Genomic DNA, 57,671 nt, shown 5'->3' on the forward strand with positions numbered 1-57,671 from the left:
ACATGGCAACTAACAGAACATTTACAATGTTAAAGCCTGATGCTGTTGAAAAAGGACACATTGGCGCAATATTAGAGAAAATTTCAGCTTCAGGATTTAGAATCGTAGCAATGAAATTAACACAAATGACTACAGCAGATGCTGAAGAATTTTACGCAATACACAACGAACGTCCATTTTTTGGAGAGTTAGTAGAATATATGACTCGAGGACCAATCGTTGCTGCTGTTTTAGAAAAAGATAATGCAGTTGAAGATTTTAGAACTTTAATTGGTGCTACTAATCCTGCTGATGCAGCTGAAGGAACTATCCGTAAATTATATGCAGCTTCTATTGGAGAAAATGCTGTTCACGGAAGTGATAGTGATGAGAATGCAGCTATTGAAAGTGCTTTTCATTTTGCAGGAAGAGATATGTTTTAAATTAAAACATGATTATAATATTGAAAAAGACCGTCTTTTAAAGATGGTCTTTTTTTGTTTAATTTAACCTGTATAGAATAGTCGCGTTTATAGAGTATTATTGATGGTGGTAGGTGTGTTGTTATTTGTCATCCAATGTTTTTATTAGTCCAAAGCATAATTGGTCAATATTTCCCATCTCTTTGTTATATGCTGAAACATTAGATAAAATGATTATTCCATTTCTATTTTCTATATCTAAAGCCATTGAAGAGCTATACCCACCAGTTCCGCCATTATGCCAAATGAGTTCACGACCATTTTTCCTTTTTAGAATATGCCAGCCTAGTCCAATGCTCATATTTTTATTGACTTTAAATGTTGGCTTTTGTGTAAGAGTTAATTCGTTATTGTTATCATTAAATTGAGCTAAAGCAAATTTAGATAAATCTTCTACGGTTGAAAAAATGGCTCCACCACCAGCTAAAGCATCAAAATCCCAATTTGCGGTTGTTTTTCCGTTAGGCTTTAAGCCTTTAACCAAGTTAGATGTTATGTTTTCCTTTTTACTTGTAGAGTTTGTCATTTTATATTTTTCAAATAGTTTCTCTTGCAGTAAGTTTTCATAAGAAGTATTAGAAATTATTGCTAACTCAAACCCTAAAATTCCTGCGCCAAGATTAGAATATTCGTACTTAATTCCTGGATCTTGATTTAATTTAATTTTGCTGGTTAAATAATCCGTTAGTTTCTCTTTATCGTAATCTTTATAAGGATTGTCTTGGTCTACTAACAAAAGGTGTAGGTTGGAAGGTAATCTTGGAAGTCCAGACGTATGATTAGCAAGTGCCTTAAAGGTTATTGTTTTATCGGTATTAATTTTAAAGTCTAAGTAATCTTGAATATTATCTTCTAACTTTAATTTTTGGTCTGTAACAAAATTTGAAAGTAGAGTTGCCGTAAACACTTTAGTTATAGAGCCTATTTCAAAAACATCCTTGTAGTTTTCAATTAATTGAATTGTGTCATTTCTATTTTCGACTCCAATAAAATCAATTTTGCCATTTTTTATCAGCGCAATAGAAAGTTGTGTGTTCTTTGGAAATGATTTAGTGTTTTTATAAATGAGTTCAGATTGCTCTTTAGTAATTTCGTCAGTAGACATTTCCATTCCATTTTTAGCTATTGTTGATTGTCCATTTGAGCAACTCGATAATACCAGTCCGATTAATGCGGTTAAATATGATTTCATTTTACTGTTTTTTGTACCTATTGTAAAGATAGAATTTATATGGTTTGTTTTACCTGTTTGCTAGGTTTGGTTGTAGCGTGTTTAGGAAACTTAATTATAAGGTGTTGTAGCTGTTTTTTTATTTTCAACTTGATCTTTTAATTCTCGATTAAATGTAGGGAAGAATTTGACCGTTAAATTTGCGACTTTTTTGGCAGACATGTCTTTGTTTCCTAATCCATTAAAATCATCAGATTGTATAAAACGTGTTTGGTCATTAGATATTTTCTCTACTCTGAATCTATGATTGTCAGTCAATCCTTTAAAACTACCTTCCATCGAGTCAGACCAACCAAATTCCACCATTTCTTCATAAATAAAAACATGTGGAGTGTCAAATGTTTTTCCATCTACTAAATAGGAAATAATGACTTTTCCTTTGTGATGAATGTTCCCATTAATACCTACAAGGGTGCTGCTCCATTTTGAAATATTATTCCAATCGGTTAAAACTTTCCATACGGTTTCAACTGGCGCATTAATTACAATATCTGTATATGTTTGCCAGTGATTATGAGTCAGTTTTCTAACTTCTATATTCTCTACTATTTTTTTAATAATTTTTTAATTATTGTTTTAAACTTCAAACCTTCTGATAGTTGATGAACCACTAAATCTGCTAGACATAAATTGTCCATCATCAGAAATGGCTAGAATTGTAGGCTCATTTCCAATGAAAACTGTATTTACTAAGGTGTAATTATTGGGGTTATATACCTATGCTATTTTAATATTTGCTAAGGTATTTAAGCTCCTAATTTAGTAAATACAAACCAAATAGACACGAGCGTAGCGAACTGTGCGTAGCAAAAACCTGCAAGGATTTTTGTAAGTAGGCGATTACTAGTAATGAATTATACACGGTGTTCTACGCAGTTTTTTTTCAATTCGTAATAATAATTATTTCTATTTGCATTGTCTGGAAGTCCAGCAACTTGTCCATCTCCCAATTCCATTATTATCCAACCTCCATTTTTCTTTTTTGCAACGTCCATTGTAAAGAAATTACTTTCTATTCTCGAAGCAATTTTTTGGAAAAAATCAATATTTGGTTTTTCAGAATCATAATTGCCCTCGTCCCAATAATTGAAAATTTGAACCACTTTTTTATTTAAGAAAACAATTCTAAACTCTTTAGTTAATGGCATTTTGCTTTTTGAGTGTTCAGTTAGAAATTCTAATTCTATATACTCTCTGAATACAATTCCCTCGTTCAAATATTCTCCTCGTAATTCAATAAATCGGTTGACTATTTCTTGAACTATGTTTTTTTTAGATGCGTTTGGTATAAAACAAGCGTCATTCCAATTATGTTTTTCCGATTTTACATAATCTTTTACAATTATTGGCTTATTTCTAAATTCATTTGATAATTCTAAAATACTGTTTTCGGAAATGTCTTTAGTCCAATTCGATTTTGGCGTTTCGTCAATTATTTTGTCATAAGATTCTGGTAAGTAATGACAATGTTTGTATTCCTTTGGATTGTTAATCAACTGAATATTCTTTTTTAAAAGTCCATTGTAAAACTGTTCGTAAATTTTTGGTGTCATCATCCAACCACGATAAATACCTAATTCTATTTTTTCACAAGTTTTAATGTATTTCAGAGCATTTTTTATATTTCCATCTTCTATTTCTTCAAAGCTGAATACTTCAGTTTCAAATCCGTTTTCTTTCGCAGAATTAAATTCAGATTCATAGTCAGGTTCGACTATTTTATTATCAATTACGCTGTCGTTAAATATGATTTTCATTGGCTTGGCAAATTGCGTAGAACGGTTTTGTGCTTTCGTTATTTCATAGTTTCACTTATTGAGAGATCAGTAATTTCAGTTAATAAAATCTTTGCTTCTCTATATTTTTTTTCTAATGAACGCGCATTGAAGATATTGTTTTCTATTTCATTTTCAAACTGAACTTCTTGTAATAAATCTAAATTATTAATATCAAATTTAGAATTTCGAGTAGTGTCTTTATAAAAGTCAACGTTCACTATTGAGCCTTTTGTCTTAATAATATTTAATGGACCTTCATTTGATATTTCTAGTGCATGTTGCCATTCTAGTATGTCTTCATAAAGCCTTTCCCACTTATATAACAACCCCTTTAGTTTTACGTCTTTAATGTCAGATAATTTTCCTGAATTTTTAATTTCATTTAAAGTAAATGTACTTGGGTTCCAGGTTGGTATCTCAATAGCTTCAAATAAAAGACTATCAATATTAAATTCGGGAAAATCAATTTTTTCCTTTCCAAAATAAGTTAGTAATTCGTTACCTGCTGAAATTTTTCTTTTGATGCGAATTAAATCTGTTTCTAACTCTTTTAAATTGGTTGTAAACTCATTGTGTAGATTTTCTGTAAGAATTTTTAAAGATTTCTTTTCGTTTCTATTTTCATTCCAATTATTTATTTGAAGCGCAATTAAAATCCCAATTACTACAAGTATTATTTCTCCGATTGCATATTTAAAATACTTTCCAGTTTTGTTTTCCCTGAGTAAGTTTTGGCGAATTTTTCTGAAGAATTTTATCATTGGTTATTGGTTAGTCGTAATGAAGCTCAACGTGTTGTGTATGGTTTTCTTCATCTGTTCGCTGCGCTTGAGTGTGGCGTGGTTAAGCAACTAATTTAGCAAATAAAAACCGAATAGAATATTTTGCGAGGGTTTTTGTAAGTAGGCTAGAACTGTCAATAAATTATATATGGTGTTAGCAGTTGTTTTTTATTCAAACCTTTAAATTTATATCAAGGTTCTTTTTCATTTCTTTAAATTCACTTTTGCTTAATGGTCCATTAATTTTCAATTCTTTTTTCTCGATGATATAATAATTTTCCTTATTCGCTTTCATTTTTTGAATTGATGAAGTATTTTCTATAAGTTCGCTTGTGAATTTTTTAGAATAAATACTATTATTTTCCGATTCGTCTAATTTCGCTAAATAGTTCTCATTTAGGTCAAGATATTTTTTGTCATACGTGAAGTATGTTTTAGGCAAAAACATCATATTTTCAATTAAGCGAGAAGTCTGTTTGATGTCGAAGTTCTGTTTTACAACAATGAAATCAGAATTATATTCATAGTTATCAATATCAGATAGGATAACAGGAATTTTTTCATTATTCTCAAGTCGATAAATTCCATTTCCGCTAAAAGTTGTTACATCGAAAACTATTTCTTGAAATGGAATGTAATAGAAATTGTTTCCAAGATTAATTTCTTCTTCATTGTTACAAGAGAATAAAAAAAGAGAAACTAATAAACACAAAAAAAATACTTTTAGTTTTCATTCGTTTTTCACGTTTTTTGTAGATAGCTTTTCAAATTTCATATTTTCAGGAATTGAGTAAGTAATTGCTGCTAACGGTCTCGTGTATGAGTAGTAGCGAATTTATACTCAATAACTTTTCAGTTTTGCACGAATCTTTATTTTATGTTTATACTTTCGTTTTATCACTTAAACCGCTATTACTTAATACATATTGTTGTAGTGCGTTTTTTATTTCAGATTATAATTTTTCAATTCATTTTTCAATTCCTCAAGAGAATTTGGTTCAACAATTTGAGTGTCAATTATAAATTCCGTGTTTTGTGTAATCAGTTTTAAATCTCCAGCAAATTCCTTTATAGATTTTATTTCGGCTAGTTTTATTTTTTTTGGAAATAGACTGTTTTTTATTAATTCTCCGTTTTTTAGAGTCAGATATTGTTTTTTGTTTTCAAAGTAATAAATTATAAACATAAAAATTCCAGCTCCTATTTGTCCAATTCCGATAGATGCGAGTGAAATTTCTTTCCATTCTGAAGTAATAAAAGATATCAAAACGAGAATAATTCCGATTGCTACAAAGAATATTCCCATTCTTGAATTACTTCTTAATCTCTCTTTTGTATATCTGATTTTCGTCATTTCTTATATGTTTGCCAGCCGTTATTGCGCTTACACGTTGTTGTAGTACGTTTTTTTATTCAACTATTATTTTCAATTCTTTGGTTTCAAAGGATTTGCCTTCAATTCCATAGACTGTTCTGCAATTTCCTTTGACTAAAATATTCGGATTTTCAATCAGATAGCTTTTGTCTATTTTATCCTTTATTTTCAAGTCAGATATTTCGAAAATTATTTCGTTTTCCGATTCGTAAATTGTTCCCAAAAGCTTTTTTTCAAATGGCCTTTCCTTTGTTATAGTAAATTCATCAATATATTCACTATCGTCTCCAGTTAAACTTGGTCCTTCAATGAAAGTTTTTTTTAATTCCTGATGAAATCCAAGTTGTTCGCCTTTTGATAAAAATGAAATCTCAATGTTATTCAGATTTTTATAAATTCTGATAGTTTTTTCCGCTTCGATTGGTACAATACGAATAGTCAATTCAAAGTTGTCATTTAGCAGATAGGTTTCTTTGTCAAATTCCAAGTACAGATTGGTCTTTTCAAAATCGTTTTTTGAACAACTGAATCCTAAAATTGAAATCAGAAATATTGTTAAGGTATTCTTCATTTTCAAAATGTACTACAACGGTTTTTTGTATGATTTCGTTGCGTGTTTAAGCACTAAAATTAGCAAATAAATCACAGATAGAAAGTCTGCGAGGACTTTCGCAAGTAGGCAAGAAGCCAGCAATAAATTATATACGGTGTTAGCCACTGGCTTTTTCCGTTTCTATTTTATGTCCGATTTCAATTAAGAATTCACGCATTAATTCATAAGTTTTGAAATCAGCATTGATGTGATTAAACAATTCAGTTTCCATATATTCACAGCTTAAACAAATATTCAATTGTTGAACAAGATTTTCATTTTTGTCATAAAATAAAATTGCATCTCGATAAATTGGTGCACACATCCAATTCGGAATATCTTTTATTTCTGTTTTCAGAATCTCAATCAAACGTTTTGATTTAGAATCTGTTTTTTCAATTCGGTTTATCTTTTCTGCTGAAAAATGAAATTGTCCTTTTTCATTGATAATTACTTGAGTGAAATTCAATAATTCATTTAATTCAGACAAGCGATTTTTCTGCGTTTTATTTCCGCCATTTTTGGATTTTATATTAGCAAATTCAGATTCTAAAGATTTTATTTTTCCCTCAAACTTTTCTCCTCGCTGAAGAGAATAAGTTTCAAAGTATTCAAAATCAATATTTTCAATAAATTCCGATGATTTTTTATATGTGTAGTTCGGTTTCATTGCTTGTGGCTAACGGTTTTGTGTATGATTAGTGGCGTGTTTAAGCACCTAATTTAGTAAATAAAAACTGAATAGAAAATCCGAGAGGATTTTCGTAAGTAGGCTAGAACCTAGCAATTAATTATACACGGCTTAAGTTTGTAATTCATTAAATTTAATTAATAATCAGAAAGAACAAAAGAGAGCATTAAGGTTACTATACACGGTGAAGCATTAGACTTCGGCAACATTGATAATCCTCTCTCTTTTACTACTTAAACTTCGTTCAGTTCTGTGAGACCTAGATCTCGTTTTCAAGTTGTTGAAATATGAGTAATGTTGTTCTTTCCAAATTTCAAGTTGTTATGACTAAAGATAGAAAAATTTATGGTATTCTTGTGTTTTTAGCAGCCTTTTCAGCCTATAAATATAACCGAGGCTGCAAAGCCTTATATGATAGAATTGTAGCTAAAGGAAAGCGTGCAAAATTAGCATTAATAGCGGTAGCGAATAAGTTGCTAAAACAGGCCCGGATTGCCTTATGATGAAAACTATGTTTCAAAATTAGCTTAAAGTTACTTGTTTTTTTACTCAGTTCTTTGTTAGCAAAAGTATTTTAACTAAAATTTCATATCAGTATTTTATTATTTTTTTTCTTATAATTTGACCTATCTCATTTTGTAATGAAACGAAATATATTCCATCAGTCAAATCTTGTATATTAATACTAATTTTGTCTTCATTGTTTTCATACAGGTATAAAACTTGCTTGCCAAGAGAATTGAAAATTTGGATTGAGATATATTCAAAAGGTTTTTTAGAATCTATTTCAACCGAACTATTCTGTGCATTGTAAAATAAAGAAATATCCTTTTTTTCATTATTTCCAATCGACAAAACCTCAGAACCATAAATAGCTTGATTACCATTAAATGACGTTATAATTAAGGTCATACTTTCATCACCATTTGCAGTAATGGAATAGTCGAATGTGTTTCCATTATTATAATTCTCATAAAAGAAGTCAAAATAAATGCCTTCATAGATAGAATTTTCTGACTGCAAACAACCTCCTCCAAGTGATTCGTATGGACCATCCGAGAACGAAAAATTGTTACTAGTATTATTGAATTCTATTAATCCACCAATAGATTCACAAGTTGTTCCAAATAAATTAAAATATTCGATTGATTCATAGACATAGGAATCAAAATCTAAAGTCACGTATGTAATTTCTTCATTATTTGGTGGTAGATGACTATCGCTATCTATGACCAAATCCTGTAATATCCATATATTATCAAATAATATTTGGTCTTGAGCAAAGCTATTTAATGATATTCCAATTAATAATGTTAATATTCTAATTTTCATTCTGGGTTATATTTTTGCTAACGTGTTTGTATAAGATTAGTTGCGTGTTTTAAGCACTAAAGTTAGCAAATAAATCACGGATAGAAAGTCCGCGAAGACTTTCGTAAGTAGGCTAAAACTAGCAATTAATTTTATACGTTGTTGGCTGCAGTTATTCTTATTGTATATATTTATTTACTTCGAAATTAAATAGTTCAGCTTGTGTTTTCATAAAAACCTTAAAAGTTTCATTACATCTCAAATTACCATTTTTGTCAAGATAAAGATTTTTTAATTGGTCATTTTCCTTCAAGACTTTACTTATACTTGGATTCAAACCAATTCTGGTCAAGTTTATTAAATCCTTATCACTGCTACCGTAAACAGCTAATAAATACGTCTCTTCATTTATAAAGTTAAAGTCGAATAAAAAGGTAATTAATTTCTTTAGTTTAAAACTGACAAAATCTTCCTCTAATTTAATTTTAACTAAAGAGATATTTGCAAGTTTTTGTCTCGATTTCCCCTTTAGATTAATATAGACCTTGTTCTGATATTCGAAATTTTTATATTTATCGGATTGTAATGCAATGTCACCAAAAGAACTCCCGATGAATAAATAGGAGTCTGTTACATCATTTGCCTTTTCTTGAAAATAAGCCAATGTATTGGTTATTTTTTCTTTTAAACTTAAAAGTTGAAATATGTCAATGTAATTTTTGTAGTAAGCTCTGGCTTTTACATTCTTTAAACGCTCAAGTTCAAAATCTTTTATCTCATTTTCTAAATTATTAATGAATACTTCATAAATAGTATTAATTACATCACTATTGTTACTAATCGTTGAAGTGTTCTCGATGATCGTAGGAATTATATCTTCATAATTTTTATAAAAGTCATCAATATTATTCTCAATGAAATGTTGCTTTATTCTATCGGATAAATTATCAGGATTAATATTTATCAGAAACTCTGTTGAATCAATTAATTTTCTGTCCTTTTCGTTTCTTTTTTCTTTATCTCTCTTAGGTATTTTTAGTTCTTCAATATTATATTCTTCAAGAAGTGGATTCTTATTTTCGTCTTTAAATGTATGCTCACGTAATAGACTTATTTTATTTATCATATTGCTCCTAGAGTCAGTATACTCATCACTGTCAACAAAGTGAATCTCTGATACTAGTTTATCTAATTTATCATTGAAAACATAGTTAAGTCGATTTACTCTACCAATTAGGTTGTTTAACCCCTTGACATTTAAACCATAAGTTGCCGTAATATAAAGATTATCAATTGGAAAGTTTATTCCTTCAAGAATTACAGAATTGGCAACTACATATTTAAAATCTTGAATTTCTTTATAATTATATTCTAAGTATTCTTTTAATATATTTGGAAGTTTTCCATGTAAATATACAATCCCATTTAATACATATTGAACAATATTAATATCTTTAGAAACTTCTTCGGAAATTACATTTGATATTTTTTTCAAATTATGATTATCAGCTACATTATCTAACTTACTGTTAATTCTTTCTGCGATTTGCTCTACAATTTTTGGTCTGTAAGTATATAAGAAGTTTTTACTTTTAGAATTAGTTATAATATAATCGGCAAAATTTAATTCGCTAGCTAGATGGTATTGTTCATCAGTATATCTATTGTAACTAAATAATTTACCCTTTTTGTCAAGGTAGAAAGTATCAAAGGTCTTTAAGTTATGTTTTATTGTACTCTCAAATATTTGACCTTCTGTTGTGTTTTTTATTTTAAGGTTTGAAATATCTGAAACAAGAGGAGATAAATATAATAATCTATGTTTATTGTTCTTTTTATAATTGAGCATTACCAACCTAGAAAGTAAGAAGTTTCTGCTGTTATTGTTTAATAAATTATGTGCTTCATCAATGAACATTATATCAAATGCTAAGTCAAACTTATTAATAAGCCTTGTTGCTCTCTCTTGCGTTAGTATTCCAATGAACCTATCTTCATTATTGTACATTTCATCATGAAGAATTAGTTTGTATGGTAATTCTAAATTTCTTACATCATTATACGTTTGAACAATAAGAGATTTTGTAGGAACGACAATAACAATTTTCTTATATTCATTTCGTGCAATAACGTCTCTAATTATTGAACTTTTACCGAAAGAAGTAGGTGCAATGTATGCTGTGTCTGTTGTTTTAATATTTTCAAATATCTCACGAGACCTATTGTATTGTTCAACAGTTTCTACATAGTGTTCCTTCGAATAAATCTTTTTGACTTCATTGTTTATAATTGCTTCATGTAAGTGATTTTCTTCTAACAATTCATGTTTTATTATAAAATTTGAAATTGGATAAAACCCTATTTGCAATGAAATATCATATAAAGGTTTATAATCATTATGCAATAGACTGTATTTCAAAACTATGTAGTATGCAATATTAAAGTACCCTTTTAGTCGTTTATCATTATTATAGTACCTAAAGAAGATAACTGCAGAACTTAAAATATATTGAGCTTCTTCAAAATCTAATTCAGTGTTCAATATTAGTTTTTTGAAACAGCCAATAAAGAATTCATTGTTCTTTAAAGTTAGTAATTGACGCTTTTCGTAGCTAGTAATTTTACTCATTTAAATAATCAATAAAGTGTTGAACTGAGTTTTTATTAATACATAAAACATTAAGCTTTTTAAACTTGTATCCACTTATTAGATTTTCAATTTTATTTTTCAAATCGTCTTTATCAATGTTAGTATATCGAGCACCTAGATATAAAGTCGAACTAGGAATTAAGTTGTAATTTTCTACTTTACTAAATTTTTTTTGAACATATTCTTTTGAAAGGCTTTTTAAAGTTTTGGAAATGTTATCATTGAAATTAATACTTCTATGCGATGCATGATTATATGCATTTCGCCAAGGGTCATTAGTTGCATTTATTCCTTCTATTTTTTTTCTTAAATCATGATATGATTCTCCAATATTCTCGTTGTGAGTAGCAGTCGTAGTAGTTTCTAAGGATGATTTACTCTCATATATAAAAAAATCCTCCTCTAATAAATATAGTCCATCAAATCCTTTTTTCATTCCTTTTTCCTCCAAATTCCTGAATAAAAAATGTTGCTCATACTTATTTGCGCGTAAATATAAATGACAAATAAATTCAGACACTATACCAATTTTTTGTGCTTCCGTTTTTCTTTCTATAAGATTTTTTAATTCGGTTTTTGTAATATTAATGTCTTCAGCACTTTCAATAATTTCATTATCCCCATTCCATATTTGATGAATATTACTCTCGATATAGCTTTTTAACCTCTCTGAGTATGTATTAATACTTAAAAAATGTAATGTTATTTTATCTGATAATTCTATTTTATATCTTCCAAACATTCATTCTGTTTTAAATATAGATTACTGAATCTGGGTGTTTTGTTTAATTGCAGCCAACTAGTTATATAGTAATTTTTATCACCGACATCCCATGTTAATTTCGGGATAAAAGAAATTTTAGGTTAATTTATCCGTTAATAAAATTACGGAATAACTTTAAGTTTTATATACGTAAAGTTACGTATGCATTACTCTTTTAGTTTTCGTTTGGCGACAAACGTACCATTAGGCTGAATAAATTTTACTTCATTAATGCTTTTATCTTCACTTTCTATAAATTCAACTTTAAAGCCTTCAAGTGTTTTAAAGTTAAATTTGTGTGTAGCTGTTGGGATTAAGGCATATTCTGGCTGGCCTTTAATAAAAACATAAAGTACATTTTTATCTTTAATATAGGCTTTTATTTCGGTACCCATTAAATCAAAATTACCAACATACTGCTCTAAGGTTTTTGCATCTACATCTATAGTGTTTGGTGAGCGTTTAAATGCTATAGGATCTACTAAGCCTTCAATATCTATACGGCCATAATCTATATCTCCTGCAATATTGGTACTAAAGTTTATTTTAACCGAATTACCAATATCTGTGGTGTCTACTTTTCCGTTTTTAACATCGAGAAATTCAAACGTATCGTAATGAAAATGATTTAAAAATAATTTTTTTCCATTCAATTGAGAAAATAGCGAGTCGTTTTCTAATTTTATTTCAAATTTACCATAGCCTTTTTGCTCATAAGTCCCTGTGTAGTCTAATTTGGTATGTGAGGGTTTGGTGTTTTTTACATTAGAAGTTCCCATATCGTCTTTAGCTTCTTTCATCGCTTCTAAAGATTTTTCCAAATCTTCCTTGTGCTTTTTTGCCCATTCGGTCTTATTGACTTTTAACATATAATCAGCGGCAATATTTCTAATAAGTTTAGGGACTTGAGAGCCATTTTGATTAGCTAAAACAACAATACCTAAACTGTCTGAAGGATACAAAGCAACGCTAGCCGAAAAACCATCAATATTACCACCATGTTCTACCATATAATGACCTTTATACGAATGTAAGAACCAGCCGTAACCGTAATTTGCGAATTGTGCATCTGGTAGTTCTTTAGAAGGGAATCCTGCTGCTACAACCATTTGAGAACTCATAGCTTCTTTTACGTAATTCTCAGGAATAATTTGCTCGCCTTTATATTTTCCGTTGTTAATCCAGGTCATTAACCATTTGCTCATGTCATTTACGCTACTATTAATACTTCCTGCAGGCGACATCGCAGCAATATCGTAATAATCCATTTTAGAGATGTTTCTATCTTTATCTAACTCGTAGCCTAAAGCTGCATTAGTGCTAGATGTTATACCTGCAATGGTGGTTTTAGAACGATCCATACCTAACGGCTTAAAAAATGCGTTCTCAATATTTTCTTCCCACGTTTTTCCTGTAATTCTTTCTGTAATTACCCCTTGTAATAAAAACCCAAAATTGTTATAATACCACTGTTCGCGTACTCCCGTAAAAGGTTCGTGATATTTTATTTTGGTTACTAAACTGTCCTTACTATGACTTGGGAAAAAATACCATGAACCGTCGTGTCTTGGTAAACCTGTGCTATGACGCATTAAATCTTTAATGATAATAGTGTTATTCATTTCATCATTGTAAAACTCTAACTCAGGAATGTGTTTTCTCGGACGATCGTCAAACGTCAATTTGTCGTCCTCACGATGCAATCCTAAAAGCGCAGATGTAAATGCTTTTGTGGTAGAGCCAATGGCAAAAAGTGTGTTGGCATCTGCGGGAATTTTATTTTCATAATCAGCATAACCAAAACCTTTGGCATAAATAATTTTATCTCCTTCTACAATAGCTACGGCAAAACCTGGAGCTTTTGTGCTTTCTAAAACAGCGTTAAATTGTTTTTCTATGCCTTTAAGGCGTTTGTCGGTTTGTGAAAACACTAATGTAGAAACAAGTGTTAACGCAACAATAAATATGCGGTTTTTCATGCTTTGGTTGGTTTTAATTGTCGTTATAAGGTATGAGTATAGAATTATACCTGTAAGTTACTGTTTTTTAAATAAATTTTTAAAAAGTTACAATTCGTCATTAAAAAATAACATTTCGGTTATTTCTGTTTTTTAAACCAGCACTTCTATTAGATATTTGTGTCAAACAAAACCAAAACCATGAATATACTTGTAAAAATCATAGTCATTCTTTTGCTTAACGTTTTAAGTTATCAGTTACAGGATCAAGACAATTATTCGGTTACAGTAACCGTAACTAATGCCAATAATGACAAAGGGAAAATGTTTGTAGCACTTTATAATTCTGAAAATGGATTTTTAGAAACGTCTTATAAAGGTGCTATGAGTAAAATAGAAGATAAAACCTGTACGGTAACTTTTGAAGGGATGCCTAAAGGCACATATGCCGTTTCTGTTTTTCATGATGAAAATGATAATGGAAAATTGGATACTAATTTTTTAGGCATTCCTAAAGAAGATTACGGTTGTTCTAATAATGCAACGGGTTTTATGGGACCACCAAAATGGGCAGACGCCAAATTTGAATTAAAAAACGATAAAACACTAACAATAAAACTTTAATATGAAACATTTAATACTTATTGCTTTACTTGCAATTTCAGGACTAACACAAGCACAAACCAATTTTGAAAAAGGCATGACCAAAGCTTTTGATCTATGGCAATCAGATAAAACAGATGAAGCCGAAAATATGTTTGAGCGTATTGCTAAGGCAGAACCTAAAGAGTGGTTGCCAGATTATTATATTGCTCAGATTAATAGCCTAAAAAGTTGGACAGAAAAAGATGCTACAGTTTTAAAAGCGCAATTAGATAAGGCACAACAACATATAGATGCAGCTATGTTAAAAAGTGAAAATAACACAGAATTACTGGTTATACAGGCTCAAGTTTTTACCAATTGGGTGGCGTTTGATGGTATGACCTACGGTATGAAATACGGAGCTAAAATAGCGGAGTTGTATGATAAAGCTACAGCTTTAGATCCTACAAATCCAAGAGCAGCTTTAGGTAAGGCAGAGTGGGCTATGGGAAGTGCAAAATATTTTGGAAAAGATACAGCGCCTTATTGTAAAGACATAGAAGCATCCATTGAACTTTTTAATACCTTTAAGCCAGAGAGTCAATTACACCCTAATTGGGGAAAAGAACGCGCAGTAGCTGTTGCTAAAGATTGTAAAGCCTAATAAATTATGATGAAGTCATTAAAAAAAATAATTCTAACCTTCGCCATTGGATGTGTGGTATTTGTAATAGGTAATCTTTTATCTGATGGTTTTGAGTATGATTCATTTAATGACTTCAGTATTCAATTTGGATTTTACCAACTCTACGCCTTTGTTTTAGGGTATTCAAATATGGCGTTTTTCGATTATATGGAAAGCCGAACTTGGGATAAAGGAGATTATATTAAACGTATACTTATAGGTATTATAGGGAGTACAGTCATCACTTTAGTAGGTCTCTTTCTTTTACGAGCAGGAACAGCAGTGTTTTATTATGGAACAGACTTTAATGTGTTTATGGAAAAGGAATCCTGGAAAGCCTACTCGTTTGGTATCTGGATAACATTGAGTATTGTTTCTGTTTTTCATGTGGTTTATTTCTATAATCGCTATCAAAAAAATAAGATAAAAGAACAAAAAGTAATTGCTGGTACGGCAAGTGCCAAGTTCGACGCTTTAAAGAATCAGCTAGATCCGCATTTTTTGTTTAACAGTTTAAATGTTTTAACGAGTTTAATTGAGGAAAACCCAGAGAATGCTCAAAAATTCACGACCTCATTATCTAAAGTATATCGTTACGTTTTAGAGCAGAAAAGCAAAGAGTTAGTCACTGTAGATGAAGAGTTAAATTTTGCCAGAACCTACATGTCGCTTTTAAAAATGCGCTTTGAGGATAGTATCATTTTTGAGATTCCGGATAAAGCGTCAAATCCAGAAAGTAAAGTAGTGCCCTTATCGCTACAGTTGCTTTTAGAAAATGCGGTAAAGCATAATATGGTAACATCGAGTAAACCCTTGCATGTTAAAATATATGAAGATGATAATTATTTAGTGGTGATGAACAATCTTCAGCCGAAACAAATTGTAAAAAAGAGTAGTGGAGTTGGATTAGAAAATATAAAACAACGTTACCAATTACTTACAAATAAAAAAGTACACATCAATCAACGAGAAAAGGATTTTGCTGTCGCAATTCCTATGCTCACAAAACAAGTATCAATTATGAGAACAGCACAAAGATCACAAGAGCGTCTTAACGACGATTATGTAAGAGCACGTAAGCGTGTAGAGGAATTAAAAGCCTTTTATTACAGTTTAATATCTTATGTATTTGTTATCCCCTTTTTAGTATTTATATGGTATAAGTATTCTTATATGACCATCCAATGGTTTTGGTTCCCTGCTTTTGGTTGGGGATTGAGTTTAGTGTTTCAGGCGTATAGAGTATTTGTAGATGATGGAGCGCTTGGCGCAGGATGGGAAAAACGAAAAATAGAAGAGTATATGCGTAAGGAAGAAGACACCAGACGTTGGAAATAAATGATACAATTATGGATATTAACAAATCAAATTTTAGAAAAGCCAAGAATAAGGTTGAAAAACTAAAGCGTTTTTATACACATCTTGGTGTATACTTTATAATTAACACCATTATTACTGTCGTAAAGGTGATGAGTAATATGAATATGGGAGAAACATTTGAAGAGGCCTTTTTTGATTTTTCTACTGTGGCTTCATGGCTAGTCTGGGGATTAGTAATTGTTATACATGCTTTTTCTGTGTTTGGTCTGCCTCTTATAGTTGGTGACGACTGGGAAGAGCGAAAAATACAACAATATATGAATGAAGAATTGCAACAAGATAAAAATTACGAGTAATGGAGAAATATAATATTGAACCCTATGACGAGCATAATGATGCCACAGATTTTAGAAAAGAAGAAGCGTATTTAAGAGCCAAGAAAAAAGTAGATGCTATCGTTGGTTTTTACTGGCATTTGGCAGTATATATTATCGTGAATTTGTTTTTAATAATTTTAATAGCCGTTAATTCTAGCGAAGGATTTTCAGGCTTTGGTCCTTATGCTACCGCATTTTTCTGGGGAATTGGATTAGCTTTTCATTTTCTAGGTGTTTTTGGTACCAATTTCCTCTTTGGAAAGAATTGGGAAAAACGAAAAATTGAAGAATTTATGAAAAAAGAGGAGCAGAATTGGGAATAAATTTAGTTAAGAGTGAAAATTGAAGAGTGAAGAGTGAAGAGTGAAGAGTGAAGAGTGAAGAGTAAAATTATACAAATGCATAACGAAGAAAAAGAGCAATTTAGAAAAGCAAAAGATAAGGTGAGGAAAATTAAAATTTTCTATATCCACTTAGCAGGATACATCGTTGGAGTAGGGCTTCTTCTATTTAATTTATATATTGTTGCTGGCCCCTACAAAAATAATATCATCAGCTTAAACCTCAGTGTAATAGTTGCATGGACGGTTTTTATAGTTGTGCATGGATTAAATGTTTTTAAAGGCAAACACATCTTTAAGAAAAGTTGGGAAGATAAAAAAGCAGAAAAATTCCTAAAGGAAAAAGAAGAGAAAACTACCTTTTGGGAATAACACGTTTTATAAAAATAAGAATCAAAATATATAAATTTTAAGTCATGAATGTAATCATAATAGAAGACGAAAAACCATCAGCAAGACGATTACAACGTATGCTAAAAGCTGTAGATCTAAATGCTGAAACCATGTTACATTCGGTTGAAGAGTCTATAGAATGGTTTCAAAATAATGAGCATCCAGATTTGATTTTTTTAGATATTCAGTTGAGTGATGGTTTGTCTTTTGAAATCTTTGAAGCTATCGATATAAAATCGGCTGTGATTTTTACAACGGCCTATGATGAATATGCTTTACAGGCCTTCAAACTTAATAGCATCGATTACTTATTAAAGCCCATTGATGATGAGGATTTAAAAACGGCTGTTGAAAAATATAAAGGCAGATTACCTCAAAAACAATCTGTTACCTTAGATTTTAATGATATTAAAAATTTATTGGTGAACCCGATTGAGCGCGAGTACAAAAAACGCTTTTCAGTAAAAGTTGGTCAGCATTTAAAGCTTATTAATATTGAAGATATCGAATGTATTTATAGTGAAAACAAAGGCACTTATGCATTTACCACCGAAGGCCGTAATTATCTTTTAGACGCGACTTTAGATGAGTTAGAAGCCGATTTAGAACCTAATATATTCTTCAGAATCAGTAGAAAGTTCTACGTGAATATCAATGCCATAAAAGATATGGTGAGTTATACCAACTCACGACTTCAAATAAAACTTAACCGTTTTAACGAACAAGATATTATAGTCGCTAGAGAACGTGTTAAGGATTTTAAAAATTGGTTAGAATAATATCGGATAGATGTGTTTTTGAAACTAACCGATAAAAGTTGTATCTTTGTGACATGTGGGACGTTAATACAGTATATCGCAAGGATTTAGAGGCTACATTTAGTAGGTTATTAGATAAGGTTAAGGTTTTAAATGCAGCCAGGCCATTGCCCAATATTGTATTACAAAATATTAAAGAATCACTTCTCATAGAGTGGACCTATAATAGTAACAGTATAGAAGGTAATACGCTTAGTTTAAGAGAAACACAAATGGTATTACTAGAAGGCATTACCATAAAAGGAAAATCATTACGAGAGCATTTTGAAGCTAAAAATCACGAAACGGCTATACACAAGTTGTACTCTTTAGTAAAGAATGATTATGTTCTAAATGCTAAAGATATTTTAGAACTTCATGGTTTGGTATTGCGTTCTATAGAAGATGATTATGCAGGGCGTTTACGAAACGCTGCTGTTCGTATTTCTGGTGCTAATTTTATACCTCCTAATGCTCGTAAAGTTTCAGAATACTTAGAGACATTAATAAACTATATAAATACAAATCCACAAGGGCTAAACCCTATTGAGTTGGCCACGGTTTTTCATCATAAATTTGTATGGATTCATCCATTTTTCGATGGTAATGGTCGTGCCATTCGGCTTGCCATGAATTTAGTATTGATGCGCTATGGTTTTCCCCCAGCCATCATTCTTACTAATGATAGAGTTAAATATTACGCAGCCTTAAATCAAGCTAATAAAGGAAATTATAGTAAACTCATGTTATTAATGGCTCAGGCTTGTGAGCGCTCAATAAATATATACATGAGTGCTATTCCGGGTTCAGATAAAGACTATCAAGCGATTTCTAATATTGTTGAAGAACCAGAGGTGCCTTATAGCCAAGAATATATCAGTTTATTGGCACGTCAAGGTAAAATAGATGCTCATAAAGAAGGGCGTAATTGGTATACGACTAAAGAAGCTGTTCTAAATTACATTAATGCTAAAGGGAAATAAAGTTGATGTTTTGAATAAAGACAGGAAAGCTAATTGTAGTATTAATCGACCTCGCGGTTTTTATATAATTCAATAGCCTTTACATAATCTAGAGCACCTTTCATACTTAAATCGTGAATAAAGCCATCCATTTCAGGATGATGAAGTTTAATCCAATTGGCAAGAGCGTTCACTTCATTTTGCCATACGGTCCAATTAACATCCTTACAATCTAGTTCTTTGATTCTTGATATTTTTCCTGCTGTAAATTGAAACTGATAGCGACAGCTCATTGGGTTATTCTTTAAAAATTCAAGTTTTAAAGAATGCATAGAAACAGTCGCAACAAGTTGTCCATCCTCATAGCTTAAATCAACTAATTCATAATCGGGTTTAAAGATGGAGTCCCATTTAAATTGTTCGTAATAACTCTGTTGTGAATACGTTGTGATATAGTCTCCAAAGACTGTTGTAAGACTATCAGCTAATGCTTTTTTTATCAGTTTGTAATCCGAATTTTTATAGCCGTTATAGTATGTTTTTATTTGCTCAGATGCTGTATGTTGTTTTTCAGCACAACTTGTAAATACTATGATTATTAATAGGGCTAAAATGTGCTTCATAATTTGGTTTTAGTCCTTGTCTTCTATTCTATTGTCGTCAAAAGCTGAAGGTAATAACTTAGGAATAAACTTAATAAACAAGGGTAAAAGCAACATACCGCCAGGTAACATAAAGATGGCTAAACTAGGTATGGATTTAAAGATGTCTATGAGTTGCGTTTGAATTTTTTTCTGTTCTTCGTCCGTCAGATTGCGTTGTGTAGATTGGGTTAATAGGTATAAGGCTTCTTTACTTTCAGACAACTCTTTAATTAAACGTTTGCTGTTTCGTTTAATCAATTTTGAAACGACTTTACTACTATTATCATAAAAACTTTGTGCTAAATTTTTAGAACTTAAAAACGCGACCTCATCTTTATGCTCATCATAAAATAGGTTAATGTCATTTATGGATCTTACAATAACTGTATTATCGACACCTAAATCAGTTTTTAATTGACTTAAAAAACTTTTTTCTTCGTTGTCTATAATCTTGTCAGTCCACGATGCCATACACACTAAATCTATAACATATAATTTTTCTAAAGGCTCGTTTATTATAGAAATGGCATCAGTATAGGTTAGAAGCTCAGCGTTTTTATAACGAATAGAACCTTCAAACAGTTTAATAAGGTTTTCATCGTATTCAGATTTTACAGTCTTGTTTTCAATAACTGAAAACACAATAGTTTCTAATGCAGATTCAAGATTTTCAACATAGTTTTTAATGTTTTTTTCGTCTTTTAAAAAACGATGATACCCTAAAACATCAACGAATAAAAGGGCGTTAATTAAAAAATAATTAAAACTTTTTGAAATAAAATTATCATCAATATGTATACGCTTATGAATGATTTTTTCCAACAAACTATCAGGTGATTTATCGCTAAATAAATCTTCAAAAAATGATTGTTTTTGGTCACTGATAGACTTGTAATATCTAATGAGGCTTTCGGTGAATTGTTCCTTAGGATTTTCCTTGTTGTAAATGTAATAGAAGGTTAGCAGTAAATTGGTTTTACAACGTTCTTCTTCACTAAGTTCAAAGGGTTTAACAATATCTAATACCACTTTAATATTACTTCCATATATAAACCCAGTACGTTTTAAATTAATATAAAACGCATCAGTCTCAGTCTGAGAATACACGATTTCAGAAACTTGATTGAGTAATTTTTTTATCCAGCCATTAGCTGATGGATTCATAACATAAAGATTGAAGCTGCAAAGTTAAATTTTTATAGTTATAAATCATTAATTTATTTTGTTAACAAAATTTTGCTTGCCACAGCAATCTTAGGAGTTGTAACATTGATGTCCTTTAATTAAAGCACTTGCTGTATGAGTAGTACTAGTGTATTGTGTTATGAGTTTTTTATGATGGTTTTGAGTTTTTGTTAATGGAAATATGGCTTTAAAGAATAGACACTTTTTTATTTAAAAAGATAAAGCTTTAACACTTTATCGGCTATAAAAACAACTTAAATTTCTGTATTTTTATGCCCATAAATAAAATAACAAAACATGAAGAGAATATCCCTTACAATTATTGCCTTTATCATTTCATTATCGCCAGCAATGGCAAATGAAGGTATGTGGTTTTTAATGCATATTGAGCGTTTAAATCATCGCGATATGCAAAAAATGGGTTTACAATTAACACCCGAAGAAATTTACAGTATTAACAATCAGAGTTTAAAGGATGCTATTATACAATTTAATGGTGGTTGTACAGCAAGTATTGTTTCAGATAGCGGATTGGTACTAACAAATCATCACTGTGGTTATGATGCTATCGCTGAATTATCTACTGCAGAACAAAACCATTTAAAGAATGGATTTTGGGCAGGATCATTGGCAGAAGAAATGAAGCCAGAAAGCCTATATGTTCGCTTTTTCGTAAGAATGGATGATGTCTCTAAGCGTATGTTAGCTCAAGTAAATGATAGCATGAGTGAAAAAGAGCGTGAAGCTGCACTTAACAAAGAAATAGCTAAAATTGAACAAGAAAATAATGAAGGAGGAAAATACACTGTTTCTGTACGTTCATTTTATCAAGGAAATGAGTTTTATTATTTCGTTTACGAAGATTATACTGATGTGCGTTTAGTAGGAACACCTCCAGAGAATGTAGGTAAATATGGTGGAGACACAGATAACTGGGAATGGCCAAGACATACTGGTGATTTTTCATTATTCAGAGTTTATGCAGATGCAGATGGAAATCCAGCAGAATATTCAACTGATAATGTGCCTTTAAAATCAAAATATCATTTACCTGTTAATATTGATGGAGTAAAGGAAAATGATTTTGCTATGATTTTGGGATATCCTGGTCGTACCAACCGTTGGATGCCAGCACAAGGTGTAGAGCAAAATGTAAAATATGCATATCCTGCTTGGGTTGAAGGCTCAAAATTAAGTATGGATGTGATGAAAAAATACATGGACGCAGACGAATCTGTAAACCTAATGTATGCATCAAGCTATGCTAGTATTGCTAACTATTGGAAAAATAGAGCAGGAATGATAAAAGCTTTAACTGAGCATAAAACCGTAGAAAAAAAGAGCAAAACTGAAGCTAAATTTAATAAATGGGCTAATAAGAAAGCGAATAAAGCTATGTACGGAAAAGTTATTGAAAATATCAATAACTATTATAACTTAACAAATGAAAAAGCGAGACAAAGTAATTATTTATTAGGAATGTTACGCTCTAGTAAATTTGCCGTTTTACCTTACAGAATTGGGTCTGGTTTAACACAATATGTGAATGCTAGTGAAGCAGAACGTAAAAATCTTTTACCAAGACTTGAAGCTTTTATTGAAAACTCTTATCAAAATTATCATTTGCCATTAGAAAAGGAAATTTTAGCGAAACAATTAGGCTTGTTGGCTTCAAAATCTAATTATTCTTTACCAGAATTAGTGGCAGAAATAGGAGAAAAAAACAATAATGATTTTACAGCTTATACTAACGCTATTTTTGATTTAAGCCTGTTTTCATCTAAAGAAGGTGCTTTAGCATTCTTACAGTATCCTGATAAAGCTATTTTAGAGAATGATCCGTTATTAAAATTATCAAACCAATTATTAGATAAATATAGAGAAAGTCCTGAGAGTTTAGAGCAGCCAACAAACGATTATCAGGCGTCTTTTAGATTATTAGTAAAAGGTTTACGTGAATCTGGATTAAGTGATATAAAATATCCTGATGCAAATTCTACTTTACGTTTATCTTACGGAAAAGTGAGAGCTTTACCTGCAGATAAAAGAAACGATGCAAATGAAAACAATTATACTACGTTTCAAGGTATGATTAAAAAGTACAAGCCTAACGATAGTGAGTTTGATTTAGACCAAAGCATGTTAGATATCTACGAAAAGAAAGATTATGGACGTTATGCTAACGAACGTGGTCAATTACCTGTAAACTTCTTAACAGATAATGACATTACTGGAGGTAATTCTGGTTCGCCTGTTGTTAATGGAAAAGGAGAATTAATTGGTTTAGCATTTGATGGAAACATTGAAGCTATGGCAGGTGATGTAATTTTCGATAAAGATTTACAACGTACCATTAATGTCGATATTAGATATGTACTTTGGTTAATTGATAAATACTCTAATGCAAAACATATTGTTGATGAGTTAACTATTGTTACGAAATCATAATAAGAAAGTTATCTGTAATATAAAAAAGCGACCTGAATTTCAGGTCGCTTTTTTTATGCGATATATTTAGGTATCTTATGTTATGATACCTTTATGAGTGGTATTTTATAATTACTTAATAATACCAGCACATCCAATACGAGCGCCAGCATTACCAGAAGGTTGTGATGTTAAATCATCGATGCCAATATGTACAATAATTGCTTTGCCTAAAATATCCTTTGTTTCGTCTCCACAACCAATACACCATTCATTTGTAGATTTGCTTACAGTTGCACGACCGTTTGCATTTGCTGTGATATTACCAATATCACCTTTGTGATAGCCCGCTTTGTCTCCCCAAGCACCATGTGGTTGCCCAGTAGGATTCCAATGACCGCCAGAAGACGATCCGTCTTCTGAAGAGCAATCTGCTTTTTCATGAATATGTATGGCATGTTGCCCTTCTTCTAAACCTTTAACAGTTCCAACCATAGTTACAAAACCGTTTTTTTCTACAAAATTAATGGTACCTTCTACATTACTGCCGCTTTTTGGGTATAGTGATACCGATAATCTTTTTTCAGTTGAATTTTGTTCTGCAACATCTTCGGTTTTAACCTTGGTTTCAGAATCTTTTTTTGAGTCTTTACAAGCTATTGCAAATATCATTGCAAATGCAAGTGTTATTAATTTTAAACTTTTCATGATTGATTTTAATTATTTTACTAAAGTTAATAATGTAACTGAATTACAAACTTTTTGATACCAGTAGTCTTTGTGGTTGTCTTATAGGTTGTTTTGCTTGTATAAGAATACTTGACATTAATTTGTCTCCAATACCTTTTACAATGCTCAAGCCTGAACCATGCAAATCACTAAAGTGCACTTTCTTTAATTCTGTAATACAGTCCTTTTTTATCAAAAACGATATTACGAGCGTATCTAAACAGATGCCATAAAGATATCTTAAGTGTGTGTGTTAAAATTATGGAAGTAAGGAATGATTAAAGAACTCAATCAATAATATTATTAATGCATTTGCTAGTGATTAGATGAACAATAAGTAGATTGTATATACAGTTTTTATTATTTATCACGTAAATAAGTACTCACCTCAATAGCAACATCTTCCCAAGTTTTGCTAACTCCATCAGCACCTTTATGAAGATCAAAACAAGCTTTGTTTAATGTTTCTAATGATCCTAATGCATCCCAATCTTTTAGTTGCATTGTACCTTTCATAGTAACACGTCTTTCATCAGTAATGTTAACCTCTAAAGGTAAATCTGCAGTAACCCCATTCATTGTAATAGAGGCAATATATGCGTTATCCATATATTTAATTGTACCTTTTAGTAAGTCAGTATTTAACATAGCACCAAAGAATGATGTTTTTAGTTTTTCATCTCTAGATTCGTCTTTTGTAAACAAGCTACTAATTGGAATAGAAAAATCTAAATTATTTAGAGCTTCACTTGGAGATGCACCTTCTTTTTCTTTAAAATTCAAAGTTGTAAATTCTCCACCAACAGGTACTTTTTCGGTTGTCTTATAAGCTGTCCATTTTACAGAAGTTGCTTCTGGTTTAACAATGTATTTAATTGTGTTTTCAACGGTTTCTTTTTTAACCTCTTCCTTTTCTTTTTCTTGTTTACAAGATGTAAATACTAAAGAAATAACTAGAAGTACAGATAAGAATTTTATGCTTTTCATAAGCTGAGTTTTAATTTTTTAGTAAAGTTAAGCAGATAAATACTTTTGTGCAAGGTGAATTGAGATTCTTAAATATGATATTTTATTCTATATGACAAATATCATATTTTAAAAGTCTATATACCATTAATTTTGGCTGTGAATTTTAAGCCATGAGTCACTCTTTAATTAGTAAATATAATGTTTCTGGACCTCGTTATACAAGCTATCCAACGGTCCCTTATTGGAATTTGGAATCATTTTCTTTAGAACAATGGAAAGCTTCTTTAAAACGTTCTTTTGAAGAAAGTAACACGTCCGAAGGCTTAAGCCTTTATATTCATTTACCGTTTTGCGAAAGTCTTTGTACCTTTTGTGGTTGTCATAAACGTATAACCAAACGACATGAAGTAGAATCGCCATATATAAAAGCGGTTTTAAAAGAGTGGAGCTTATACCTCAAATTATTAGGAAGCAAACCAAGGATTAAAGAATTACATCTCGGTGGTGGTACACCCACATTTTTCTCTCCTGAGAATCTTCAGTTTTTGATTTCGGGACTTTTAACGAGTGCAGAATTGGCAGAAGACTACGAATTTAGTTTTGAAGGTCATCCTAATAATACCACGGAGGCACACCTTCAAACTTTGTACGATTTAGGGTTTAGACGTGTGAGCTATGGAGTTCAAGATTATAACCTTAATATTCAAAAAGCCATTAATCGCATTCAGCCTTTTGAAAACGTAAAACGTGCCACAGATTTAGCTCGTAAAATTGGTTATACCTCTGTTGGACATGATATCATTTTTGGTTTACCATTTCAAACCGAAATAGATGTTACAGAAACGATCAATAAAACTAAAGCGTTAATGCCAGACCGCATTGCGTTTTATAGTTATGCACATGTCCCTTGGATTAAAGGAAATGGACAGCGAGGATTTAGTGAAACCGATTTGCCAACCCCAGAATCTAAGCGTTTACAATACGAAACCGGAAAACAATATTTTGAAGAGGCTGGTTATGTAGAAATTGGCATGGATCATTTTGCTTTAAAAAGCGATTCACTCTATAAAGCGATGGAAAATAAAACATTACATCGTAATTTTATGGGATATACAGCCTCTAAAACACAAGCTATGATTGGTTTAGGGGTATCTTCAATTAGCGATAGTTGGTATGGTTTTGCGCAAAATGTAAAATCGAATGAAGAATACTATCACTTATTAGAGCACAATATTATTCCGGTGTTTAAAGGACATATTTTAAATACTGAAGATTTAGTGATTAGAAAACACATTCTTAATCTGATGTGCAATTTTGAAACGTCATGGAAGGAGGCTAATTTATTATTTGAAGAATTACCCGAAATTCTCATAAAATTAAAAGAATTTGAATTGGATGGTTTGCTTCAATTTAGAACAAACCAAGTGATTGTTACAGAAAAAGGAAAACCTTTTATAAGAAATATATGTATGGCTTTCGATCTGTTATTGCAACGAAAAAAGCCAGAAACACAGTTGTTTTCAATGACAATTTAAAACTTTAATACAATGAAAAAAATAATTGTACCAGTAGATTTTTCAGAACATTCTGAATTTGCACTTGAAGCTGCTGCAGGTTTAGCTAATAAATATGGCTCTGAGCTTATTGTATTGCACATGCTAGAATTGTCTTATGCAATTATATCGTCAGCCACAGAATCACAAAACCAAGAAGTTGTTTTTTATTTAAAATTAGCAGAACAAAAGTTTGAAACTTTTTTAGATAAACCTTATTTAAAGGATGTAAAAGTAACACCAATAGTAAAACATTTTAAAGTTTGGAGCGAAGTTAATGATCTCGCAGAAGAGCATGGTGCAGATCTTATTGTCATGGGATCTCAAGGCATAAGTGGAGTAAAAGAAGTTTTGATAGGTTCTAATACTCAAAAAGTTGTTAGGTATGCTAATATTCCGGTCTTAGTCATTAAACATAACCCAATTTTGTTAGATTTTGAAAATGCTGTTTTTGCTAGTGATTTTTCAGAAGAAGCTGTTGCTCCGTATTTAAAAGCAAAGACAACTTTCAATAAACTTGGTTCTAAAATGCATTTGGTTTATGTAAATTCTCCTGATGGCAATTTTAGAAGCTCTTCTGAAATAGATAAAAAAGTCGCTAACTTTTTAAGAAAAGCAGAAGGTAATTTAGACAATTTGAAAAGTGTTAATGTGGTTTCCGATTATTCTATAGAGAAAGGGATACTTAACTTCTCTAATGTTATTGGAGCAGATGTTATTGCTGTTGCAACCCATGGTAGAAAAGGCTTGTCACATATTTTTGAAGGTAGTATCTCTGAAGATATTGCAAATCATTCTACTTTACCAGTTATGACATTCAAAATATAATTTTGATATTTTAGTAGTTAGTTTTTTAATATCAAACTAAAATGCCAGAGATTAAGTTTTCTGGCATTTTTTGTTTTTAGAGACTCATTTTTAGTAAATGACGCCTTATCCTGATAAATATCATATTTTTAATATATACTATAAGCTACTTTTGATTATTAATAAGACAATTTTGTCCTATTTAAAATAGATAGATGTAATTATATTTTTAAACACTAAAAACCACAACCAAAATGAGAACATTAAAATTATTATTAGGCATTGTAGCTTCAGGATTACTCATTTTATCATCTTGTAAAGAGAATGATCAAAAAGAGAATTCTAGTACCGCAGAAATTCCCGTAAGTAGAGAAATGATAGCAGAATTAACTGCTCCGCCAAATGTACCAACACCAGTTGGTAGACGAAAGGCAAAAAAGCTTATTGTTAATATGGAAATTCTTGAAGAAGAAGGCGAATTAACAGATGGAGTAAAGTATGTATATTGGACCTTTGGAGGTTCTGTACCAGGTAGTTTTATTAGAACACGAGTAGGTGATGAAGTAGAATTTACATTATCTAATCACCCAGACAATAAACTACCACACAATATAGATTTACATGCTGTAACGGGGCCAGGAGGTGGAGCAGAATCTTCTTTTGTAGCACCAGGACATGAAAAAACATTTTCCTTTAAAACATTAAACCCAGGCCTTTATGTTTACCACTGTGCAACAGCACCTGTAGGAATGCATATTGCAAATGGAATGTATGGTCTTATTCTCGTAGAACCAGAAGGCGGACTACCGCAAGTAGATAAGGAATATTATATTATGCAAGGTGATTTTTACACCAAAGGTAAAAACGGTGAACGTGGCTTACAGCCTTTTGATATGCAAAAAGCCGTTGACGAAAATGCCGACTATGTTGTATTTAACGGAAGCGTTGGTGCATTAACTGGCGACAATGCCATAACAGCCAAAGTAGGCGAAACGGTTAGACTCTATGTTGGTAATGGTGGGCCAAACCTCGTCTCTTCTTTCCATGTTATTGGTGAAATATTTGATAAAGTACACGTTGAAGGTGGTGACCTCGTAAATGAAAATGTACAAACTACATTAATTCCGGCAGGAGGTGCAGCTATAGTAGAGTTTAGAGTTGATGTTCCAGGAACATTTATCTTAGTAGATCATTCCATTTTTAGAGCCTTTAATAAAGGGGCTTTAGGAATGCTTAAAGTGGAAGGTGAAGAAGAAAAGAAAATCTACTCTGGTGAAATTAGAGAAGGTATTTATTTGCCTGAAGGACCAGGAATACAAAACATGCCAACAACTGATGAAATTGTAGAATCTGAAATTCCAGCAAAATCTTTTGAAGAACAAATGGAATTTGGAAAACAAATCTATATGCAAACCTGTTTTGCTTGTCACCAAGCCGAAGGGCAAGGTATTCCTAATGCGTTTCCTCCTTTGGCAAAGTCAGATTATTTAAATGCCGATGTAGATAGAGCAATTGGAGTTGTTATCAATGGATTAAGTGGCGAAATCACTGTAAACGGTGAGAGGTATAATAGCGTTATGACCAAGCAAATGATTTCTTCAGACGATGTCGCCAATGTATTAACTTACGTTTACAACAGTTGGGGAAATTCTAAAAAAGTAGTAACCAAAAAGATGGTTGACGACGTTAAAAAGAAATAATATTATGAAAACCAAAGTCTTTAGTTTGTTCATGTTGTGTTTAGGAGTTCAATCTTTAATGTTTGGGCAGGCTAAAGACATGGTTCTTATAGAAGGGAGCCGTTATATTCCTTTATACGGAAGAGATTCTACAGTCGTTGAAGTCAAAGATTTTAAGATGGATATCTATCCTGTATCTACTGAAAATTATAAGCAATTTTTAAAAGATAATCCTAAATGGAGGAAATCTAAGATTGTGTCGTTATTTGCAGATAAAAGCTATTTATCTAATTGGAAAACCGATTTAGAACCAAACGACTCTATTCACCCTAATAGTCCGGTTAACTACGTGTCGTGGTTTGCTGCAAAAGCCTATTGCGAATGTCAAAATAAACGTTTACCAACAATTGACGAATGGGAATATGTTGCCATGGCAGACGAAACCACAAAAGATGCACGTGTTAAACCATCTTATAACGCACAAATTTTAGCTTGGTACGAAGCTCCTAGAACAAAGGAAAGCCGCATCGGTGAAACACCAAAAAATGCTTGGGGCGTTTACGATTTACACGGTTTAGTTTGGGAATGGACTTTAGATTTTAATTCGGTATTAATCACTGGAGAATCTAGAAAAGATGTAGATAAGGATAGTAATCTATTCTGTGGAAGTGCAGCAGTTAATGCTACAGATTTAATGAATTATGCTGCATTTATGCGTTATGCCATTAGAGGAAGTTTAAAAGCTAAATACTCTATGAAAAACCTAGGCTTTAGATGCGTACAAGATATTAAAAAAGAAAACAAATGAACGTTTCAAAGAAAAATCACAAACACGTCATCCATATAAATAACGTGAGTAACTATTTAAAATTAACAATCTCAGTGTTGGTATTGTTAATGGTTGTAACATCATGCAAATCGGATGCATCAAAAACATCTGACACAGCATTAGTTATGTACCAATGTCCAATGCAATGCGAAGGAGACAAAACTTATGATGAAGCAGGTAGCTGTCCTGTTTGTAACATGGATTTAAAACAATTAGAAACAGCTTCAAAAGATATAGAAACTGATGAGATTTCAGAGGAATCTATTTTCAACTTAACGAGTAAATGGCATACTGAAGAAGGTAATGAAATTCAACTTGAAGACCTTAAAGGAAAAACTTTAGTTATGGTAATGATTTATACCTCGTGTAAAGCAGCTTGCCCAAGATTGGTGGCCGATATGCGAAATATTGAAGCTAAAATTCCTACTGAAAATATTGAGAATGTACAATTCGCATTGGTCTCTATTGATCCTGAAACAGATACTCCTGAGCGTCTAAAAGCATTCGCCATAGAAAATGAAATGGACGGTGAGCAATGGACGTTTTTACAAGGTACAGTTGATGGAGTTAGAGAATTTGCCAATGTATTATCTGTAAAATATAAAGAGATTTCTCCAATAGACTTTTCGCATTCTAATATTATTAGTGTGTTTAATCCAGCAGGAGAATTAAAACACCAACAAGAAGGTTTAGGCGTAGATAATAAAGAAACTATTGAAGCCATCCTTCAGTTAACCCAATACTAATTTAAAGATGAAAATACTACTAACAATTCTTTGCTTAGGAGTTGTAATGACATCCTATGCTCAAGAGTTTGAAATTTCGGCAGAATTAAGACCACGATTTGAATACAGACATGGTTATAAAACGCTGATTCCAGATGATGTAGACGCTGCAACATTTATATCGCAACGTACACGATTAAATTTTAATTACGGAAGTGAAACATTGAATGCTTTTGTATCGTTTCAAAATGTGAGAGTTTGGGGCGATGTTCCAACTACGTCTTTGGAAGACAAAAACGGAATTGCATTGCATGAAGCTTGGGCAGAATTAGTTTTTAATCCAAAATTAGCCGTAAAATTAGGTCGACAAGAAATCAATTACGATGACCACAGAATTTTTGGAAATGTAGGCTGGGCACAACAAGCTAGAAGCCATGATGCTATAGTTACCACTTACCAACCAAATACAACGAATCGTTTCGATTTTGGTTTGGCTCTAAATGCAAATGAAGAAACTGTTTTTGACACAGATTATGCCATTAATAATTATAAGGCATTTCAATATATATGGTATCATACTAATCTGAAAAATGTTGGATTAAGTGTTTTACTATTAAACAACGGTTTAACCTATATGGATGAAAACGATGAGCAAAAAGTAGATTATAACCAGACCATAGGTTCTAGAATGACATTCCAAAAAAACAAATGGCAGACTGATGCGTCTATCTATTTTCAAACTGGGGCAATAGCAAACACAGATTTGAGTGCTTTTAATATTGCGGCTAATGCCTTTTATAAAATTAATGCTGAATTTAAAACGGGATTAGGTATAGAATATCTTTCAGGTACTGATATGAACACTACTGAAAACAAGCTAAAATCATTTAATCCTTGGTTTGGTACGAATCATAAATTTAATGGATTGATGGATTATTTTTATGTGGGTAACCATTCTAGTTCTGTAGGATTACTAGATTTTAAAGCGAGCTTAGAGTACCAAAAAGAGCGATTTTCAGCAAAACTAACGCCTCATATATTTTCATCTGCGGCAACTGTTGTAGACCAGACAGGAAAAGAAATGAGCAATGCATTGGGCACCGAATTAGATTTGGTATTGGGTTATAAGTGGACCAAAGACATCAGTTTTAACGTAGGCTATTCGCAAATGTTTGCCACAGAAACGATGGAGGTTTTAAAAGCGGGCAATAAAGACAATGCTAATAATTGGGCTTGGTTAATGATTACGGTTAAACCAAGTTTATTTAAAACAACACTGAATAATTAAAGCTTAGCATAATTCCCAATATTAGGGGAAATTTAAAAAGAAACAGCAGTGTGTTTCAATAGTTTTATAACGAATTTAAAAGACACTGCTGTAGTCTTTAAGACTTAGGAAGTCTATTTAGTCATGTCTTATTTTTCCTGTAAATTCTTCAATATTTATAACAAAAACTGTAGGAATATCGTCAGAATCTATTTTAGCAGAAAACTCACTAATAAAATCTAAATCGCGTAACTCTTTTCGCATTATAACACCTTTTACTCCTAAAGAAAATTCATGTAACATGGCTTTTGCACTACTGCGTTCCAGTTCTATAAATTGACCATGAGCTACAGCAGATCTCCAGTTGGTAATTGAGGTTATTTCAGCAACTTCTAATGCTACTTTATCGTGTTGACGCATGGCGCTAATTTTATGTCCATCACCTGAGTAACAAATAATTCTATTATCTGAATAAAAATAAGTAATAGGTACAACAAAAGGTTTGTTTTGATAAATATATGCTAGATGCCCTATGTAATTTTGGCTCAAAATCAATTGGCACTCTTCTTTATTTAAGGACTTTATCATAATTTTTAAGGTTTAGATTTATTTTAATATAGGTTTAATGACAGTGCAATACTAAGAGTGGTAATTTCATTCTAGATGTTAACTCTTTACTTGGAGAGGCACTAAATAAGCGTTTTAAAAAGGATTTATCTTGAGTAATAAAAGCGGTTATATCTATGGGGTTGGTTTGTATGTAGCTTGAAACAGCATAATCTATGGGTACACCTTCTACAAGGTGGTATTTAGAATCTAATAATGCAATGCTTTCCTTATCTTGTAATGAAATGTTAGAGGCATCATTTTCTGAGCTAATTCTAAGAATGTGAAGTTTCAGTTTAAAATCTTCTATAAAATCTATAATATGTTCTAGTAAGTGACTACTAAAACGATCATCTGTATTTAAGGATACCAAAAATTGTTTAACAGGCGAAAAACTATAATTACTTGGTACAACTATGGTTTTACATTTTACTTTCTCAACAACATTAATGGTGTTACTACCAAAAATAACTTCTTTTACATTAGACGCTCCGTTACTTCCCATGACTACAAAATCGATAGAAAATTTCTGAACCACCTGGTTAATTGCATCGGTAAACACATCAAAATCTATTATCGTTTCAAAATGATAATCTTGAGTTTTGGTATCATTTTTCAATTTTTCGATTAAGGCATCGAGTTTCTCTTGTGGTTTTTTAGTGATAGAATCGTGAATAGAATTTTTTGGCGACATTAATAAATCGTCTGTAACATATCCACTTACTTTATGCACATACATAATGTAAAATGTACATGTTTTAGACTCAAAAAACTGCATTGCATACCTAATTGCATTTGTAGCATTCTTAGAAAAATCTGTAAGTAAAAGTACTTTTTTCATGATTAAAAAACTTTTACTTAAAGTTACGGAAACTTATTAATAGCTGCAATGACATAAATCATGAATTGAATTTACGATTTCCAAAAGACATCACTTTCGTTGTCTTCAAATTTTTCAGGTTGATGTATAATTTCAATGTGACGTAATTGTGCTTCAGTTCCTACTTTCTGAATTTCGGGAAATAAGATGCGTTCTTCAAATCGGATGTGCTGTTCTAATTCTTCTTCAATTTTACTCAAGGTTTTTAAGTCGTCGTCACGATCTTCAAACAAACGCTTTAATCTTCTGTGTTCCGCTAATGCGCGTTTTATTAATTCGTTTTCAGGCTCTAAAATGGTGAAAATGTGAGTTTCTTCTATTTCAAAATGGGGAATTAAGTGATTTTCAAAAAACCAATCGGCATAAGCTCTAATGCGTTTAGGGGCGATGTCTTTACTAAATCCGGCTCTAATTTTCCAAGATAATAATAAGCCATGATGATGTTCTCTGCTTAATGGTTGAAGTGCTTTATGGCGTTTTTGTGGTTTAGGTTGCATAAGTTTCTTGTTTAATAATAGTGAATAATAAAGCACTGATACCTAATGGTAAAAGGATGCTAAATAAAAATAATAACAGGTAATAATGGGGTAGAATTCCGGTTCCGAAGTAAAACATAATTCCTTGAATTAATAGCAGCACTTCAGTTAAAACAAAGCCTAAAAGGAAACTGTACACACCAAAATTTAAAGTTTTAGAATTGCTTACGAAATTGCTTTTTAAAATAAAAGCCCATAAAAAGCCTGAAATGACACCCAGCATAAGTAGGTGAATAAATCCGATAACAAAATTGCGGTGATTGTAAACAACGGCAGAGAATTCCGGCCAAATAGATACGGTTTGAAACAGTACTTTTAAGATAAAACAGACCAATGCAAAACCGTACATATAAGTCACAAGCTTTGATTCTTTGCGCCATGCTAAATACGAATTAGGCTTTATAAGTTGAAAGAATTTATAAAGCATTAAAACTTGAAGTATAACACCCACACCATTAATCCATGGCAAGCTCGAATGAGGCGCAAACCATTGAATTGGTAAGGCAAATGTTAGTATTGTAGATGCAATTAACAACCTGTAAAACTGCCTAAATAGTTTAGAGTCTTCAACTTTTAATAGATGAAAAAACACAGTAATAACAGCAATTAAAAACCAACCGTTAAACTGAAAGTGTAAAAAGAATTGAATGGCAATGTGATAAAAGGCCGAAGTTGATCCAAGTATGGAAACCGCAGGTCCTAAACACCAAACTCCAATGGTAGAAATCATCATAAATAGGAGTGATACTTTTAACAATTTTTCGGTTGCAGTAGACTTTGTCTTAAGATGTTTCCAGATGAGAAACACAAAGTAGTAACTACAAAAGATATGTAATGTTGAAAATGTTATGGATAGTGCTGCATAACCTTGTATGGGGAAACTAATCATCATACCAACAACAGCAAGTTCTGTGAGCCAAAACAAGCGATTAAAAATCTTAGGCTCATTAGGAATAAAATAATGAACAAACAGTGTAAACAGCATTAAATACACCCAACCTAACATGGCAACATGAGAGTGCGCATGTGTTAAAAACCGATAATTTATACCAATAGATTCTAAAAATGAAAAGCGCAGTGCCAAACCCATTAGGGCTGCAATTAGAAAATTAATTAGACATATAACAACTAACTTTTTTGGCATCGTTAAGATTACGATTTAGAAATATACAGATTAATAAGAAGAAAATCCCAAAATGCAAGGGATAACATTTTAGGATTTTCAAGTTTAGAAATGTATTAAGGGATTGCTATTAACTAAACTGTTGTTCTAATTTTATAGCTTCAGGGAATAAAATATTATTCTCTAAATGAATATGTAAATGCAAATCTTTTTCAAACTCTTCCAACATCGCAAAAGTGACTTTATAGGTATTACAAGCATCTGCAGGTGGAGTGTAATTATTAGTGAGTGCATCAATCTCTCTAAATCGAGCTCCTTCGTTATCGTGCTCTTCCATCATCATGGCAATAGGGTTTTCAACGGTTCCAAATTGAGGAGATTGTACTGTTTGATCTTCTAATTTAGCGTTTACCATCTTTTTAATGAATGGAAAAAGGATGAGTTCCTCTTTTTTCATGTGTGATGCTAATTCTCCTGCAGAAGCTGTAAACAATTCATTAATTTTAAACAATTCTGGATGACGCTCGCCGTGCACACGACATAATTTATCTAAAAACTGACGTAGCACAGGGGTTTTCTCTTCGACATATCGGTGATGTTTCTTTTCAATATATTCAGCCAATAAATCTAAAGGCCAAGATTTGTAATCTATAGTTTCAGCACCTTTAGAGTTTAAAACCTGATTAAGTTCATCCATGAGCAGATTGCTATCAATACCTTTTTTATCGCAAGCTTCTTCTACTGTTCGATTACCATTACAACAAAAATCAATTTTGTATTTAGAAAAAATAGCTGCGGTTCTAAAATCATCGGCAACATATTGTCCTATTTCTTTTTGGGTATTTTTTTGAAGTGTTTCCATATTATAATTTTATTTCGGATAAGTTTATCCTATTTGTGTTCAAATTTTTTTTAGATCTTTAGAAATGAGACACCAGATTTAATATCTAGGGCTAACTGCTCTAAAGTTGTGTTTTCTAGCATTTCTCTTAGTTCTTCTCTAACGACTTTAAATTTATCGTGTACAGGGCAAGGATGATTTTCATCGCAGGTATGTAAACCTAATCCGCAGCCCTTATAAATGTTATCTCCATCAATAGCAAAAACAATTTGAGAGAGTTTTATTGTGGCAATTTTATCTTTATCAATTTCAAAACCACCGTAAGCTCCTCTAACCGACTTCACAATGTTGTTTCTAACTAAGGCTTGCAATATTTTTGCGGTAAATGCCTGAGGTGAATCAATCTCTTCAGAAATTTCTTTAGGACTTACACGTCTGTTTTCAGAAGAATTTACTGCAATAAAAATGCTGGCTTTAATTCCGTATTCACAAGCTTTAGAAAACATAGGTTTGTTAATTTATATAACAAAGATAAGTTATATATTTTAAATAAGATAGTTTTGTCTCAATTAAAATGTGTTTAATGGCATTCAATAGCACTTGAAGCCATCTCTATTACTGGAGCAGGCGAGAGGTAAGGAATACCTATGCCTAAACCACGCAGAATAAATAATAATCCAATAACTACAACAAAAACAGGAATTGCTTTTTGAATACGTTGTTTTATAGTACTATTTAAAAATTTACCTAAATAAATGGCTGTTGTCATTAAAGGAATGGTTCCGAGTCCGAATAAAACCATATAAATACTACCTTCTAACAAACTGCCAGTGGCTATAGATCCAAAGACAGCCATGTAGACTAAGCCACAAGGCAAAAAGCCATTGAGAAAACCAATAGTTAAAAACGTATCTGCTGTTTTCTTTTTTAAAGCTTTTCCTAAAGAGGATTTAACTTTAGAAATACCTTTGTATAACGGTTTTGTGAGGTTATACTTTCCTATTATGTTTTGAGGTAAGAGGACTATAACTATCATTAAAATTCCAATAACAATAGAAAGTTGCTGTTGTATTCCAAAAAGTGAAAAACTTTTTCCAACGAGTCCAAAAACCAATCCTATAATACTGTAAGCTAGTAGTCTACCAAAGTGGTATATACTAATTTGGCTTACTTTTTTAAAGGAGTTAGATCTATCTACAGGCAACATAAAGGCAATAGGACCACACATACCAACGCAGTGTAGGCTACCTAATAACCCTAATATGAATGCAGATGCTAACATTTAATAGGTGATTTCTTTTTTAAAGAGATAAGAATTTGTGTTATATTTCCAATCTACTTTAATGTTCCAACGACCATCCAACAAGCGTTTGTCAGGTATGAGCAAATTGTGGTTAGACAGTGAAATCGGTGTTTCAAAATCTAATTGCTTGTTAGATGGTCTATATAGGAACACTTTACCTTCAATCTTTTGAACATCTAAATCTTCTGGAAATGAAATAACAATGCCTTCATTAGTTTTTTTCCAAGACACATTGGTTTTAAGATTTTTTGCATTTTCTTCGTGATCTAAATCAGCTTGAAATTGCAGCTCTTGTCCGTAATAATCTTCAATTACTAAATCATGGTCATACTTTTTATCTGTACTCATGCTTATGACAAAGTACATGATAAACGAAATAAAGCATACAAATGCAATAACGATTCCTGTTCCCCAATTTATTTTCATAATTATATTTATTTTGTCACCCTGAATTAAACTCAGGTCAACATTAATTTGTAATGATCACTAATTAAAACTTCTAGGACCTAAGAAGGTTACAGAGGTGGTTTCAATGAGTTCATCTTTACTATAGAGATCTATCATAACGTCATTTTTATCTCCTGATAAATCACTTTGTTTAAGTTCTATAAACAATGTGCCTTCGGCTATGCCTTGTGGCTCAACAACAAAGGTCTCAGAAGTAGAAACAATATGTATATCTCCATCCCAACCTCTTAGTTTAAAGGTTAGATCATCTATTTCTCTAGAGGTTTTATTTACCAGTTTAAAGGTATAAACGTTGCTTATAATATCGTTATCCTTGTGCTCATATAATTGTCCTGGTAATCGTAATATTCTAGCTTCAACATCACTACGTAAAAGTAACATACCTGCTAATATGCCAATTAAAATGGTAAGTACAGCTATGTAACCTTTCATTCGAGCCGTGAGTTTAAAAGGCTCTTTTTTCTCAATATTATCTTCACTAGCAAAACGTATCAACCCTTTTGGCAGGTTAATACTTTCCATGATATGATCACATTCATCTATACATGCAGTGCAGTTAACACATTCTAATTGCGTACCGTTTCTAATGTCTATTCCTGTTGGACAAACGTTAACACATTGAGAACAATCAATACAATCTCCATGACCTAGAGCTTCTCTGTCTTCGTTTTTTCTGAATTTCTTTCTACCATTTTCAGCTTCGCCACGTTTGTAATCGTATGCAACAACGATAGATTTATTATCTAAAAGTACACCTTGCAGGCGACCATAAGGACATGCAATGATACACACTTGTTCTCTAAACCAGGCAAATACAAAATAGAATACAGCTGTAAATATTAGAAGCGGGATAAGTGTACCTGTATGTTCAAAAGGGCCTTCGGTTATGTATTTTATAAGTTTATCTCCACCTATTAAATAGGCTAAGAAAACATTTGCAATTAAAAATGATATAACTAAAAAGATAAACCATTTTAATAGGCGTTTTTTGATTTTTTCAGCATCCCATTTCTGACGATCTAAACGCATTTGTTTGTTACGATCACCATCGATCCAATATTCAATACGTCTAAAAACCATTTCTAAAAAGATGGTTTGCGGACAAATCCATCCACAAAACACACGACCAAAGCCTACGGTAAATAGTGTAATAAAAACAACACCTATTAGCATGGATACCACAAAGAGGTAAAAATCTTGAGGCCAAAATGGAAATCCAAAAATATTAAAGCGCCTTTCTAATATGTTAAATAATAGAAACTGATTACCATTAATTTTTATGAACGGAGCAGCCAGTAAAAATGCTAATAAAAAATAGCTTACTAATTTACGCTTTTCATATAATGGTCCAGAGGGTTTTTTAGGGAAGACCCATTTACGTTTACCTTCTTCATCAATTGTTCCAATTGAATCTCTAAAAACTTCATTTTCTGGCGTTTCCATTGTTTTTCAACTTAAATATTAATTAGAAACAAATCTTATTATATTGTTTCTTTATTACTCTTTAGAGTCATCATCTACCCAAATATCACCTTCTGCATCTTTAGGATTAGCAGGAGTTGTACCTTGAAACTGTAAAACATAACTTGATACTTGTGCGATTTCAAGAGGCTTTAAACTTTGTTTCCATGCAATCATTCCTTTACCAGAGCGTCCGCCTTCAGAAACTGTTTTAAAAACATTTTTGATACCTCCACCTAAAATCCAGTGGTCATCGGTAAGGTTTGGTCCAATACCACCACCACCATCTGCCATGTGACAAGCAACACAGTTGGTTTCAAAAATCTTTTTACCAGCGTTTAAATCTGCTGTTTCGGTCAATAGTTCCACAGTATTAAAGTCAACTAAACCTTTTGCTGTTTTCTTGTATTCTTCAATTGCTTTGTTAGCCTCTGCATATTCAATTTCATATTCTACAAATTGATTGTCTGCATCCAAAACATGATAACGTACCATATAAACTACAGCGAAAATTATTGAGATGTAGAAAGAATATATCCACCATGGCGGTAAATTATTATCTAATTCTCTAATACCGTCGTAATTATGATCTAGAATAATTTCGCCTTCTTCTTCAATAGGTTTATGCTTTCCTACTAATTTTGAGTAAAGTGCTTTAACTTTTGTAAACTGAGGTGTTTTAGTTTGAGAAGCTAAATAACGTTTTTTACCTTCTTCATCTAAACTTTGATAGAGAATATTATCTAATGAATTTACAATACCTTCAATAGCAATAAGCACTAATAATACTAATAGTAAAAAGAGTAAGATAATAGGCTGCTCCATAAAGGCAGGCTGATCTCCTGAATCTACAAAGTATTCTATGAGTCCGGCAATGGCAAAAAACACTACAGGTACTCTTACGTATGATGGGATTAAATGTCTCATATTTCGGTATCGTTTTGGTTGTCTAATGGTATATTACTAACAGTGGTTATATAATCTTTCTTAGCTGTGATTACCCAGTAGAATAATACAACAAAGAAGATAAAGAAAATAAGAAGGGATATCATAGGGTATATTTCTATACCTATGATACTTTCCAAGTGGCCTTTTACAAATTTGAACATAATGAGTTAGTTTTGAGCGGTTTCGTCTAAAATATCTTTTACTTTAATATCGGTTCCTAATCGCTGTAAATAAGCAATTAAAGCCACGATTTCTCTATTTCGCATTTCTACGAATTCATCACCTGAAGCAGCTTTATCAGCTTCATAAGAGGCTACAAAATCTGGATCATTGTATAGGTTTTTTTCAATTTGAATACCTTGCTCTAGCATATCTATTTGTGCGTTTGCAATATCTTCTTCAGTATATGGTACACCTAAAGAAACCATTGTTTCCATTTTCATTTCAGTGCTAGACTTGTCTAGTTCATTTCTAATTAACCATTGGTAAGCTGGCATAATAGAGCCTGAAGATGTACTTTGTGGATCGTACATGTGGTTAAAGTGCCAGTTGTCTGAGTACTTGCCTCCAATACGATGTAAATCTGGCCCTGTACGTTTACTTCCCCAAAGGAATGGATGATCGTAAACAAATTCACCTGCTTTAGAGTATTCTCCATAACGCTCTACTTCAGATCTAAAAGGACGTATCATTTGTGAGTGACAGCCCACACAACCTTCTCTAATATAAAGATCTCTACCTTCAAGTTCTAAAGGAGTATATGGTTTAACCGTGCTAATTGTTGGAATATTTGATTTTACAACAATAGTTGGTACAATTTGAACAATACCACCAATTAAAATAGCTATGGTAGCATATATAGTTAATAGTACAGGCTTACGCTCTAACCAAGTGTGCCATCCTTCTCCTGCAACACGACCTTTAGACACACGTTTTAATGCAGGTGCTTCGGCTAATTCATCAGTTACTTTATGATCAGATTTAGCAACAGTTCTTATAACATTATATACTAAAATTAGCATACCCGTAATATAAAGTGTACCACCAATAGCACGCATCCAATACATTGGCATAATTTCGGTTACAGTTTCTAAAAAGTTACCATAAACTAATGTGCCATCTGGATTAAATTGTTTCCACATACTTGCTTGTGCAAAACCTGCTACATAAAGTGGTAATGCATATAACATGATACCTAAAGTACCTATCCAGAAATGCATATTGGCTAAACCAATAGAGTATAATTTGGTTTTAAATAATCTTGGGATTAACCAATAAATCATACCAAAGGCTAAGAAACCATTCCAAGCTAATGCTCCAACGTGAACGTGAGCAATAATCCAATCGGTAAAGTGAGCAATAGCATTTACATTTTTAAGCGAAAGCATTGGACCTTCAAATGTTGCCATACCATAACCAGTAATGGCCACTACCATAAATTTTAAAACGGGATCTGTACGTACTTTGTCCCACGCACCACGCAAGGTTAATAGTCCGTTAATCATACCACCCCAAGATGGCATTAATAACATAATTGAGAATGCAACACCTAAGTGTTGTGCCCATTCTGGTAGAGCAGTATATAATAAGTGGTGTGGACCTGCCCAAATATAGATAAAGATTAACGACCAAAAGTGAACGATAGATAATCTATAAGAGTAAACAGGTCTGTTGGCCGCTTTAGGTACAAAGTAATACATTAAACCTAAGAATGGTGTTGTTAAGAAAAATGCAACAGCATTATGACCATACCACCATTGTACTAAGGCATCTTGTACACCTGCATAAACAGAATAACTCTTCATACCAGTAAAGCTTACAGGAAGTGCTAAACTATTAAATATGTGAAGTACCGCAACCGTTACAAACGTTGCTAAGTAAAACCATAGAGCAACATATAAGTGACGTTGACGACGTTTTATCATGGTACCAATAAGGTTAATACCAAATGCAACCCAAATTAAGGCAATAGCAATATCTATAGGCCATTCTAGCTCTGCATATTCTTTAGATGTAGAATAACCTAAAGGCAATGTTATAGCAGCTGCGACGATAATAAGTTGCCATCCCCAGAAATTTAAGTTACTTAAAAAGTCACTAAACATTCTTGCCTTCAATAGACGCTGGGTAGAGTAATATACACCAGCAAAAATAGCATTACCAACAAAGGCAAAGATGACCGCGTTGGTGTGTAATGGTCTTAATCGACCAAAACTCAACCAAGAGATACCATCGGTCATGTTAGGGAATAAAAACATAAAGGCCAAAATGAGCCCTACAAGCATTCCAACAACTCCCCATAGAATGGTAGCATAAAGGAATTTTTTAACGATTTTATTATCGTAATAGAATTGTTGCATTTCCATATTTAATATAATTAGTCAGTTTTAGTTTGTTTAGATGTATTGGTTTGCTCTTTAATTAATTCGTCTTCAAAAAGCATGCGTACAGATGGAGTATAGTCATCATCATATTGCCCAGACTTGACTGCCATTATAAAAATGACAAAGAAAGCCACGCCAATTACGACGCTAACTGATAATAAAATATAAATAACACTCATACCTACTGAAGTTATGGTCCAAAATTACGTTTGAACTAGTTTTGAAAACATGATTTTTATCATATTTCCTTATTTTTAATCATTCTAATCGTTTTCCTAGAAGATTTGTCGCAACTGTTGTAAATACAACAATACTAATTGAGCTTAAAGGCATTAATATTGCAGCAACGACGGGTTCTAATTGTCCGGTTGTAGCAAAGTATAATCCAATAATATTATAAAAAAATGAGACGACAAAGCTCCATTTAATAATTTTTATAGCTGATTTAGAGGCTAAAATATAGTTGTATAATTGCTTAAATTTTGAAGCATCTAAAATAGCATCACAAGCAGGTGAAAAGACGTTTACATCTTCTGATATGGCGATGCCAACATCACTCTGTGCTAATGCACCAGCATCATTTAAACCATCACCAATCATTAAAACTTTAGCTCCTTCTGATTGATGGAACTTAATAAACTCTAATTTATCTTCTGGTTTCTGATTGAAAATTAATTTGGTTTTAGCCGGTAATAACTTTTTTAAATTTTCAAGTTCACCTTCATTATCTCCTGAGAGAATAACCAAATCAAAATGCCGCTTTAATTGATTAAATAATTTTGAAACCCCTTTTCGATAACTATTGTAAAAGGTAAATTTGCCTTTATAGACATTATTACTACTCACATGAACAGTAGTATTTAAAACCGTACTTTCATTAGGATTGCCAACAAAACTTGCAGAACCAATTTTCATATTAACCGATTCGTGTTTGGCCTCAATACCTTTACCAATATGTTCTTCAAAAGCATCAAGTGTAATGATATTGTTTTCTTTTAAAATGGTATATAAGGTTCGGCTTAAAGGATGGTTTGAACCTCTCAAGGAATTTTTAAGTACTATATTTTCCGATTCTGAAAGTAATTCACCATCGTATTCTGCATTACTGTTTTTGTTAGATGTAATCGTTCCTGTTTTATCAAAAATTACCGTGTTTATTTGTGCTAGCTGTTCAATAACACTAGCGTTTTTTATGTAAAATTTTTGTTTGCCAAAGATTCTCAATAAGTTTCCAAAGGTAAAAGGAGCAGAAAGCGCAATGGCACATGGACAAGCAATGATTAATACCGCTGTAAATACATTCATAGCTTTACTAGAATCTACAAACAGCCAAAAAGTTGTCGCAATAAAAGCAACCGTTAATATCGCTATTGTAAAATGTTTACTAATGGTATTGGTGATATTGGTAAAACCGTCTTCTTTGTTTTTGTTAAAAACATCATTACTCCATAATTGTGTAAGATAACTTTGTTCAACAGATTTTAGAGCTTCCATTTCAATAACTCCGTTGGTTTGTTTACCTCCTGCAAATAATTTATCGCCAGATTGTTTTGATACTGTCTGTGATTCGCCAGTAACAAAACTGTAATCTATTTTTGCTTTTCCGTTAATTAAAATCCCATCCACAGGGATTAATTCTTCATTCCGAATTAAAATACGGTCACCTTTTTCAATATCATAAACCTGAATAGAATTCTCGTTACCTTCTTTGTCTATCTTAGTTATTGCGATAGGGAAATACGATTTATAATCGCGCTCAAAGGATAAGAAATCATAGGTTTTTTGTTGAAAGAATTTACCAACCAAAAGAAAAAATATTAAACCAGCCAAACTATCAAAAAAGCCAGAACCAATATCAAACATAATTTCTATGGTACTTCTAATAAAAAGCACAGAAACTCCTAGAGCAATTGGGACATCAATATTTAAAATTTTAGCCTTTAAACCTTTGTATGCCGAAATAAAATAATCTTGAGCAGAATAAAACACAATAGGTAAAGACATCGCAAACATTAACCAACGGAAGAAGGGTTTGTATTGTTCTAACCAAAATTCGTTGACTTCAAAATACTCTGGAAAAGATAAAAACATAATATTACCAAAACCAAAAGCAGCAACTCCAAGTTTATAGATTAAGGCTCGGTTAATGTGTTTTTTGCCAGAATTAAAATCGTCTAAACTAATATAAGGTTCATAGCCAATAGAGCTTAATAATAAAACAACCGATTTTAAATCCGTAGCATCAGAGTTATAAGTGACTCTAACTGTTTTTTTTCCAAAATTGACTTGAGAATCTGAAATGTTTGGATTGAGTTTGTTGAGATTTTCTAAGATCCAAATACAAGAGCTACAATGAATATGTGGAATGTAAAGCGTGGCTATTTCTACAGAATCATCTCTAAATTCTGTTAACTTTTCAATAATGTTTTCTTGGGATAAAAAATCGAATTTGCCTTCTATTTCCTTTGGAATGGCACCTGGCGAATTTTGTAAATCGTAATAACAGGTTAAATCATTTTCGTTAAAAATTTCGAAAACGGTTTTACAGCCATTACAGCAAAATGATTTGTCCTGAAATGTAATTGGATGATTACCACAGTCATCACCACAGTGAAAACAAGTTTTGCTTTCCATATTATAATTTGCTCATTTATACCTGTAACAAAAGTCACTAATCTAGTGAATTTAAACTATGATATTTGTCATGTTTTAATTAACTTTGAATTTAATTGTTTTTCCTATGAGCAAATGTGACCAATGTATTATTAGACAGTTTAATGCCTTAAAAGCTTTAGGAAAAGACGATTTAGTTCGGATTTCTGGTTGTAAGACGTCTAGATTTGTTCAAAAAGGAGAAGTTCTTTTTAGAGAAGGGGAAAGTATCAATGGGATATTTTGCGTTAAAGATGGTGTCTGTAAATTGTCTAAATTGAGTGCCAATGGTAAAGACCAAATTGTAAAATTGGTTGTTAAAGGTGATTTAATTGGACAACGTTCCTTAGTATCAGATGAGAAATCTAACCTTACAGCTGTTGCCGTAAATGAGATGGAAGTCTGTTTTATTCCTAAAAGTGAGATTCTTCACGATTTATCTAAAAATGCCAGTTTTTCTCTAGATATGCTTCAAGATATGGCAAAAGAGCTCAGAATAGCAGATAATGTCATTGTAGATATGGCGCAAAAATCTGTGAAGCAACGCTTGGCAGATGTCTTAATTTATTTGCATGAAACTTTTGATAAGGATAAGGATGGTTATTTAAGCGTCATATTATCTAGGGAAGATTATGCTAGTCTTGTTGGTACAGCTACAGAATCTGCTATTAGAATTTTATCTCAATTTAAAAAGGAAGGTTTAATTGCTACAACAGGAAAACATGTTATGATTTTAGATTTAGAAGGCTTGAGACGCATTGAGTAATTCAATAGTCTATCGCAACAACCTAGTCTTCTTAACAGCTTAATTTTTTCTAAAAAAAAAAGTCACTTTACTTTGTGTAATAATTGATTTGTAAGACACTTTTTAAATTCAATTATTACAGTCTTTTTCTTATCTATTGCTATTGTATGATTGATCTAGCGCTTCAATAAGTTTGTCCTACTATTTTTTAATTGGATAACGGCATTTTAGTACAACTTGTAAGTAGTTAATAAAATGTTAGAATCTAAAATATTCAAATATAGCGTTGTTAAAAGCATTATTTTTACATAGCTATGAAACGCGCATTCTTAAAATTTCATCTCAGAAAGACAGAGAATAGTCGCAAACTGCATGTGTCAGTTAAATAACAATAAAGAAAAACACATGAAAGAAAAAACAAATAAATCGGGTTTCGTTTTTAAAACCTACGAAGCTCCGCATCAATCTCCTTTCGAAAAACTCTTTGAAATTTTCAAAGAACTGATTACACATACTTCTGGTGATTTTGATGAAGCTATCGATTGGTTACGAGAACTAGATAAAGAATACAAATTAACGACTCCAGAGTATACCATTGATGATTTTATTGAAGACTTAAAGAATAAAGGGTATATCAGAGAAGAACTAGATCCTACTGGTGCAGGTAAAGGCGCCATGACAATTACAGCCAAAACAGAACGAGCTATTAGACAACAAGCATTAGATCATATTTTTGGTAAAATAAAACGCAGTGGTTCTGGCAACCATAAAAGCAAAGGTGTTGGACTTGGCGACGAGCATACAGGTGATTTTAGACCTTATCAGTTTGGTGATGGTTTAGATAAAGTTTCGATGACTGAAAGCATTAGAAACGCACAAATCAATAATGGGATTGGAGATTTTAGTCTAACCGAAGACGATTTAGTGGTTGAAGAAACGCTTCACAAAAGTCAAATGAGTACGGTTTTGATGATAGATATCAGTCACAGTATGATTCTTTATGGTGAGGACCGAATTACTCCAGCGAAGAAAGTCGCTATGGCTTTAGCCGAATTAATCACCACACGTTATCCAAAAGACACTTTAGAAATATTAGTCTTTGGTAATGATGCTTGGCCAATTAAAATCAAAGAATTACCCTATTTAAAAGTCGGTCCTTACCATACCAATACCGTTGCAGGATTACAACTCGCGATGGATATGTTGCGCAGAAAACGAAATACCAACAAGCAGATTTTTATGATTACGGATGGCAAGCCTAGTTGCTTACGTATGCCAGACGGCCAATATTATAAAAACAGTAATGGTTTAGATCCGTTTATCACCAACAAGTGTTATGCGATGGCACAACAGGCAAGACGTTTACATATTCCGATAACAACTTTTATGATTGCAGAAGATCCGTATTTAATGCAATTTATTAGAGCATTTACACAAGCCAATAGAGGAAAAGCCTTCTATACAGGATTGAAAGGTTTAGGCGAAATGATTTTTGAAGATTACGAAAACAACAGAAAAAAAAGAATTAAAGGATAAAGATGAATATTGAAACTATAAATACACTCGGAGAATTAAAAAAAGTAGGTTACCAATCAAAGTCTATAAAAGATGAATTGAGAGATAATCTTATTGAAAATATAAAGAATAAGAAAACGACGTTTGAAGGCATTCATGGTTATGAAAATACCGTGATCCCAGAATTAGAACGTGCGATTCTATCTAGGCATAATATTAATTTATTAGGGTTAAGAGGTCAGGCAAAAACACGTTTGGCAAGGATGATGGTGAATCTGTTGGATGAAAACATTCCAGTTGTAGCAGGTTCTGAAATTAATGACGATCCCTTAGCACCTATTTCAAGATTTGCAATAGAGTTGATTGCAGAAAAAGGAGATGATACTCCAATAACTTGGTTACATAGAAGTGATCGTTTTGCTGAAAAATTAGCCACACCAGATGTAACCGTTGCCGATATTATTGGTGATGTCGATCCTATAAAAGCAGCCAATTTAAAATTGAGTTATGCTGATGATCGTGTCATTCACTACGGTATGATTCCAAGAGCGAATCGTTGCATTTTTGTTATAAACGAATTGCCAGATTTACAAGCACGAATTCAAGTGGCTTTATTTAATATTTTGCAAGAAGGTGATATTCAAATTAGAGGATTCAAATTACGATTACCATTAGATATGCAGTTTGTATTTACGGCAAATCCTGAAGATTATACCAATAGAGGCAGTATTGTAACTCCTTTAAAAGATAGAATAGGGTCTCAGATTTTAACGCATTACCCAGATTCTGTAGAAACGGCTAGAACCATTACAACTCAAGAGGCTAAGCTAGATTCGAGACAATCGGAATCTGTTTATGTTCCTGAATTAGCGAAAGATTTATTAGAGCAAATCAGTTTTGAAGCTAGAGAAAGCGAATATGTAGATGTAAAAAGTGGAGTCAGTGCGCGTATGAGCATTACGGCTTTTGAGAATTTATTAAGCACCGCAGAACGTCGTGCATTAATTGCTGGAGACGATACAACCTCAGTACGATTATCTGATTTTACAGGAGTGATTCCGGCAATTACAGGAAAAGTGGAATTAGTGTACGAAGGAGAACAAGAAGGCGCCGATTTTGTAGCTAACGCTTTAATGGAAGCAGCAGTAAAAACCTTATTCCCTAAATATTTTCCTAAAGTTGAAAAGTTAGAAAAGCAAGGTGACGAAACTCCTTATGATGACTTAATCTCATGGTTTTTTAATGGAGATGGTTTTGAATTGTTAGATGATTATGATGATGCAACTTATAAGGCAAAATTAGATGAGGTAACACCTTTAGATGCTTTAATTGCAGATTATCAGCCAGAAATTGATCCTAAAGATGTCTATTTTGAAAAGGAATTTATTCTTTGGGGTTTAACGCAATTTAAAAAATTAAGTAAGTATCGTTATTCTGAAGGCATGCAGTTTAAAGACCCTTATGGAAGTTATATTAGTGGGTTATAATTTACCAAATATCACGACTTTTAATATTAGCATCGCAGAGTTTAATAATCTCTGCGATTCTTTTTTGTTTTGTCGCTTCGCGTTTGGCTTGGTTTAACCAATATAAATACTGTTTTCGGTAGCTAGGAGCAAAGTTGAGGTAGTTTTCAAAAGCATTTTTGTTAGCATCAAAGGCTTTTTGAAGATTGCTAGGAATAACTCCATTTTCTACATCGTCTAATGCTGTCCAACTGCCATTTTCCTTTGCAATTTGAATAGACAGATGTCCACTTTGGTGGATTAAGTTTTCTTTATGTAATTGCGCTATGTGATTTTTGTTTACCGCACTCCAGACACTTTTGGGCTTTCGCGGACAAAAATATTGTCTACGTTTTCCATCTCCTAAACTTTTTACTGTGGAATCTATCCAACCAAAACAAAGGGCCACTTTTACGGCTTCTTCCCAACGCATAGAGTCCTTTTTATGATCGACTTTGTAGAAAATTAAATGAACACCTTTTACAGAATCGTGATAGTCTAGCAACCATTCGCGCCATTCTATATCTGTTTTAAAATATAATTCTTGTAATTCCATGTTCATTTCCCGAGAAAGCGGGAATCTTTTGTTTTCAGACCTGTCAGGTTTTTAAAACCTGACAGGTCTTTTTATATTTTGTTTGAGTTAACGTAAAAATCACGATCAATGTTAAAACTATCCGATTTGATGTTTTTAGTTTGCCATTCTGCTTTTGGAAATAACCATTCGGATTTGCCATCAATGTCAATTTGAATAGGCATATCAAACCCTTCAACAATGTCGGTCCAGCGATACTTTAACTCACCCGCTTTTATTTCATATTCTAAAGTCGGAATTTTAGTCGTTCTTAAATATTGATTAAAAAAAGCCGTTAAATCAATACCAGAGTGCTCACTTAAGTAATCTTCAATCTGCTTCGTTGTTACCGTTTGATGATAAAATTCAGAATTTAAACCTCTCAGTATTTGTCTCCATTTTTCGTCATCTTCAATGAGTTGACGAAGTGTATGCAACATATTAGCTCCTTTATAATACATGTCGCTAGAGCCTTCATTATTCACATTGTAGGTGCCAATTAAAGGTTTGTCGTTTTGAATATTAGCACGTGTGCCAATCACATAATCGGCAGACGCTTCTTTGCCATAATAATAGTCTAAGAACAAGTTTTCTGAGTAGGAGGTGAAGCCTTCGTGAATCCACATATCAGCGATGTCTTTATTGGTGATATTGTTAGCAAACCATTCGTGACCAGCTTCGTGGATAATAATGAAATCAAATTTTAAACCCCAACCTGTGCCAGATAAATCGCGTCCTAAGTAGCCTTGCTTATATTGGTTTCCGTAGGTTACAGAACTTTGGTGCTCCATGCCTAAATAAGGGACTTCAACTAATTTAAAACTATCTTCATAAAATGGATAAGGACCAAACCAATGTTCAAAGGCTTTCATCATTTTTGGTGCATCTTTAAAATGCGCTTTTGCTAGTTCTAAATTATCTTTAAGCACCCAATAATCCATATCTAAATCCCCTTTTTCACCTTTAAAGACTTCAGAGAAATTGACATAATCACCAATATTTACATTAACGCCATAATTGTTAATTGGGTTATTTACAAACCAGGTATATATGTTCGCTTTAGGGTGATCTTGAATATGTACTAACCGACCATTGGAAACAGGAATGAGATCTTTAGGCGCGGTAATCCTAATATGCATACTATCCACTTCATCGTACATGTGGTCTTTGTTGGGCCACCACACACTAGCTCCTAAACCTTGGCAAGAGGTGGCAATAAAATGTTTACCGTTTTGATCTTTTTTCCATGAAAATCCACCATCCCAAGGAGCGCGTTTGGCTTCTTTTGGCTTTCCTTCAAAGACAACTGAAAGTGTGTTAATTTCATCTATAATTTGAGTTTTTTTTAATGTTACAAAATGGGCATTTCCTTCTCGCTTTACGCGTAATTTTTTTCCGTCTTGAGATACTGAAATAATTTGCATTGGTTTTTGCAAGTCTATTTGTATCACTTGATGAGGTTTTAAGACTTTGTATTTTATAGTGTTTACGCCTGAAATATATTTCTTAGATTCAAAGATTTTTAGATCTAAAAAATAATAGGTTAAATCCCACCATGCGCGTTCTGGCGTGATGCTTCCTCTTAAGGTATCTTGATGTGTGAATTTTCCTTTATTTTGAAGTAATTGTGCTTTTACAGAAAACGTTGAAAGAATGACAATGATGAGACATACGTATTTCAATTTCATTTCATTTGAAGTTTTAAATATTTAAAGAACATAAATCCTGCCAATAGTAAGGTTAGTCCTAAATACAAGGATCCAAAAATAAGAAGGTTGTTATAATCTTGATTAACAACGGTAAATTCAGCTAATTCTGAAACTGACGCTAATACCATAAATAAACTCAACATAATAACGACAGTGGAAATTAGTAATCCTAATATCGTTTTTTTACTGAATATTTGATAAAAAAGAACGGCTAATAAAGCTATAGCAATGGGATTAAAAAGGTTAGGAGTTAAGGTCCAATAATAGATAACGGAACCGATTAAAAATAATTCAGGCAGTAGAGATGTAATCGTTTTAATTTTCATGGTTGCTTTTGGTATAATTAGTTTAGTGTTTCACTAATTTAACGGAGTTTTTATCTTAAAATTTTATTTGGAAACACAACAACACTTTCATGCCCATCTGCACTTACCGCTGCGACTCCAAAAAAGAAATTGTCAATAACGATGCCGTCTAAGGTAAATTCGGTAGTACCTTCTACATAACGACTGTGATCCCAAGTTGGCGAAGTGGTATCTCTCCAATAGATTTTATAACCTTTGGCACCTTCAACATTATTCCATTGTAATTTAGCAGAGGCTTCCACAATGCCACCAATACTAACTTCGGTTGGTGACGGTGGAGCAGAAGCAAGGCTTGCCATAGTAATGGCATTGACAGCGGTTAACTTTTTGCAATACGGAAAGTTAACATGTTCAAAAGTGTCTCCGTATGCAATCCCGTTTTCTGTACGAATATCTTGATGCTGTTGCGTATAATTTTCGTGAGCTTCCATAATTCGGATGCCAGCAAAGCCCATATCGTTAAAAGGTCTATGATGACCTCCACGTCCAAAACGATCTAAGCGATACACTAGCATTGGGTTCATCTCTGGCATGTAGGTTTTTGTTGTTTTATAGATAAATCGTGCTAACTGACGTGAAATACCATCGACTTCACCACCATAAAAACGTCTGGCTCTCGCTTGTTTTGCTAATGTTTCAGGATCTGTTTCCGACGTTGTAATAGGTTCTGAGAAAATTCGGAAAGTGCGATTATCAATCACACCATCCACTCCAGATATATTTCCAATCATATCATTATTTAAAACCCCAATAATATCCCAATGATGCTCCTTCGCATATTTTGCTAAACCTTGACCGCCAAACAAACCTTGTTCTTCACCAGACAATCCCACATAAATAATACTACTTTCAAATTTATATTGAGACAATACTCTAGCAGCTTCAATAGCACCTGCCATTCCTGTGGCATTGTCATTAGCACCTGGTGCATCTGAAGTAAAATCATTTGGATCAGAAACTCTAGAATCGATATCACCACTCATTATGATATAGCGATTTGGATATTTGGTTCCTTTTTGAATAGCAACAACATTAACGACCATCACGTCTTTAACGATACGTTGATTTTCTCCTTTTTTTACTAAATCCTTTTGGTAGAAGACCTCTAAGCAATCGTTACAATCTTTAGAAATGGTTTCGAATTCAGATTTTACCCAACGACGTGCCGCTCCAATACCACGAGTTTTAGAAATGGTGTCGCTTAGTGTATGTCGTGTTCCAAAATCGACTAACGTTTGTACGTCTTTTTTTAAGCGTTCTTCCGAAACAGCATCAATGATGTCATAAATATTTTGGTCGGTTTGTGCACCTAGTAAAATAGAGACCATTAGAAATACTGAGCTGATTGCGATTTTCATTATGTTGAAGTTGTTAATCGATTAATTGTAAAGTTCCGAAAATATTGGCATCAATCCAACCACGATTTTTATCTTCACCTTCCACAGGAATTGACCCTATAAAGTTTTCACGTTCTAAACTACTGTCGTTGTCACAGTAGGCAAGGGCAAAGCCTATGTTTTTATTCGCTTGTAAGGTTGTAGGCAGGTTATCCATATCGTCTTTATAGGTATCGTTAAATAATTTTATTTTGACTTCCCATAAGGTGGTGTTTCCTGTAACGTTTCGTTTAGATTCTATATGTGAATTATATAATTTACCTTCTCTTTTTGTTGACATATCAACGACATTTCCGTCTAAAGCAATATGATAAGCAAAGGCATTATGATTAAATTGATGTTCGCCACCACTATTGTCTTCATCTATAAAAATTTCTATGCAATCGTCATCCCACCACGCTACAAGAGGATCTTTGTGAGTGTCTACAATAACATCATCTTGTATTTCTGCCAAAAGATAAAGGGCATCTTTAGTCCAAGATAACTTGTATCGCCCTTTAAAATCGTCCGCCGTATAGGCTTCACCTAACCATAACTGATCGAGTTGATGCCATTCTGAATTTTTCCAAATGGTTTCATTTGCAATACCATCAATATTTATGGTTTCTTTTGCATGTTTAACTTTAATCAGCTGTTTCAGTGGTTTGCTGTTTTTTAAAGTTTTTTTGTAATTGAATTTTACGGTTTCTGTTTTTCCGTTGTCTTCGATATCCACATAGACATTCATTTCATTATCTGAATTTTTTTCAAAGGACATGCCTTCAAAAACCACTTTGTTTTCTGTGATTTCTATTAAAGGAAAATCAACGGTTTCATCTTTCGTTTCCCAGCCTTTAAGATCTGGGCCGAAATGTTTTAATTGAAGGATTAATGAATTTTTGACTTCTCTTATGACTTCAATTTCGTAGAAGGTTACTTTTCCGTCGTTAATTAATTTAAACGTTGCCATCATAGAACCGCCAGAAGGTTCGCTCCAAATTTCTTCGGTGATGCCACCAAAAGCTTCACCATGCCATGTGCCAGCAATCCATGCAATGTTTTCTAGTTTGGGCTCAAGCACTTTACTTGTTTGTGCTTTACTTGGTAATGTAAAAGCAATTAGTAAGAACAGTAAGTGTTTCATTGAGCTTGTTTTTATATGATCAAGTAAATATAAAAATTACATGGTACAAACCGGTTATAAACAAAATAATTAGGCCAATTGCTAAAAGACTAATAGCACGACTTACATTTTATAGATTTTGCGTTCATTTATATATGAATAATAATACATTAAATTAGGTTTAAATGCTATTAATCAATTTAGGGTAATGATTGCTTAAAAATAGTTTAATTGATAGAGGCGGTCAATCACATATTAATGTGATATTGTGTATTGTATATGAATCGGTTTGGGTGCGAATCACCTAAATTTAAAACTTGGCTTTAGAAAACAGCATCAGCCTATTTTGCCATCGTCATTAATATCTAGACCAGAGCTTTTTTCGAGTATGTGAAGTGTTTTTAATAATAATGCCTTGGTGGTTGAAAGTTCAGTTTCAAGTACGGCTACACGTTCTTCTAACGATTCAGCTTTTCCTTTTTGATTTTCTAATTCGCTTTGTTGGATTAAATCCCAAAATAGTCCCATTGTGGTTGGTTTTAAACAGTAGGGACAGTTAAGTAGTTTTGGTTGTGTAACTATATGTCTATTAAGGTGTTAAATTGTTACATCATTGAATAAAAGTAACTCTAGAAATCAAATCGTTTCTAATTTCGTAAATAGCAATGGCATATATGATTTTACCGTTTACACGTACTTTTTCTTTGTCAATTACTTTATTACCTATTACAATTCTATTAACTATTTCCGCGTTTAAATCGGGTGTGTTTTTAAAAAAAGAAGCATATTGCTTTTTTAAGGCGTCTTGTCCTTCAGAGTTTAGGGTATATGGAAACGAAAATAGCATGACATCATTGGTATAAGTTTTTGTAAAACCATTAATGTCTCTGTTGTTATAGGCTTCTAATTGGTCGTTTACAATATACTCAGGGTTAGAATTTGTTTTAGAGTTGCTAATATATGTCACGACGTTAATATTATCGGCATCAGTTTCATAAATTGTAACTTGTCTATTGGTTGTGTTATTTATAGTCACTAATTCTTCATCTACAACCATATTTTTATGTGTCATTCTATTGATAACCTTGACACTTGATTTTTCGTTTTTCTTAAAAAATTGCTTGTAACTTTCTCTTAATGTAGTACGGCCAGAGTACATTTTTGCTCTAGGAAATCTATTAACAATAACATCGGCATCGAAAGCAAAGGCAAGTTCATCTAACTTTCTATTGTTATAGGGATCAATATATTTTTGTACAATTTTAGCAGCTGCTTTCTCCATTGCTATGATTTCAGCTTCAGTATTCTCTTTAGTGGTTTCTTCCGGAGTTTCTATTGCTAAATTATCTGCAGGAATGTCACCTGCTAAAAGTAATTTTGTCCCAGAAGCATTTGTTGCTAAACGCGTTATTTTTGTAATGCCGTTAGTTGATAAATCTGCTATTTTTTTCCAATTATTATCACGTTGTAGTCTTAATTTATATAGAATACTGTCTTTGCCTAAAAGCAAGGTTTTACTATCTAACCAACAAATATCTTCTACATTTTTTAGGGTATTAGCGATAAGTCTAATCTTACCTGTTTTAGAGTTTAGTGATTTTATTTGCCATTGTTTTGCATTAGTTTTTGAAATAAAACTGACTAAATCGGAATTCGGGATTTTGTGAAATGAACGTCCAACATTTGAAGCATATTTTGTACTTATACCACTGATGATATTTGTGACATAAAGATTAAGTTTTTCGTCCTCTATTACGGCAGATACAACAGTTTCTTCATCAGCCCAAGTGTAATATGCAACGACTAAGTCTTTAATAAGGACATTAGATTCACCATTACTTAAATTATAAGCATACAAGCGTTGTTTTCCGTCTTTATCTAAGCGTACAGCAGAAAATTCTTGTTGATTTGGGATTCTTAGAGGTGAATACTCGCTACCATCAGTAAAATTAATCCAGATTTTGCCATTATAACGTGTATCATATTTTGCAATATCGGTTTGTCCAGCTCTTGTTGAAGCAAAAACAATGTAACGCTCATCTAAAAAAGAAGGTTGATTGTCGTAACCTTCGTTGTTAGAAATGTTTTTAACATTACTCAATTTAATTTTTGAGTTCTCTGTTGTTATATCTCCTAAGAATATTTCGGTGTTGGACTGAGAAAATGCCAAAACAGGTATTAAACATAAGATAGTTAGGATGTATCGCATTTTATAAAAGTTTTTTTAAAGATATAAATTTATAAATAATTTGCATGATAATTCTTTATTACTACATTTGTAGTATTAAAACTATAATTGTGGATATAAAACAACTGAATAAATCTGAGCTTCAAATCATGAAGTATTTGTGGATGCTTGAAAAAGGATTTATGAAAGACATCGTCGAGAAATTTCCTGAGCCAAGGCCTGCATATACAACGATTTCAACTTTATTGAAACGTATGACTGATAAGGAATATATAGGGTTTGAGCGTTTAGGAAGAGACAAACAATATTTTCCAATTCTTAAAAAGAACGATTATTTTACGAAACAGGTTAACGGAATGATTCAGCATTTTTTTAACGACTCTAAAGCGCAATTTGCATCGTTTTTTGCCAAAAATGCCGATTTATCGGTGCAAGAATTAGAGGAACTTCAAGCGTTATTAAAGCAGAAAATGGATCAAAAGAAAGCCAATGATTAGTTATTTTATATATACCATTATTAGTTTAGGCTGTTCTTATGCGGTTTATGTTTTGTTACTCAGAAAGCAAAAGACATTTCAGTTTAATCGTTTTTTCTTAATAGGTTCTCTTCTTTTGTGTTTAGTTGCACCATTTATGGAGGTTGAACTCTTTAAGGCTGTGCCGAGTATTACTGAAATACCTTTAGAGAAATTTACTGCTTCGGTAGCAGAAACTCAGCCTATAGAGGACGTAACTTTTGGTGAGGGTCAGCAAGTCGACCACTCTCAAAAAAGTCCTTTTTTCTATGTCTACATTATTATAGCATTGTTTTTAGTTTTGCGATTCTTAAAGAATTTATCTAAGATTTATGGATTGACAAGAAACGAATATGAATATGATGGAAAACTTAAAGTGATAAAGAGTACGGACTCTGATATGGTGTCTAGTTTTTTTAATTATATGTTTATTCCTAAACAGCACACGTTTTCTAGAGAGGATTACGAAAGTGTTATTGCTCATGAAACCGTACATAGTAAAGAATTACATACTATAGATATTATACTATTAGAATTATTGAGTTGCATCTTTTGGTTTAATCCATTTATCTGGTTGTACAAAAAAGCCACTTTGCAGAATCATGAATTTAGAGCAGATGAAAAGTCCGTTTTATCAGGGATTGACATCGAAAATTACTCAAATACTATAATAAACTTAGGACAAAAGGACTACCGCGTTCCTCTAACTAGCGGATTTAATTTTATTCAAATCAAAAATCGAATTATTATGTTACATCAATCAAAATCATCAGTATTCAAACGAACTTTAAACATTATATCTGTCATTTTACTTTTTACCGGCATTTTTGTATTTAGTTCTTGTAAAAATTTAGATGATACATTATCTGGCGAGCCATTAGTTGTCGTTATAGACGCAGGACATGGAGGAAAGGATTCTGGAAATACGTCTTTTAATGTAAACGAAAAGGATATTGTTTTAAATATTTCTAATTACCTGCAATCCCTT

The 57,671-nt window shown here is 32.3% G+C and carries 58 protein-coding genes and 1 pseudogene (1 of these 59 cut by a window edge); 22 read left to right on the forward strand and 37 right to left on the reverse strand.

The window, feature by feature from the left end; all coding sequences use genetic code 11:
- The first annotated feature begins 2 nt into the window (after positions 1–2).
- Positions 3–422, forward strand: a complete 420-nt coding sequence (locus VDP25_RS04015; protein WP_092444097.1) for a nucleoside-diphosphate kinase — start codon at positions 3–5, stop codon at positions 420–422.
- Positions 423–543: 121 nt separating this feature from the next.
- Here VDP25_RS04015 and VDP25_RS04020 read toward each other — a convergent pair whose 3' ends face one another.
- The 8 genes from VDP25_RS04020 to VDP25_RS04055 form a co-directional block, all read right to left on the reverse strand.
- Complete coding sequence (locus VDP25_RS04020) at positions 544–1,653, reverse strand: serine hydrolase domain-containing protein (protein ID WP_334467170.1); 1,110 nt, start codon at positions 1,651–1,653, stop codon at positions 544–546.
- 90 nt (positions 1,654–1,743) lie between these two features.
- Positions 1,744–2,253: an SRPBCC domain-containing protein gene (locus VDP25_RS17780; protein ID WP_418638501.1), complete on the reverse strand. Its 510-nt coding sequence runs from the start codon at positions 2,251–2,253 to the stop codon at positions 1,744–1,746.
- Between the two features lie 293 nt (positions 2,254–2,546).
- Entirely contained in the window at positions 2,547–3,449 is a 903-nt protein-coding gene (locus tag VDP25_RS04030; RefSeq protein WP_334467172.1) for an ATP-grasp domain-containing protein, read from the reverse strand.
- A 38-nt stretch (positions 3,450–3,487) separates the two neighbouring features.
- Positions 3,488–4,231 (reverse strand): DUF6090 family protein, encoded by a 744-nt coding sequence (locus VDP25_RS04035; RefSeq protein ID WP_334467174.1) that lies wholly within the window; start codon positions 4,229–4,231, stop codon positions 3,488–3,490.
- A gap of 193 nt (positions 4,232–4,424) precedes the next feature.
- Positions 4,425–4,964: a hypothetical protein gene (locus VDP25_RS04040; RefSeq protein WP_334467176.1), complete on the reverse strand. Its 540-nt coding sequence runs from the start codon at positions 4,962–4,964 to the stop codon at positions 4,425–4,427.
- Between the two features lie 231 nt (positions 4,965–5,195).
- Positions 5,196–5,606, reverse strand: a complete 411-nt coding sequence (locus VDP25_RS04045) for a hypothetical protein (protein WP_334467178.1) — start codon at positions 5,604–5,606, stop codon at positions 5,196–5,198.
- 55 nt (positions 5,607–5,661) lie between these two features.
- Positions 5,662–6,198: a hypothetical protein gene (locus VDP25_RS04050; protein WP_334467180.1), complete on the reverse strand. Its 537-nt coding sequence runs from the start codon at positions 6,196–6,198 to the stop codon at positions 5,662–5,664.
- Between the two features lie 139 nt (positions 6,199–6,337).
- On the reverse strand, positions 6,338–6,889 hold the full coding sequence (locus VDP25_RS04055) for a hypothetical protein (RefSeq protein WP_334467181.1): 552 nt from the start codon (positions 6,887–6,889) through the stop codon (positions 6,338–6,340).
- Between the two features lie 374 nt (positions 6,890–7,263).
- Between VDP25_RS04055 and VDP25_RS04060 the strand changes: the two are divergent.
- A pseudogene (locus VDP25_RS04060) lies at positions 7,264–7,441 on the forward strand (IS110 family transposase); the annotation flags it as partial.
- A 60-nt stretch (positions 7,442–7,501) separates the two neighbouring features.
- Here VDP25_RS04060 and VDP25_RS04065 read toward each other — a convergent pair.
- From VDP25_RS04065 to VDP25_RS04080, 4 genes are all read right to left on the reverse strand, one after another.
- Complete coding sequence (locus VDP25_RS04065) at positions 7,502–8,242, reverse strand: T9SS type A sorting domain-containing protein (RefSeq protein ID WP_334467183.1); 741 nt, start codon at positions 8,240–8,242, stop codon at positions 7,502–7,504.
- A 157-nt stretch (positions 8,243–8,399) separates the two neighbouring features.
- Positions 8,400–10,763: a DEAD/DEAH box helicase gene (locus VDP25_RS04070; protein WP_334467185.1), complete on the reverse strand. Its 2,364-nt coding sequence runs from the start codon at positions 10,761–10,763 to the stop codon at positions 8,400–8,402.
- Between the two features lie 79 nt (positions 10,764–10,842).
- Entirely contained in the window at positions 10,843–11,613 is a 771-nt protein-coding gene (locus tag VDP25_RS04075; RefSeq protein WP_334467187.1) for a hypothetical protein, read from the reverse strand.
- Between the two features lie 188 nt (positions 11,614–11,801).
- Positions 11,802–13,613 carry a serine hydrolase gene (locus VDP25_RS04080; protein ID WP_334467189.1) on the reverse strand — a complete coding sequence of 604 codons (1,812 nt, stop codon included), beginning with the start codon at positions 13,611–13,613 and terminating at the stop codon, positions 11,802–11,804.
- A 180-nt stretch (positions 13,614–13,793) separates the two neighbouring features.
- Between VDP25_RS04080 and VDP25_RS04085 the strand changes: the two genes are divergently transcribed.
- The 8 genes from VDP25_RS04085 to VDP25_RS04120 all read left to right on the forward strand — a co-directional run bounded on the left by VDP25_RS04085 (position 13,794) and on the right by VDP25_RS04120 (position 19,073).
- The gene (locus VDP25_RS04085) at positions 13,794–14,216 is read left to right on the forward strand and encodes a DUF2141 domain-containing protein (protein WP_334467190.1); all 423 of its coding nucleotides are present in this window, start codon (positions 13,794–13,796) and stop codon (positions 14,214–14,216) included.
- 1 nt (position 14,217) lies between these two features.
- Complete coding sequence (locus VDP25_RS04090; protein ID WP_334467191.1) at positions 14,218–14,841, forward strand: hypothetical protein; 624 nt, start codon at positions 14,218–14,220, stop codon at positions 14,839–14,841.
- A gap of 6 nt (positions 14,842–14,847) precedes the next feature.
- The gene (locus tag VDP25_RS04095) at positions 14,848–16,200 is read left to right on the forward strand and encodes a histidine kinase (protein ID WP_334467193.1); all 1,353 of its coding nucleotides are present in this window, start codon (positions 14,848–14,850) and stop codon (positions 16,198–16,200) included.
- A gap of 11 nt (positions 16,201–16,211) precedes the next feature.
- Entirely contained in the window at positions 16,212–16,538 is a 327-nt protein-coding gene (locus tag VDP25_RS04100) for a 2TM domain-containing protein (protein WP_334467194.1), read from the forward strand.
- Positions 16,538–16,882, forward strand: coding sequence for a 2TM domain-containing protein (locus VDP25_RS04105; RefSeq protein WP_334467195.1), 345 nt, complete (start codon positions 16,538–16,540; stop codon positions 16,880–16,882). The genes VDP25_RS04100 and VDP25_RS04105 overlap by 1 nt, the downstream gene beginning before the upstream one ends.
- Before the next feature lie 75 nt (positions 16,883–16,957).
- Positions 16,958–17,272 (forward strand): 2TM domain-containing protein, encoded by a 315-nt coding sequence (locus VDP25_RS04110; protein WP_334467196.1) that lies wholly within the window; start codon positions 16,958–16,960, stop codon positions 17,270–17,272.
- Positions 17,273–17,316: 44 nt separating this feature from the next.
- Positions 17,317–18,072 carry a LytR/AlgR family response regulator transcription factor gene (locus tag VDP25_RS04115; protein WP_334467197.1) on the forward strand — a complete coding sequence of 252 codons (756 nt, stop codon included), beginning with the start codon at positions 17,317–17,319 and terminating at the stop codon, positions 18,070–18,072.
- Positions 18,073–18,125: 53 nt separating this feature from the next.
- Positions 18,126–19,073: a Fic family protein gene (locus VDP25_RS04120; protein WP_334467198.1), complete on the forward strand. Its 948-nt coding sequence runs from the start codon at positions 18,126–18,128 to the stop codon at positions 19,071–19,073.
- Between the two features lie 41 nt (positions 19,074–19,114).
- Here the strand turns inward: VDP25_RS04120 and VDP25_RS04125 are convergent, their stop codons facing one another.
- Together VDP25_RS04125 and VDP25_RS04130 are read right to left on the reverse strand one after the other, a co-directional pair.
- Complete coding sequence (locus VDP25_RS04125; protein ID WP_334467200.1) at positions 19,115–19,675, reverse strand: hypothetical protein; 561 nt, start codon at positions 19,673–19,675, stop codon at positions 19,115–19,117.
- 9 nt (positions 19,676–19,684) lie between these two features.
- Positions 19,685–20,860 carry an LETM1-related biofilm-associated protein gene (locus VDP25_RS04130; protein WP_334467202.1) on the reverse strand — a complete coding sequence of 392 codons (1,176 nt, stop codon included), beginning with the start codon at positions 20,858–20,860 and terminating at the stop codon, positions 19,685–19,687.
- Positions 20,861–21,178: 318 nt separating this feature from the next.
- On the opposite strand from VDP25_RS04130, the gene VDP25_RS04135 reads away from it, so the two are divergent.
- Positions 21,179–23,329: a S46 family peptidase gene (locus VDP25_RS04135; protein ID WP_334467204.1), complete on the forward strand. Its 2,151-nt coding sequence runs from the start codon at positions 21,179–21,181 to the stop codon at positions 23,327–23,329.
- Between the two features lie 111 nt (positions 23,330–23,440).
- Here VDP25_RS04135 and VDP25_RS04140 read toward each other — a convergent pair whose 3' ends face one another.
- The gene (locus VDP25_RS04140) at positions 23,441–24,016 is read right to left on the reverse strand and encodes a superoxide dismutase family protein (RefSeq protein WP_334467206.1); all 576 of its coding nucleotides are present in this window, start codon (positions 24,014–24,016) and stop codon (positions 23,441–23,443) included.
- Between the two features lie 381 nt (positions 24,017–24,397).
- Positions 24,398–25,024 carry a YceI family protein gene (locus VDP25_RS04145; protein ID WP_334467208.1) on the reverse strand — a complete coding sequence of 209 codons (627 nt, stop codon included), beginning with the start codon at positions 25,022–25,024 and terminating at the stop codon, positions 24,398–24,400.
- Positions 25,025–25,176: 152 nt separating this feature from the next.
- Between VDP25_RS04145 and hemN the strand changes: the two genes are divergently transcribed.
- From hemN to VDP25_RS04175, 6 genes are all read left to right on the forward strand, one after another.
- Complete coding sequence (gene hemN, locus VDP25_RS04150; protein WP_334467210.1) at positions 25,177–26,541, forward strand: oxygen-independent coproporphyrinogen III oxidase; 1,365 nt, start codon at positions 25,177–25,179, stop codon at positions 26,539–26,541.
- 12 nt (positions 26,542–26,553) lie between these two features.
- On the forward strand, positions 26,554–27,387 hold the full coding sequence (locus VDP25_RS04155) for a universal stress protein (protein ID WP_334467212.1): 834 nt from the start codon (positions 26,554–26,556) through the stop codon (positions 27,385–27,387).
- 233 nt (positions 27,388–27,620) lie between these two features.
- On the forward strand, positions 27,621–29,066 hold the full coding sequence (gene nirK / locus VDP25_RS04160; protein WP_334467214.1) for a copper-containing nitrite reductase: 1,446 nt from the start codon (positions 27,621–27,623) through the stop codon (positions 29,064–29,066).
- A 4-nt stretch (positions 29,067–29,070) separates the two neighbouring features.
- A complete protein-coding gene (locus tag VDP25_RS04165; RefSeq protein ID WP_334467216.1) occupies positions 29,071–29,853 on the forward strand; it encodes a formylglycine-generating enzyme family protein in 783 nt (260 codons plus the stop codon).
- 146 nt (positions 29,854–29,999) lie between these two features.
- Positions 30,000–30,620 carry an SCO family protein gene (locus VDP25_RS04170; protein ID WP_425583513.1) on the forward strand — a complete coding sequence of 207 codons (621 nt, stop codon included), beginning with the start codon at positions 30,000–30,002 and terminating at the stop codon, positions 30,618–30,620.
- Positions 30,621–30,627: 7 nt separating this feature from the next.
- On the forward strand, positions 30,628–31,887 hold the full coding sequence (locus tag VDP25_RS04175) for an alginate export family protein (protein ID WP_334467217.1): 1,260 nt from the start codon (positions 30,628–30,630) through the stop codon (positions 31,885–31,887).
- A gap of 117 nt (positions 31,888–32,004) precedes the next feature.
- Here VDP25_RS04175 and VDP25_RS04180 read toward each other — a convergent pair whose 3' ends face one another.
- The 14 genes from VDP25_RS04180 to VDP25_RS04245 form a co-directional block, all read right to left on the reverse strand.
- Positions 32,005–32,454, reverse strand: a complete 450-nt coding sequence (locus VDP25_RS04180) for a pyridoxamine 5'-phosphate oxidase family protein (RefSeq protein WP_334467218.1) — start codon at positions 32,452–32,454, stop codon at positions 32,005–32,007.
- A 34-nt stretch (positions 32,455–32,488) separates the two neighbouring features.
- The gene (locus tag VDP25_RS04185) at positions 32,489–33,313 is read right to left on the reverse strand and encodes a universal stress protein (RefSeq protein ID WP_334467220.1); all 825 of its coding nucleotides are present in this window, start codon (positions 33,311–33,313) and stop codon (positions 32,489–32,491) included.
- Between the two features lie 71 nt (positions 33,314–33,384).
- The gene (locus VDP25_RS04190) at positions 33,385–33,849 is read right to left on the reverse strand and encodes a hemerythrin domain-containing protein (protein ID WP_334467221.1); all 465 of its coding nucleotides are present in this window, start codon (positions 33,847–33,849) and stop codon (positions 33,385–33,387) included.
- Positions 33,839–35,032, reverse strand: a complete 1,194-nt coding sequence (locus VDP25_RS04195; protein WP_334467223.1) for a hypothetical protein — start codon at positions 35,030–35,032, stop codon at positions 33,839–33,841. Before VDP25_RS04195 ends, VDP25_RS04190 begins: the two co-directional genes overlap by 11 nt.
- 109 nt (positions 35,033–35,141) lie before the next feature.
- On the reverse strand, positions 35,142–35,873 hold the full coding sequence (gene ric / locus VDP25_RS04200) for an iron-sulfur cluster repair di-iron protein (RefSeq protein ID WP_334467225.1): 732 nt from the start codon (positions 35,871–35,873) through the stop codon (positions 35,142–35,144).
- Positions 35,874–35,923: 50 nt separating this feature from the next.
- A complete protein-coding gene (locus tag VDP25_RS04205; protein ID WP_334467227.1) occupies positions 35,924–36,358 on the reverse strand; it encodes an RrF2 family transcriptional regulator in 435 nt (144 codons plus the stop codon).
- Positions 36,359–36,432: 74 nt separating this feature from the next.
- Positions 36,433–37,134: a sulfite exporter TauE/SafE family protein gene (locus tag VDP25_RS04210; RefSeq protein WP_334467228.1), complete on the reverse strand. Its 702-nt coding sequence runs from the start codon at positions 37,132–37,134 to the stop codon at positions 36,433–36,435.
- Positions 37,135–37,581, reverse strand: a complete 447-nt coding sequence (locus VDP25_RS04215) for a FixH family protein (protein ID WP_334467230.1) — start codon at positions 37,579–37,581, stop codon at positions 37,135–37,137.
- Between the two features lie 60 nt (positions 37,582–37,641).
- A complete protein-coding gene (gene ccoG, locus VDP25_RS04220) occupies positions 37,642–39,066 on the reverse strand; it encodes a cytochrome c oxidase accessory protein CcoG (protein ID WP_334467232.1) in 1,425 nt (474 codons plus the stop codon).
- 54 nt (positions 39,067–39,120) lie between these two features.
- On the reverse strand, positions 39,121–40,011 hold the full coding sequence (locus VDP25_RS04225; RefSeq protein ID WP_334467234.1) for a cbb3-type cytochrome c oxidase N-terminal domain-containing protein: 891 nt from the start codon (positions 40,009–40,011) through the stop codon (positions 39,121–39,123).
- Complete coding sequence (locus VDP25_RS04230) at positions 40,008–40,193, reverse strand: CcoQ/FixQ family Cbb3-type cytochrome c oxidase assembly chaperone (RefSeq protein WP_215925364.1); 186 nt, start codon at positions 40,191–40,193, stop codon at positions 40,008–40,010. Before VDP25_RS04230 ends, VDP25_RS04225 begins: the two co-directional genes overlap by 4 nt.
- 6 nt (positions 40,194–40,199) lie before the next feature.
- Positions 40,200–42,398: a cytochrome-c oxidase, cbb3-type subunit I gene (gene ccoN, locus VDP25_RS04235; protein ID WP_215925363.1), complete on the reverse strand. Its 2,199-nt coding sequence runs from the start codon at positions 42,396–42,398 to the stop codon at positions 40,200–40,202.
- 11 nt (positions 42,399–42,409) lie between these two features.
- On the reverse strand, positions 42,410–42,595 hold the full coding sequence (gene ccoS / locus VDP25_RS04240) for a cbb3-type cytochrome oxidase assembly protein CcoS (RefSeq protein WP_215925362.1): 186 nt from the start codon (positions 42,593–42,595) through the stop codon (positions 42,410–42,412).
- A gap of 79 nt (positions 42,596–42,674) precedes the next feature.
- Entirely contained in the window at positions 42,675–45,050 is a 2,376-nt protein-coding gene (locus VDP25_RS04245; protein WP_334467237.1) for a heavy metal translocating P-type ATPase, read from the reverse strand.
- A gap of 106 nt (positions 45,051–45,156) precedes the next feature.
- Between VDP25_RS04245 and VDP25_RS04250 the strand changes: the two genes are divergently transcribed.
- From VDP25_RS04250 to VDP25_RS04260, 3 genes are all read left to right on the forward strand, one after another.
- Positions 45,157–45,834, forward strand: a complete 678-nt coding sequence (locus VDP25_RS04250; RefSeq protein WP_215925360.1) for a Crp/Fnr family transcriptional regulator — start codon at positions 45,157–45,159, stop codon at positions 45,832–45,834.
- 384 nt (positions 45,835–46,218) lie between these two features.
- Positions 46,219–47,349: a vWA domain-containing protein gene (locus VDP25_RS04255; protein WP_334467240.1), complete on the forward strand. Its 1,131-nt coding sequence runs from the start codon at positions 46,219–46,221 to the stop codon at positions 47,347–47,349.
- 2 nt (positions 47,350–47,351) lie between these two features.
- The gene (locus tag VDP25_RS04260) at positions 47,352–48,815 is read left to right on the forward strand and encodes a magnesium chelatase (RefSeq protein ID WP_334467241.1); all 1,464 of its coding nucleotides are present in this window, start codon (positions 47,352–47,354) and stop codon (positions 48,813–48,815) included.
- Position 48,816: 1 nt separating this feature from the next.
- Here the strand turns inward: VDP25_RS04260 and VDP25_RS04265 are convergent, their stop codons facing one another.
- The 7 genes from VDP25_RS04265 to VDP25_RS04295 form a co-directional block, all read right to left on the reverse strand.
- Positions 48,817–49,389, reverse strand: a complete 573-nt coding sequence (locus VDP25_RS04265) for a YdeI/OmpD-associated family protein (RefSeq protein WP_334467243.1) — start codon at positions 49,387–49,389, stop codon at positions 48,817–48,819.
- A gap of 71 nt (positions 49,390–49,460) precedes the next feature.
- On the reverse strand, positions 49,461–51,095 hold the full coding sequence (locus VDP25_RS04270) for a M1 family metallopeptidase (protein WP_334467245.1): 1,635 nt from the start codon (positions 51,093–51,095) through the stop codon (positions 49,461–49,463).
- Positions 51,092–51,442 (reverse strand): hypothetical protein, encoded by a 351-nt coding sequence (locus VDP25_RS04275; protein ID WP_334467247.1) that lies wholly within the window; start codon positions 51,440–51,442, stop codon positions 51,092–51,094. Before VDP25_RS04275 ends, VDP25_RS04270 begins: the two co-directional genes overlap by 4 nt.
- A 50-nt stretch (positions 51,443–51,492) precedes the next feature.
- Entirely contained in the window at positions 51,493–52,839 is a 1,347-nt protein-coding gene (locus tag VDP25_RS04280) for a M28 family metallopeptidase (RefSeq protein ID WP_334467248.1), read from the reverse strand.
- Between the two features lie 13 nt (positions 52,840–52,852).
- Entirely contained in the window at positions 52,853–54,001 is a 1,149-nt protein-coding gene (locus VDP25_RS04285; RefSeq protein WP_334467249.1) for a DUF6265 family protein, read from the reverse strand.
- A 315-nt stretch (positions 54,002–54,316) separates the two neighbouring features.
- Positions 54,317–54,508 (reverse strand): hypothetical protein, encoded by a 192-nt coding sequence (locus VDP25_RS04290; RefSeq protein WP_334467250.1) that lies wholly within the window; start codon positions 54,506–54,508, stop codon positions 54,317–54,319.
- Between the two features lie 82 nt (positions 54,509–54,590).
- A complete protein-coding gene (locus tag VDP25_RS04295) occupies positions 54,591–56,189 on the reverse strand; it encodes a nuclear transport factor 2 family protein (protein WP_334467251.1) in 1,599 nt (532 codons plus the stop codon).
- 89 nt (positions 56,190–56,278) lie between these two features.
- Here VDP25_RS04295 and VDP25_RS04300 point away from each other — a divergent pair, with 89 nt between their 5' ends.
- Together VDP25_RS04300 and VDP25_RS04305 are read left to right on the forward strand one after the other, a co-directional pair.
- Positions 56,279–56,665: a BlaI/MecI/CopY family transcriptional regulator gene (locus VDP25_RS04300; RefSeq protein WP_334467252.1), complete on the forward strand. Its 387-nt coding sequence runs from the start codon at positions 56,279–56,281 to the stop codon at positions 56,663–56,665.
- Positions 56,658–57,671 carry the 5' portion of a M56/M15 family metallopeptidase gene (locus tag VDP25_RS04305; RefSeq protein ID WP_334467254.1) on the forward strand. It continues 429 nt past the right edge of the window, so 1,014 of the gene's 1,443 nt are visible here — the first part of the coding sequence; its start codon is at positions 56,658–56,660; the stop codon falls past the right edge of the window. Before VDP25_RS04300 ends, VDP25_RS04305 begins: the two co-directional genes overlap by 8 nt.

This window comes from Winogradskyella sp. ECml5-4 (genome assembly GCF_036903175.1).
Classification (GTDB): domain Bacteria; phylum Bacteroidota; class Bacteroidia; order Flavobacteriales; family Flavobacteriaceae; genus Winogradskyella; species Winogradskyella damuponensis.

What these genes read in the sequence shown, in the direction of transcription:
- VDP25_RS04015 (WP_092444097.1), top strand. Translation starts at nt 3, where the DNA reads ATGGCAACTAACAGAACATTTACAATGTTAAAGCCTGATGCTGTTGAA.
- VDP25_RS04020 (WP_334467170.1), bottom strand. Translation starts at nt 1,653, where the DNA reads ATGAAATCATATTTAACCGCATTAATCGGACTGGTATTATCGAGTTGC.
- VDP25_RS04030 (WP_334467172.1), bottom strand. Translation starts at nt 3,449, where the DNA reads ATGAAAATCATATTTAACGACAGCGTAATTGATAATAAAATAGTCGAA.
- VDP25_RS04035 (WP_334467174.1), bottom strand. Translation starts at nt 4,231, where the DNA reads ATGATAAAATTCTTCAGAAAAATTCGCCAAAACTTACTCAGGGAAAAC.
- VDP25_RS04045 (WP_334467178.1), bottom strand. Translation starts at nt 5,606, where the DNA reads ATGACGAAAATCAGATATACAAAAGAGAGATTAAGAAGTAATTCAAGA.
- VDP25_RS04050 (WP_334467180.1), bottom strand. Translation starts at nt 6,198, where the DNA reads ATGAAGAATACCTTAACAATATTTCTGATTTCAATTTTAGGATTCAGT.
- VDP25_RS04055 (WP_334467181.1), bottom strand. Translation starts at nt 6,889, where the DNA reads ATGAAACCGAACTACACATATAAAAAATCATCGGAATTTATTGAAAAT.
- VDP25_RS04065 (WP_334467183.1), bottom strand. Translation starts at nt 8,242, where the DNA reads ATGAAAATTAGAATATTAACATTATTAATTGGAATATCATTAAATAGC.
- VDP25_RS04075 (WP_334467187.1), bottom strand. Translation starts at nt 11,613, where the DNA reads ATGTTTGGAAGATATAAAATAGAATTATCAGATAAAATAACATTACAT.
- VDP25_RS04080 (WP_334467189.1), bottom strand. Translation starts at nt 13,613, where the DNA reads ATGAAAAACCGCATATTTATTGTTGCGTTAACACTTGTTTCTACATTA.
- VDP25_RS04085 (WP_334467190.1), top strand. Translation starts at nt 13,794, where the DNA reads ATGAATATACTTGTAAAAATCATAGTCATTCTTTTGCTTAACGTTTTA.
- VDP25_RS04090 (WP_334467191.1), top strand. Translation starts at nt 14,218, where the DNA reads ATGAAACATTTAATACTTATTGCTTTACTTGCAATTTCAGGACTAACA.
- VDP25_RS04095 (WP_334467193.1), top strand. Translation starts at nt 14,848, where the DNA reads ATGATGAAGTCATTAAAAAAAATAATTCTAACCTTCGCCATTGGATGT.
- VDP25_RS04100 (WP_334467194.1), top strand. Translation starts at nt 16,212, where the DNA reads ATGGATATTAACAAATCAAATTTTAGAAAAGCCAAGAATAAGGTTGAA.
- VDP25_RS04105 (WP_334467195.1), top strand. Translation starts at nt 16,538, where the DNA reads ATGGAGAAATATAATATTGAACCCTATGACGAGCATAATGATGCCACA.
- VDP25_RS04110 (WP_334467196.1), top strand. Translation starts at nt 16,958, where the DNA reads ATGCATAACGAAGAAAAAGAGCAATTTAGAAAAGCAAAAGATAAGGTG.
- VDP25_RS04115 (WP_334467197.1), top strand. Translation starts at nt 17,317, where the DNA reads ATGAATGTAATCATAATAGAAGACGAAAAACCATCAGCAAGACGATTA.
- VDP25_RS04120 (WP_334467198.1), top strand. Translation starts at nt 18,126, where the DNA reads ATGTGGGACGTTAATACAGTATATCGCAAGGATTTAGAGGCTACATTT.
- VDP25_RS04125 (WP_334467200.1), bottom strand. Translation starts at nt 19,675, where the DNA reads ATGAAGCACATTTTAGCCCTATTAATAATCATAGTATTTACAAGTTGT.
- VDP25_RS04130 (WP_334467202.1), bottom strand. Translation starts at nt 20,860, where the DNA reads ATGAATCCATCAGCTAATGGCTGGATAAAAAAATTACTCAATCAAGTT.
- VDP25_RS04135 (WP_334467204.1), top strand. Translation starts at nt 21,179, where the DNA reads ATGAAGAGAATATCCCTTACAATTATTGCCTTTATCATTTCATTATCG.
- VDP25_RS04140 (WP_334467206.1), bottom strand. Translation starts at nt 24,016, where the DNA reads ATGAAAAGTTTAAAATTAATAACACTTGCATTTGCAATGATATTTGCA.
- VDP25_RS04145 (WP_334467208.1), bottom strand. Translation starts at nt 25,024, where the DNA reads ATGAAAAGCATAAAATTCTTATCTGTACTTCTAGTTATTTCTTTAGTA.
- hemN (WP_334467210.1), top strand. Translation starts at nt 25,177, where the DNA reads ATGAGTCACTCTTTAATTAGTAAATATAATGTTTCTGGACCTCGTTAT.
- VDP25_RS04155 (WP_334467212.1), top strand. Translation starts at nt 26,554, where the DNA reads ATGAAAAAAATAATTGTACCAGTAGATTTTTCAGAACATTCTGAATTT.
- nirK (WP_334467214.1), top strand. Translation starts at nt 27,621, where the DNA reads ATGAGAACATTAAAATTATTATTAGGCATTGTAGCTTCAGGATTACTC.
- VDP25_RS04165 (WP_334467216.1), top strand. Translation starts at nt 29,071, where the DNA reads ATGAAAACCAAAGTCTTTAGTTTGTTCATGTTGTGTTTAGGAGTTCAA.
- VDP25_RS04170 (WP_425583513.1), top strand. Translation starts at nt 30,000, where the DNA reads ATGTACCAATGTCCAATGCAATGCGAAGGAGACAAAACTTATGATGAA.
- VDP25_RS04175 (WP_334467217.1), top strand. Translation starts at nt 30,628, where the DNA reads ATGAAAATACTACTAACAATTCTTTGCTTAGGAGTTGTAATGACATCC.
- VDP25_RS04180 (WP_334467218.1), bottom strand. Translation starts at nt 32,454, where the DNA reads ATGATAAAGTCCTTAAATAAAGAAGAGTGCCAATTGATTTTGAGCCAA.
- VDP25_RS04185 (WP_334467220.1), bottom strand. Translation starts at nt 33,313, where the DNA reads ATGAAAAAAGTACTTTTACTTACAGATTTTTCTAAGAATGCTACAAAT.
- VDP25_RS04190 (WP_334467221.1), bottom strand. Translation starts at nt 33,849, where the DNA reads ATGCAACCTAAACCACAAAAACGCCATAAAGCACTTCAACCATTAAGC.
- VDP25_RS04195 (WP_334467223.1), bottom strand. Translation starts at nt 35,032, where the DNA reads ATGCCAAAAAAGTTAGTTGTTATATGTCTAATTAATTTTCTAATTGCA.
- ric (WP_334467225.1), bottom strand. Translation starts at nt 35,873, where the DNA reads ATGGAAACACTTCAAAAAAATACCCAAAAAGAAATAGGACAATATGTT.
- VDP25_RS04205 (WP_334467227.1), bottom strand. Translation starts at nt 36,358, where the DNA reads ATGTTTTCTAAAGCTTGTGAATACGGAATTAAAGCCAGCATTTTTATT.
- VDP25_RS04210 (WP_334467228.1), bottom strand. Translation starts at nt 37,134, where the DNA reads ATGTTAGCATCTGCATTCATATTAGGGTTATTAGGTAGCCTACACTGC.
- VDP25_RS04215 (WP_334467230.1), bottom strand. Translation starts at nt 37,581, where the DNA reads ATGAAAATAAATTGGGGAACAGGAATCGTTATTGCATTTGTATGCTTT.
- ccoG (WP_334467232.1), bottom strand. Translation starts at nt 39,066, where the DNA reads ATGGAAACGCCAGAAAATGAAGTTTTTAGAGATTCAATTGGAACAATT.
- VDP25_RS04225 (WP_334467234.1), bottom strand. Translation starts at nt 40,011, where the DNA reads ATGAGACATTTAATCCCATCATACGTAAGAGTACCTGTAGTGTTTTTT.
- VDP25_RS04230 (WP_215925364.1), bottom strand. Translation starts at nt 40,193, where the DNA reads ATGTTCAAATTTGTAAAAGGCCACTTGGAAAGTATCATAGGTATAGAA.
- ccoN (WP_215925363.1), bottom strand. Translation starts at nt 42,398, where the DNA reads ATGGAAATGCAACAATTCTATTACGATAATAAAATCGTTAAAAAATTC.
- ccoS (WP_215925362.1), bottom strand. Translation starts at nt 42,595, where the DNA reads ATGAGTGTTATTTATATTTTATTATCAGTTAGCGTCGTAATTGGCGTG.
- VDP25_RS04245 (WP_334467237.1), bottom strand. Translation starts at nt 45,050, where the DNA reads ATGGAAAGCAAAACTTGTTTTCACTGTGGTGATGACTGTGGTAATCAT.
- VDP25_RS04250 (WP_215925360.1), top strand. Translation starts at nt 45,157, where the DNA reads ATGAGCAAATGTGACCAATGTATTATTAGACAGTTTAATGCCTTAAAA.
- VDP25_RS04255 (WP_334467240.1), top strand. Translation starts at nt 46,219, where the DNA reads ATGAAAGAAAAAACAAATAAATCGGGTTTCGTTTTTAAAACCTACGAA.
- VDP25_RS04260 (WP_334467241.1), top strand. Translation starts at nt 47,352, where the DNA reads ATGAATATTGAAACTATAAATACACTCGGAGAATTAAAAAAAGTAGGT.
- VDP25_RS04265 (WP_334467243.1), bottom strand. Translation starts at nt 49,389, where the DNA reads ATGGAATTACAAGAATTATATTTTAAAACAGATATAGAATGGCGCGAA.
- VDP25_RS04270 (WP_334467245.1), bottom strand. Translation starts at nt 51,095, where the DNA reads ATGAAATTGAAATACGTATGTCTCATCATTGTCATTCTTTCAACGTTT.
- VDP25_RS04275 (WP_334467247.1), bottom strand. Translation starts at nt 51,442, where the DNA reads ATGAAAATTAAAACGATTACATCTCTACTGCCTGAATTATTTTTAATC.
- VDP25_RS04280 (WP_334467248.1), bottom strand. Translation starts at nt 52,839, where the DNA reads ATGAAAATCGCAATCAGCTCAGTATTTCTAATGGTCTCTATTTTACTA.
- VDP25_RS04285 (WP_334467249.1), bottom strand. Translation starts at nt 54,001, where the DNA reads ATGAAACACTTACTGTTCTTACTAATTGCTTTTACATTACCAAGTAAA.
- VDP25_RS04290 (WP_334467250.1), bottom strand. Translation starts at nt 54,508, where the DNA reads ATGGGACTATTTTGGGATTTAATCCAACAAAGCGAATTAGAAAATCAA.
- VDP25_RS04295 (WP_334467251.1), bottom strand. Translation starts at nt 56,189, where the DNA reads ATGCGATACATCCTAACTATCTTATGTTTAATACCTGTTTTGGCATTT.